This window comes from Agrobacterium sp. A3-95, from assembly GCF_053521785.1.
The window spans coordinates 169,876-226,505 of sequence record NZ_JBNWDR010000010.1 but is presented as its reverse complement, the minus strand read 5'-3'; the positions used below and the strand labels follow the sequence as shown (position 1 = coordinate 226,505).

The 56,630-nt window shown below is 59.2% G+C and carries 52 protein-coding genes (2 of these 52 only partly in view); 17 read left to right on the top strand and 35 right to left on the bottom strand.

Features of this window, described 5'->3' with window-relative positions; all coding sequences use genetic code 11:
• Nucleotides 1–323: the 3' portion of an RNA polymerase sigma factor gene (locus tag ACQZ5Y_RS23590; RefSeq protein WP_004432061.1), read on the top strand. It extends 244 nt beyond the left edge of the window; 323 of the gene's 567 nt are visible here — the last part of the coding sequence; its start codon lies off the left edge, out of view; it ends in the stop codon at nucleotides 321–323.
• Nucleotides 324–389: 66 nt separating this feature from the next.
• Here ACQZ5Y_RS23590 and ACQZ5Y_RS23585 read toward each other — a convergent pair whose 3' ends face one another.
• A complete protein-coding gene (locus ACQZ5Y_RS23585) occupies nucleotides 390–860 on the bottom strand; it encodes an Lrp/AsnC ligand binding domain-containing protein (protein WP_004432060.1) in 471 nt (156 codons plus the stop codon).
• A 175-nt stretch (nucleotides 861–1,035) separates the two neighbouring features.
• Here ACQZ5Y_RS23585 and putA point away from each other — a divergent pair, with 175 nt between their 5' ends.
• The gene (gene putA, locus ACQZ5Y_RS23580; RefSeq protein ID WP_111799417.1) at nucleotides 1,036–4,722 is read left to right on the top strand and encodes a trifunctional transcriptional regulator/proline dehydrogenase/L-glutamate gamma-semialdehyde dehydrogenase; all 3,687 of its coding nucleotides are present in this window, start codon (nucleotides 1,036–1,038) and stop codon (nucleotides 4,720–4,722) included.
• Nucleotides 4,723–4,765: 43 nt separating this feature from the next.
• On the opposite strand, the gene ACQZ5Y_RS23575 is transcribed toward putA, so the two are convergent.
• From ACQZ5Y_RS23575 to amaB, 4 genes are all read right to left on the bottom strand, one after another.
• Nucleotides 4,766–5,593, bottom strand: a complete 828-nt coding sequence (locus ACQZ5Y_RS23575) for an ABC transporter ATP-binding protein (protein WP_019566504.1) — start codon at nucleotides 5,591–5,593, stop codon at nucleotides 4,766–4,768.
• Nucleotides 5,594–5,601: 8 nt separating this feature from the next.
• Nucleotides 5,602–6,381: an ABC transporter permease subunit gene (locus tag ACQZ5Y_RS23570; RefSeq protein ID WP_004432039.1), complete on the bottom strand. Its 780-nt coding sequence runs from the start codon at nucleotides 6,379–6,381 to the stop codon at nucleotides 5,602–5,604.
• Between the two features lie 23 nt (nucleotides 6,382–6,404).
• Nucleotides 6,405–7,358 (bottom strand): aliphatic sulfonate ABC transporter substrate-binding protein, encoded by a 954-nt coding sequence (locus ACQZ5Y_RS23565; RefSeq protein ID WP_004432036.1) that lies wholly within the window; start codon nucleotides 7,356–7,358, stop codon nucleotides 6,405–6,407.
• 259 nt (nucleotides 7,359–7,617) lie between these two features.
• Nucleotides 7,618–9,147: an L-piperidine-6-carboxylate dehydrogenase gene (gene amaB, locus ACQZ5Y_RS23560; RefSeq protein ID WP_013762124.1), complete on the bottom strand. Its 1,530-nt coding sequence runs from the start codon at nucleotides 9,145–9,147 to the stop codon at nucleotides 7,618–7,620.
• 215 nt (nucleotides 9,148–9,362) lie between these two features.
• Here amaB and ACQZ5Y_RS23555 point away from each other — a divergent pair, with 215 nt between their 5' ends.
• Complete coding sequence (locus ACQZ5Y_RS23555; RefSeq protein WP_004432029.1) at nucleotides 9,363–10,265, top strand: LysR family transcriptional regulator; 903 nt, start codon at nucleotides 9,363–9,365, stop codon at nucleotides 10,263–10,265.
• Between the two features lie 4 nt (nucleotides 10,266–10,269).
• Here the strand turns inward: ACQZ5Y_RS23555 and ACQZ5Y_RS23550 are convergent, their stop codons facing one another.
• Together ACQZ5Y_RS23550 and ACQZ5Y_RS23545 are read right to left on the bottom strand one after the other, a co-directional pair.
• Nucleotides 10,270–11,250 (bottom strand): glutathione S-transferase family protein, encoded by a 981-nt coding sequence (locus tag ACQZ5Y_RS23550; RefSeq protein ID WP_111799416.1) that lies wholly within the window; start codon nucleotides 11,248–11,250, stop codon nucleotides 10,270–10,272.
• 105 nt (nucleotides 11,251–11,355) lie between these two features.
• On the bottom strand, nucleotides 11,356–12,243 hold the full coding sequence (locus tag ACQZ5Y_RS23545; protein ID WP_004432025.1) for a DMT family transporter: 888 nt from the start codon (nucleotides 12,241–12,243) through the stop codon (nucleotides 11,356–11,358).
• A 376-nt stretch (nucleotides 12,244–12,619) separates the two neighbouring features.
• Between ACQZ5Y_RS23545 and ACQZ5Y_RS23540 the strand changes: the two genes are divergently transcribed.
• Together ACQZ5Y_RS23540 and ACQZ5Y_RS23535 are read left to right on the top strand one after the other, a co-directional pair.
• Nucleotides 12,620–13,951, top strand: a complete 1,332-nt coding sequence (locus ACQZ5Y_RS23540) for a UDP-glucose dehydrogenase family protein (protein WP_448782323.1) — start codon at nucleotides 12,620–12,622, stop codon at nucleotides 13,949–13,951.
• 86 nt (nucleotides 13,952–14,037) lie between these two features.
• Entirely contained in the window at nucleotides 14,038–15,060 is a 1,023-nt protein-coding gene (locus tag ACQZ5Y_RS23535; protein WP_013762120.1) for an NAD-dependent epimerase, read from the top strand.
• Nucleotide 15,061: 1 nt separating this feature from the next.
• Here ACQZ5Y_RS23535 and ACQZ5Y_RS23530 read toward each other — a convergent pair whose 3' ends face one another.
• The 4 genes from ACQZ5Y_RS23530 to ACQZ5Y_RS23515 are packed head-to-tail and all read right to left on the bottom strand — an operon-like array spanning nucleotide 15,062 to nucleotide 19,074.
• Nucleotides 15,062–16,108 carry a glutathione synthase gene (locus ACQZ5Y_RS23530; RefSeq protein WP_004432010.1) on the bottom strand — a complete coding sequence of 349 codons (1,047 nt, stop codon included), beginning with the start codon at nucleotides 16,106–16,108 and terminating at the stop codon, nucleotides 15,062–15,064.
• 17 nt (nucleotides 16,109–16,125) lie between these two features.
• Nucleotides 16,126–18,003 (bottom strand): flavohemoglobin expression-modulating QEGLA motif protein, encoded by a 1,878-nt coding sequence (locus ACQZ5Y_RS23525; RefSeq protein WP_174060224.1) that lies wholly within the window; start codon nucleotides 18,001–18,003, stop codon nucleotides 16,126–16,128.
• A complete protein-coding gene (locus tag ACQZ5Y_RS23520) occupies nucleotides 18,000–18,830 on the bottom strand; it encodes an N-formylglutamate amidohydrolase (protein WP_174060223.1) in 831 nt (276 codons plus the stop codon). Before ACQZ5Y_RS23520 ends, ACQZ5Y_RS23525 begins: the two co-directional genes overlap by 4 nt.
• Nucleotides 18,811–19,074, bottom strand: a complete 264-nt coding sequence (locus tag ACQZ5Y_RS23515) for a hypothetical protein (protein WP_076844517.1) — start codon at nucleotides 19,072–19,074, stop codon at nucleotides 18,811–18,813. The genes ACQZ5Y_RS23520 and ACQZ5Y_RS23515 overlap by 20 nt, the downstream gene beginning before the upstream one ends.
• Before the next feature lie 44 nt (nucleotides 19,075–19,118).
• On the opposite strand from ACQZ5Y_RS23515, the gene ACQZ5Y_RS23510 reads away from it, so the two are divergent.
• From ACQZ5Y_RS23510 to ACQZ5Y_RS23495, 4 genes are all read left to right on the top strand, one after another.
• The gene (locus ACQZ5Y_RS23510) at nucleotides 19,119–19,346 is read left to right on the top strand and encodes a hypothetical protein (protein ID WP_174060222.1); all 228 of its coding nucleotides are present in this window, start codon (nucleotides 19,119–19,121) and stop codon (nucleotides 19,344–19,346) included.
• A gap of 17 nt (nucleotides 19,347–19,363) precedes the next feature.
• A complete protein-coding gene (locus ACQZ5Y_RS23505) occupies nucleotides 19,364–19,924 on the top strand; it encodes a type 1 glutamine amidotransferase domain-containing protein (protein WP_174060221.1) in 561 nt (186 codons plus the stop codon).
• Nucleotides 19,925–20,070: 146 nt separating this feature from the next.
• The gene (locus tag ACQZ5Y_RS23500) at nucleotides 20,071–21,297 is read left to right on the top strand and encodes an NAD(P)/FAD-dependent oxidoreductase (protein ID WP_112178684.1); all 1,227 of its coding nucleotides are present in this window, start codon (nucleotides 20,071–20,073) and stop codon (nucleotides 21,295–21,297) included.
• Between the two features lie 150 nt (nucleotides 21,298–21,447).
• On the top strand, nucleotides 21,448–21,948 hold the full coding sequence (locus ACQZ5Y_RS23495) for a YciE/YciF ferroxidase family protein (RefSeq protein WP_004431986.1): 501 nt from the start codon (nucleotides 21,448–21,450) through the stop codon (nucleotides 21,946–21,948).
• A 79-nt stretch (nucleotides 21,949–22,027) separates the two neighbouring features.
• Here ACQZ5Y_RS23495 and ACQZ5Y_RS23490 read toward each other — a convergent pair whose 3' ends face one another.
• From ACQZ5Y_RS23490 to ACQZ5Y_RS23430, 13 genes are all read right to left on the bottom strand, one after another.
• Nucleotides 22,028–24,364, bottom strand: coding sequence for a glucose/quinate/shikimate family membrane-bound PQQ-dependent dehydrogenase (locus tag ACQZ5Y_RS23490; protein ID WP_111799413.1), 2,337 nt, complete (start codon nucleotides 24,362–24,364; stop codon nucleotides 22,028–22,030).
• A 104-nt stretch (nucleotides 24,365–24,468) separates the two neighbouring features.
• Complete coding sequence (locus ACQZ5Y_RS23485; protein WP_111783887.1) at nucleotides 24,469–24,699, bottom strand: hypothetical protein; 231 nt, start codon at nucleotides 24,697–24,699, stop codon at nucleotides 24,469–24,471.
• 71 nt (nucleotides 24,700–24,770) lie between these two features.
• A complete protein-coding gene (locus ACQZ5Y_RS23480) occupies nucleotides 24,771–25,058 on the bottom strand; it encodes a hypothetical protein (protein WP_236763043.1) in 288 nt (95 codons plus the stop codon).
• 152 nt (nucleotides 25,059–25,210) lie between these two features.
• Nucleotides 25,211–26,254, bottom strand: a complete 1,044-nt coding sequence (locus ACQZ5Y_RS23475; protein ID WP_050923926.1) for a helix-turn-helix domain-containing protein — start codon at nucleotides 26,252–26,254, stop codon at nucleotides 25,211–25,213.
• Nucleotides 26,255–26,371: 117 nt separating this feature from the next.
• Nucleotides 26,372–27,157: a 3-hydroxybutyrate dehydrogenase gene (locus ACQZ5Y_RS23470; protein ID WP_065663276.1), complete on the bottom strand. Its 786-nt coding sequence runs from the start codon at nucleotides 27,155–27,157 to the stop codon at nucleotides 26,372–26,374.
• 4 nt (nucleotides 27,158–27,161) lie between these two features.
• Nucleotides 27,162–29,117, bottom strand: a complete 1,956-nt coding sequence (locus ACQZ5Y_RS23465) for an acetoacetate--CoA ligase (protein ID WP_174060220.1) — start codon at nucleotides 29,115–29,117, stop codon at nucleotides 27,162–27,164.
• Nucleotides 29,114–29,998 carry a 3-hydroxyisobutyrate dehydrogenase gene (gene mmsB / locus ACQZ5Y_RS23460; RefSeq protein WP_004431967.1) on the bottom strand — a complete coding sequence of 295 codons (885 nt, stop codon included), beginning with the start codon at nucleotides 29,996–29,998 and terminating at the stop codon, nucleotides 29,114–29,116. The genes ACQZ5Y_RS23465 and mmsB overlap by 4 nt, the downstream gene beginning before the upstream one ends.
• 13 nt (nucleotides 29,999–30,011) lie before the next feature.
• Entirely contained in the window at nucleotides 30,012–31,607 is a 1,596-nt protein-coding gene (locus tag ACQZ5Y_RS23455) for a GMC family oxidoreductase (protein ID WP_174050923.1), read from the bottom strand.
• Between the two features lie 73 nt (nucleotides 31,608–31,680).
• The gene (locus ACQZ5Y_RS23450) at nucleotides 31,681–32,688 is read right to left on the bottom strand and encodes a branched-chain amino acid ABC transporter permease (protein ID WP_111799411.1); all 1,008 of its coding nucleotides are present in this window, start codon (nucleotides 32,686–32,688) and stop codon (nucleotides 31,681–31,683) included.
• A 1-nt stretch (nucleotide 32,689) separates the two neighbouring features.
• Nucleotides 32,690–33,577 (bottom strand): branched-chain amino acid ABC transporter permease, encoded by an 888-nt coding sequence (locus ACQZ5Y_RS23445; RefSeq protein WP_019566514.1) that lies wholly within the window; start codon nucleotides 33,575–33,577, stop codon nucleotides 32,690–32,692.
• A 2-nt stretch (nucleotides 33,578–33,579) separates the two neighbouring features.
• Nucleotides 33,580–34,281 carry an ABC transporter ATP-binding protein gene (locus ACQZ5Y_RS23440; RefSeq protein WP_111799410.1) on the bottom strand — a complete coding sequence of 234 codons (702 nt, stop codon included), beginning with the start codon at nucleotides 34,279–34,281 and terminating at the stop codon, nucleotides 33,580–33,582.
• Between the two features lies 1 nt (nucleotide 34,282).
• Nucleotides 34,283–35,068 carry an ABC transporter ATP-binding protein gene (locus ACQZ5Y_RS23435; protein ID WP_111799409.1) on the bottom strand — a complete coding sequence of 262 codons (786 nt, stop codon included), beginning with the start codon at nucleotides 35,066–35,068 and terminating at the stop codon, nucleotides 34,283–34,285.
• A gap of 14 nt (nucleotides 35,069–35,082) precedes the next feature.
• A complete protein-coding gene (locus ACQZ5Y_RS23430) occupies nucleotides 35,083–36,291 on the bottom strand; it encodes an ABC transporter substrate-binding protein (protein WP_013762102.1) in 1,209 nt (402 codons plus the stop codon).
• Nucleotides 36,292–36,523: 232 nt separating this feature from the next.
• Between ACQZ5Y_RS23430 and ACQZ5Y_RS23425 the strand changes: the two genes are divergently transcribed.
• Entirely contained in the window at nucleotides 36,524–37,441 is a 918-nt protein-coding gene (locus tag ACQZ5Y_RS23425) for a LysR family transcriptional regulator (protein ID WP_025595208.1), read from the top strand.
• Between the two features lie 134 nt (nucleotides 37,442–37,575).
• Nucleotides 37,576–38,598 (top strand): LLM class flavin-dependent oxidoreductase, encoded by a 1,023-nt coding sequence (locus ACQZ5Y_RS23420; protein WP_111799430.1) that lies wholly within the window; start codon nucleotides 37,576–37,578, stop codon nucleotides 38,596–38,598.
• 145 nt (nucleotides 38,599–38,743) lie between these two features.
• On the opposite strand, the gene ACQZ5Y_RS23415 is transcribed toward ACQZ5Y_RS23420, so the two are convergent.
• Complete coding sequence (locus ACQZ5Y_RS23415; protein ID WP_111799408.1) at nucleotides 38,744–39,862, bottom strand: mandelate racemase/muconate lactonizing enzyme family protein; 1,119 nt, start codon at nucleotides 39,860–39,862, stop codon at nucleotides 38,744–38,746.
• Between the two features lie 283 nt (nucleotides 39,863–40,145).
• Between ACQZ5Y_RS23415 and ACQZ5Y_RS23410 the strand changes: the two genes are divergently transcribed.
• Complete coding sequence (locus ACQZ5Y_RS23410; protein ID WP_025595209.1) at nucleotides 40,146–40,820, top strand: GntR family transcriptional regulator; 675 nt, start codon at nucleotides 40,146–40,148, stop codon at nucleotides 40,818–40,820.
• 88 nt (nucleotides 40,821–40,908) lie between these two features.
• On the opposite strand, the gene ACQZ5Y_RS23405 is transcribed toward ACQZ5Y_RS23410, so the two are convergent.
• From ACQZ5Y_RS23405 to ACQZ5Y_RS23370, 8 genes are all read right to left on the bottom strand, one after another.
• Complete coding sequence (locus ACQZ5Y_RS23405; protein ID WP_004431943.1) at nucleotides 40,909–41,754, bottom strand: ATP-binding cassette domain-containing protein; 846 nt, start codon at nucleotides 41,752–41,754, stop codon at nucleotides 40,909–40,911.
• Nucleotides 41,751–42,590: an ABC transporter ATP-binding protein gene (locus ACQZ5Y_RS23400; protein ID WP_004431942.1), complete on the bottom strand. Its 840-nt coding sequence runs from the start codon at nucleotides 42,588–42,590 to the stop codon at nucleotides 41,751–41,753. The genes ACQZ5Y_RS23405 and ACQZ5Y_RS23400 overlap by 4 nt, the downstream gene beginning before the upstream one ends.
• A 3-nt stretch (nucleotides 42,591–42,593) precedes the next feature.
• Nucleotides 42,594–43,508 carry an ABC transporter permease subunit gene (locus ACQZ5Y_RS23395; RefSeq protein WP_004431940.1) on the bottom strand — a complete coding sequence of 305 codons (915 nt, stop codon included), beginning with the start codon at nucleotides 43,506–43,508 and terminating at the stop codon, nucleotides 42,594–42,596.
• Nucleotides 43,505–44,512: an ABC transporter permease subunit gene (locus ACQZ5Y_RS23390; RefSeq protein WP_004431937.1), complete on the bottom strand. Its 1,008-nt coding sequence runs from the start codon at nucleotides 44,510–44,512 to the stop codon at nucleotides 43,505–43,507. The genes ACQZ5Y_RS23395 and ACQZ5Y_RS23390 overlap by 4 nt, the downstream gene beginning before the upstream one ends.
• A gap of 63 nt (nucleotides 44,513–44,575) precedes the next feature.
• Nucleotides 44,576–46,180: an ABC transporter substrate-binding protein gene (locus ACQZ5Y_RS23385; protein WP_004431933.1), complete on the bottom strand. Its 1,605-nt coding sequence runs from the start codon at nucleotides 46,178–46,180 to the stop codon at nucleotides 44,576–44,578.
• 120 nt (nucleotides 46,181–46,300) lie between these two features.
• Nucleotides 46,301–47,488: a M24 family metallopeptidase gene (locus ACQZ5Y_RS23380; RefSeq protein WP_111799407.1), complete on the bottom strand. Its 1,188-nt coding sequence runs from the start codon at nucleotides 47,486–47,488 to the stop codon at nucleotides 46,301–46,303.
• A 555-nt stretch (nucleotides 47,489–48,043) separates the two neighbouring features.
• Nucleotides 48,044–48,793, bottom strand: coding sequence for an SDR family oxidoreductase (locus ACQZ5Y_RS23375; protein WP_111799406.1), 750 nt, complete (start codon nucleotides 48,791–48,793; stop codon nucleotides 48,044–48,046).
• Complete coding sequence (locus ACQZ5Y_RS23370) at nucleotides 48,790–49,404, bottom strand: nucleoside 2-deoxyribosyltransferase (protein WP_065663251.1); 615 nt, start codon at nucleotides 49,402–49,404, stop codon at nucleotides 48,790–48,792. The genes ACQZ5Y_RS23375 and ACQZ5Y_RS23370 overlap by 4 nt, the downstream gene beginning before the upstream one ends.
• Before the next feature lie 182 nt (nucleotides 49,405–49,586).
• On the opposite strand from ACQZ5Y_RS23370, the gene ACQZ5Y_RS23365 reads away from it, so the two are divergent.
• The 4 genes from ACQZ5Y_RS23365 (at nucleotide 49,587) to ACQZ5Y_RS23350 (ending at nucleotide 53,703) form a co-directional block, all read left to right on the top strand.
• Complete coding sequence (locus ACQZ5Y_RS23365; protein WP_004431923.1) at nucleotides 49,587–50,213, top strand: ribonuclease D; 627 nt, start codon at nucleotides 49,587–49,589, stop codon at nucleotides 50,211–50,213.
• Between the two features lie 82 nt (nucleotides 50,214–50,295).
• A complete protein-coding gene (locus ACQZ5Y_RS23360; protein ID WP_111799405.1) occupies nucleotides 50,296–51,528 on the top strand; it encodes a hypothetical protein in 1,233 nt (410 codons plus the stop codon).
• A 50-nt stretch (nucleotides 51,529–51,578) separates the two neighbouring features.
• Nucleotides 51,579–51,887, top strand: a complete 309-nt coding sequence (locus ACQZ5Y_RS23355) for a hypothetical protein (RefSeq protein WP_004431913.1) — start codon at nucleotides 51,579–51,581, stop codon at nucleotides 51,885–51,887.
• Between the two features lie 259 nt (nucleotides 51,888–52,146).
• Complete coding sequence (locus ACQZ5Y_RS23350) at nucleotides 52,147–53,703, top strand: hypothetical protein (RefSeq protein WP_112290779.1); 1,557 nt, start codon at nucleotides 52,147–52,149, stop codon at nucleotides 53,701–53,703.
• Nucleotides 53,704–53,803: 100 nt separating this feature from the next.
• Here ACQZ5Y_RS23350 and rpsA read toward each other — a convergent pair whose 3' ends face one another.
• The gene (rpsA, locus tag ACQZ5Y_RS23345) at nucleotides 53,804–55,504 is read right to left on the bottom strand and encodes a 30S ribosomal protein S1 (protein WP_004431908.1); all 1,701 of its coding nucleotides are present in this window, start codon (nucleotides 55,502–55,504) and stop codon (nucleotides 53,804–53,806) included.
• A gap of 149 nt (nucleotides 55,505–55,653) precedes the next feature.
• Nucleotides 55,654–56,334 (bottom strand): (d)CMP kinase, encoded by a 681-nt coding sequence (cmk, locus tag ACQZ5Y_RS23340; protein WP_065658708.1) that lies wholly within the window; start codon nucleotides 56,332–56,334, stop codon nucleotides 55,654–55,656.
• Between the two features lie 198 nt (nucleotides 56,335–56,532).
• Here cmk and ACQZ5Y_RS23335 point away from each other — a divergent pair, with 198 nt between their 5' ends.
• Nucleotides 56,533–56,630, top strand: the start of a protein-coding gene (locus ACQZ5Y_RS23335) for a TIGR02300 family protein (RefSeq protein ID WP_004431900.1). 292 nt of this gene lie beyond the right edge of the window; only the first 98 of its 390 coding nucleotides appear in the window; it begins with the start codon at nucleotides 56,533–56,535; its stop codon lies off the right edge, out of view.

The window sequence follows — 56,630 nt, the reverse complement described above, 5'->3', positions numbered from 1 at the left end:
GCGAAGTACAGGATACCGACGGGGTTTACACCTCGCGCCTGTCGGTGCCGCCAGAACAGCATGGTTCGGTCGATCTTCAGGATTTTCGTACGGCACTTGCAAAATTGCCCGACGATCAGCGCGAAGCGATATTGCTGATTGGCGCCTCCGGCTTTGCTTACGAAGAAGCAGCCGAGATTTGCGGTTGCCCGGTTGGCACGATCAAGAGCCGTGTCAGCCGCGCGCGATTGCGCCTGCAGGAACTTCTCGGCATCGAAAACGAAAACGAGTTCGGTCCTGACGCGCAGATGAGCGCCGTTACCGCCGCAGCCACCGCGCGCTGAGCTGGCAGAATTCGCAAAGCATTAGACGGGTAGGCTCGTGCCTGCCCGTTTTTCTTCGCCGCTTTGTCAGATACCGGTCTCCTTGACCGACTGCATCACGACGAATGTCGAAGTGTTGGAAACCGATGGAAGGCTGGAGATTTTTTCGCCGAGCACCCTTCGGTATTTGCGGATATCGCTGGTGCGCACCTTCAGTAGATAATCGAAGGCGCCGGCGATCATGTGGCATTCCTCCACCTCCTTGATCTTGCGCACCGCCGTGTTGAATTCCTCAAGTGCCTTTTCGCGTGTGTCGGAAAGCTTGACCTCGGCGAAGGCGATATGGTCGACGCCCAGTTTCTGCGGATTGAGCACCGCACGGAAGCCCAGAATATAACCTTCATCCACCAACCGCTTGAGCCGTGTCTGGCACGGCGTCTTGGAGAGGCCGACCCTTTTCGACAGTTGCAGCACCGACATGCGCCCGTCTTCGCTGAGGGCCTCGAGAATCTTGAGATCGAAGTGGTCCAGATCGTCTGTTTTATGACTATTTGCCATGTGATTTAACGCCAATTTTGAATAATAAAAGTTCATATGGCCTGTTCTATCCTCAAAATAGGACCATAGCAATTTTTACGGCAATGATATTGTACGCAGCAGAATGACAAGCGGCGAGCGGAGGACATGCTGCCGCTGACAGTCTGTCTTCAACAGCTTTTTCAGGATTTTCAGAATGGCCGATGGTGCAAGCAAAGCCGATGTAAACCCGCAGCAGACGGTGAACGGTATTTTCCAGAATTTTGCACCGCCCGTGCGCGAGCAGAGCCCGTTGCGCAAAGCAATTACCGCCGCTTACCGCCGCCCAGAGGAAGAGTGCCTGGCGCCTCTGATCGATGCTGCGACCGTCACGCCCGAGCAGGCCGCAGCCATTCGCACCACGGCAACCAAGCTGATCGAGGCGTTGCGCGCCAAGACGAAAGGCACCGGCGTCGAGGGGCTGGTGCAGGAATATTCGCTGTCCAGCCATGAGGGCGTGGCCCTGATGTGCCTTGCCGAAGCACTGCTGCGCATTCCCGACACCGCCACCCGCGACGCGCTGATCCGCGACAAGATTGCCCGCGGCGACTGGAAGTCCCACATTGGCGGCGGGCGCTCGCTGTTCGTCAACGCCGCAACCTGGGGTCTCGTCATCACCGGCAAGCTGACCTCGACGGTCAATGACAGCGGCCTTTCGGCGGCGCTGACCAAGCTGATCGCCAGGGCTGGCGAACCCGTCATTCGCCGCGGCGTCGATATGGCGATGCGCATGATGGGCGAGCAATTCGTGACCGGCGAAACGATTGGGGAAGCGATCAAGCGCTCGAAACCGCTGGAGGAACAGGGTTTCCAATATTCCTACGACATGCTCGGCGAAGCGGCGACCACCGCCAAGGATGCAGAGCGTTATTACAAGGACTACGAAAACGCGATCCACGCCATCGGCAAGGCCTCCGCCGGGCGTGGCATCTATGGTGGCCCCGGAATTTCCATCAAGCTTTCGGCCCTGCATCCGCGTTATGCCCGTGCGCAGGCAGAGCGGGTAATGGCGGAGCTTCTGCCGCGTGTGAAATCCCTGATGCTGCTCAGCAAGAAATACGATATCGGCCTCAACATTGACGCCGAGGAAGCTGACCGGCTGGAACTGTCGCTCGATCTTCTGGAGGAACTGGCGCTCGACAAGGATCTTGCCGGTTGGAACGGCCTAGGCTTCGTTGTGCAGGCCTATGGCCGCCGCTGCCCCTTTGTTCTCGACTACATCATCGATCTCGCCCGACGTGCCGGTCGCCGCATCATGGTGCGTCTTGTCAAGGGCGCCTACTGGGATGCGGAGATCAAGCGCGCACAGGTGGACGGGCTGGAAGACTTCCCCGTCTTCACCCGCAAAGTGCACACGGATGTCTCCTATATCGCCTGCGCCCGCAAGCTGCTTGCCGCGCGTGACGTCGTGTTCCCGCAATTTGCGACCCACAACGCCCAGTCCATGGCGACCATCTACCATCTCGCCGGTCCGGACTTCAAACTCGGCGATTATGAGTTCCAGTGCCTGCACGGCATGGGCGAACCGCTTTACAGCGAAGTCGTCGGCAAGAAGAAGCTCGATCGTCCCTGCCGCTTTTATGCGCCTGTTGGCACCCACGAGACGCTGCTTGCCTATCTCGTCCGCCGTCTGCTGGAAAACGGCGCGAACTCCTCCTTCGTCAACCGCATAGCGGATCCCGCCGTGCCGGTGGCTTCCCTGCTGGAAGATCCGGTCACCGTGGTCAAGGCTTACCCCGTTCCCGGCGCACGGCACGACCGCATTGCTGCACCCGCTGGTCTCTTCGGCCCCGAACGGGCAAATTCCGCCGGCCTCGATCTTTCGAATGAAACGGCACTTGCCGCGCTGGACAACGTCCTTAAGGCAGGTGCGACGACGGAATGGAAAGCCGCAGCACCGCACGCAGGCGGAAAGACACGCCCGGTCCTCAATCCCGGCGACCACAATGATGTCGTCGGTTATGTAACCGAACCCACAGAGGCCGATGTCGAGGCGGCAATGCAACGGGCCGCAGCCTCCAACTGGTCTTCCACGCCGGTCGAGGAGCGCGCCGCCTGCCTGGAGCGCGCTGCCGACCGGATGCAGGCCGAAATGCCGGCCCTGCTTGGCCTCATCATGCGCGAGGCCGGAAAATCCATGCCGAACGCCATTGCCGAGGTGCGCGAGGCGATTGACTTCCTGCGTTATTACGCAGCGGAAGCCCGGAAGACCTTCAAGGCCAACGAGACACCGCTCGGCCCGGTCGTCTGCATCAGCCCGTGGAACTTCCCGCTTGCCATCTTCATCGGCCAGGTAACGGCAGCACTGGTTGCCGGTAATCCGGTACTGGCAAAGCCCGCCGAAGAAACCCCGTTGATCGCCGCGCAGGGTGTGCGCCTGCTGCATGAGGCAGGCGTTCCGCAGGACGCCGTGCAACTTCTGCCAGGTGACGGCAAGACCGGTGCGGCACTTGTCGGCTCAGCGCTCACGGCGGGTGTGATGTTCACCGGATCCACGGAAGTGGCGCGGCTCATCCAGGGTCAACTCGCAGGCCGGGTTCTCGCAAACGGCCAGCCCGTTCCCCTGATTGCCGAGACCGGCGGCCAGAACGCCATGATCGTCGATTCCTCAGCGCTTGCCGAGCAGGTCGTCGCCGACGTCATCGCCTCTGCCTTCGACAGTGCCGGCCAGCGTTGCTCGGCGCTTCGCATTCTCTGCCTGCAGGAAGATGTGGCCGACCGCACCCTGACGATGCTGAAAGGCGCGCTGCACGAACTGCGCATCGGGCGCACCGATAGCCTTTCCGTCGATGTCGGCCCCGTGATCACCGCTGAAGCTAAAGGCATCATCGAAAAACACGTCGACCACATGCGGGCACTCGGCCACCGGATCGAGCAGATTTCGCTTGCCGGCGAAACCGGCAAGGGCACCTTCGTGCCACCGACAATCATCGAGATGAAATCGCTCGCCGATCTGAAGAAAGAGGTCTTCGGGCCGGTGCTGCACGTCATCCGGTTCAAGCGCGACAATCTCGACCGGCTGATCGACGAGATCAACGCCACCGGCTATGGCCTGACCTTCGGCCTGCATACGCGTCTTGACGATACCATCCAGCATGTCCTGTCGCGCGTCGCGGCCGGTAATCTCTATGTGAACCGCAACATCATCGGCGCCGTGGTCGGCGTCCAGCCCTTTGGCGGGCGTGGCCTCTCCGGCACCGGCCCCAAGGCGGGCGGCCCGCTCTATCTCGGCCGCGTCACACAAACCGCGCCGAAGATCGACCGCGTTGCCAGCCAGCAGGACCAGGCGGCTATCGATCTCGCCCGCTGGCTGGATGAAAACGGCCAGAGCGTTGCAGCCGAAGCCGCAAGACAGGCCGCAGCCCTCTCCGGCCTCGGTTTCGAAACCGAACTGGCAGGCCCAGTCGGCGAACGCAACGTCTATGCGCTGCATCCGCGCGGCAAGGTGCTGCTTATTCCGGCCACCGAGCAAGGGCTCTATCGCCAGCTTGCGGCAGCGCTTGCCACCGGCAACTCGGTCGTTATCGATAATGCGTCGGGGCTGGAAAAGTCGATCTACGGATTGCCGGCAACCGTCACCTCGCGCATCACCTGGGCTGACAGCTGGGAAAAATCCGCCCCCTTCGCCGGCGCGCTGATCGAGGGCGATGCGGAACGTGTCGTTGCGATCAACAAGAAAATCGCCGCCCTGCCCGGTCCTCTGGTTCTGGTTCAGGCCGCCACGACGGAAGCGCTTGACCGTGAAACCCAGCCCTACAATCTCGACTGGCTGGTGGAAGAAGTCTCCGTCAGCGTCAACACAACGGCTGCCGGCGGCAATGCCAGCCTGATGAGCATCGGCTGATTATCTGGTTCCGGCAGGGTCTCGACCCTGCCGGTCCATCACATCACCCACCGATTTCACCACGACCGAAAAGCTGGTTCAGAACCTGCTCTTCAAGCCGCGCGAATTCCGGGGTGCCGTGTCGGCGCGGACGCGGCAGTTTCACATCGAGATCAAGGGCGATGCGCCCCTCATCAATCACGACGATGCGGTCTGCAAGTGCGACGGCTTCCGAAACATCGTGCGTAACGAGAACGGCGGTGAATTTCTGCTTGCGCCAGATGCGCTCCAGCAGAAGCTGCATTTCGATGCGGGTGAGTGCATCGAGCGCCCCGAGGGGTTCATCCAACGCCAGAATTTGCGGATGCGCCACCAGCGCGCGTGCCAGCGCCACGCGCTGCTTCTGGCCTCCAGACAGGACATAGGGCCACTCGCCCGCCCGGTCCTTTAGCCCAACCTCTTCGAGAATGGCAAGCGCCTGCTCGTTGGCCGCCTCACCTTTGGCGATGCCGGTCAGGCCCACGGATACATTGTTTGCGATGCGCTCCCATGGCAGAAGGCGCGGCTCCTGAAACATCATGCGAGTGCGGCTCGATGCGTCTTTCGAAACGGTGCCGCTTGTGGGCGCATCAAGACCGGCCAAGATACGCAAAAGCGTGCTCTTGCCGCATCCACTCTTGCCGATAATAGCCAGAAACTCGCCTTCCCGCACATCGAGATCGATGCCGCGCAGAACCGGTTTATCGCCAAAGGTCTTGGTCACATTGCGGAAGCTGAAAGCGACCTTGCTGTCGTCCTGCTTGCCGCGCTGTTCAACCTTGGTCTCTGCCCCGGAAGGGGAGGATGATGGGGCATCGGGGCGTCTCAACGTCGTAACATTGCTGGTCGACATGGGTTACCTCAGACTTTCTTGAAGGCTGGATGCCACTGCAGGAAGATGCTTTCGAGGAAGCGGGCGAAACTGTCCGCCAGCTTGCCAAGAAGCGCGTAAATAAGGATCGACAGCACGACGACATCGATCAGCAGGAACTCGCGCGCCTGCATGGCCATGTAGCCGAGGCCGGAAGAGGAGGAAATCGTTTCCGCCACGATAAGCGTCAGCCACATGATGCCGAGCGCATAACGCAGGCCGGTGAAAATGGACGGCAGCGCGCCGGGCAGGATCACCCGCCGGAACAGGGTGAAGGGCGACATGCCATAGGTACGCCCCATCTCCACCAGTTGCGGATCGACCCCCTGAATGCCGAGCAGCGTGTTGATGTAGATGGGGAAAAACACTCCGAGTGCCACGAGGAAAAGCTTTGCCTCCTCGTCGATGCCGAACCAGAGGATGACGAGCGGAATGAGCGCCAGATGCGGGATGTTGCGGATCATCTGCAGCGTCGTGTCGGTAAAGCTGCGGGAAAACCGCGACAGTCCGTTGGCCAGCCCGAAGATGAAGCCAATCGCGCCGCCAACGGCGAAACCGGCCAGAGCGCGAGCGGAGCTGACGCCGATATTGGCGATGAGTTCCCCCGAAAGCAAAAGCCGCCAGAAGGCTTCCGCGACGGCAGAGGGAGCCGGCAGGACGTTTGCCGAAATGAGGCCGACGCGGGCAGCAAGCTCCCAGCCGGCAAGAATGATGGCAGGAAGCAACCAGCCCGTGATGCTTCCTGCCTCGATACGCCTTCTGATGCTCATCGCGAAGCCCTCCGTATCCGGGATCAGTTGGTGGCGCCTGACCAGACGGCATCCTTGATGCTGATCTGCTTAGGGATCAGGCCCAGGCGATAAAAGCGGTCGGCAGTTTCCTGCTGGCTGGCAATGATCTTGTCATCGATTTTCGAAATACCGAATTCCGAACGGTTCGCAGCCAACGTCTGCGCTTCCAGCGGTACACCTGTCACCTCATGCAGGGCTGCTGCAACCTTGTCGCGGTTGGCGGCGGACCATTTGGCCGCCTCGCCCAGGGCATCAAGCGTGATATTGATGGTGTCGGCATGGGATTTGGCATAGTCGCGGTTGGCGAGGAAATAGGTGCTCACGTTGAGAACCTCGCTGGTGCGGGCCAGAGTGACGGGCTTATAGCGGGTCTCGGCAATTGCATAGAACGGATCCCAGACGGCCCAGGCGTCGATCTTGTCGCTGGCAAAGGCTGCCGCCGCGTCAGCCGGGCTGAGATAGACCACGTCGATATCGCTAAATTTCAGGCCGTTCTTCTCAATTGCCGCCACCAGCAGATTGTGGGCGCTTGTGCCCTTGCCGACGCCGACCTTCTTGCCTTTCAGATCGGCAACCGACTTTATACCGCTCTCGGGCTTGGTGAAGATCGCCTCACCTTTACCGTTCGAGGGAAGAGCCGCAACGTAAACGATGGCCGAACCGGCGGCCTGACCGAAGATTGGCGGCGCATCGCCCGTCCAGCCGACATTGATGGAGCCAACATTCAAGGCCTCCACCAGCGGCGGGCCTGCGGTGAATTCGACCCACGAAACCTTGACGCCCTTGGCCTCAAGCGCCTTTTCGATGACGCCCTGTTGCCTCGCGATCACCGGCAGGCCGGTTTTCTGATAACCGATCTTCAGCTCTTCCGCCGCCTGCGCCTGCAAGGGCAGCACGGATAATGCAGCGGCAACAAGAAAACTGGCGGAGAGGGCACGACGGGTAATGGCTGGCATTTTAGCTCCTTGTCGCCGACCCCCCTGGGGCCGGTTTGCGATATGGAGCAATGCTAGGGTTTTCGATGAAAACGATAGAGAGAGGATAATTCAATATCAGCGATATTGCGGGAATAAAATTCCGCAGAGACGCCTCTTTCCCGCAAATCATCGCAGGAGGCATTAACAAGCCTGCTTAACAGACGAATGCCGGTGCGGACTGGCCGCACCGGCATGATGGATCAATATCGCTATCGAATGCGCAAACTTGCGAAGCGATTTACTCGATATCGAAGGAAACGCCCTGCGCCAAAGGCAGCGCCTTGGAGTAGTTGATCGTGTTGGTGGCGCGGCGCATATAGGCCTTCCATGCATCCGAACCGGATTCGCGGCCACCGCCGGTTTCCTTTTCACCACCGAATGCGCCGCCGATTTCCGCGCCCGAGGTTCCGATATTGACGTTGGCGATGCCGCAATCCGAGCCTTCCGAGGACAGGAAACGTTCCGATTCCTGAATGTCACGGGTGAAGATCGACGACGACAGACCAGCGGCAACGGCGTTATGCGCGTCAATCGCCTGATCGAGATCGCTGTACTTCATCACATAAAGGATCGGCGCGAAGGTCTCTTCCAACACCGGCCCTGCCTGTTCAGGCATTTCGACAAGTGCCGGCTTTACATAATAGGCATCCGGCGCACCCGTATCCACGCGCCCGCCGCCATTCACCACGCCGTCATGCGCCTTGGCCGCTTCGAGCGCCTTCTGCATGCCGTCGAAAGCCGCCTTGTCCACCAGCGGTCCGACAAGCGCCGATGTTTCGAGCGGATTGCCGACGGAGACGGAGGCGTAGGCCTTTTTCAGACGCGGCACGAGCTGGTCGTAAACACTGTCATGCACGAAGAGACGGCGAAGCGTGGTGCAGCGCTGGCCGGCCGTGCCCATGGCGCCGAAGGCAATGGCGCGCAGCGCCATGTCGAGATCGGCAGACGGGCAGACGATGCCGGCATTGTTGCCGCCCAGTTCCAGAATGGCGCGGGCGAAGCGCTTCGCCAGACGCGGGCCGACATCGCGGCCCATGCGGGTGGAACCGGTTGCAGAAACCAGGGGAACCTTGGGGTTGTCCACCAATGCTTCACCAACGGCGCGGTCGCCGATCAGAAGCTGCGACAGCCCTTCCGGCGCATCGCCAAAACGGGCTACGGCACGTTCGAAGATGCCCTGAACCGCAAGTGCCGTCAGCGGGGTCTTTTCAGATGGCTTCCAGACCACCGAATTGCCGCAGACTAGCGCGAGCGCCGCGTTCCACGACCAGACCGCGACCGGAAAATTGAAAGCGGAGATAACGCCGACAACGCCGAGCGGATGCCAGGTTTCCATCATACGGTGGCCGGGGCGTTCGGTGGCGATGGTGAGGCCGTAAAGCTGGCGGGACAAACCGACCGCGAAATCGCAGATATCGATCATCTCCTGCACTTCGCCGAGACCTTCGGACGGGACCTTGCCCGCTTCCAGCGAGACGAGCCGACCGAGATCTGCCTTGAAGGAGCGCAGTTCTTCGCCCAGAAGCCGGATCAGTTCGCCACGGCGCGGAGCAGGCACGTTGCGCCAAATCTTGAAGGCGGCATCGGCCTTGTCGACCACGGCTGCGACACCCTCGACCGAAATGGTCTTGAGGCTAGCGATCTGTTCACCCGTTACCGGGCTGAACGACGCCATATCGCCGCCGGTATAAAGATCGCGGGCGACGCCCATTCTGTCGAGCAGGGCCGCGGCTTCCTGTTTCACGTCAAGCTTCGTGGTCGCATCCATGTCAAATTATCCTTTTTGGCTCAAAGGGGAGGAAAGGCCGTTTTTGATACGGCGCTTTCAACTCCCGTCGCTCTTCTTTCCCCGAATTTATCATTTTGTGAAACGGTGCCTCCGTCGAAGCCGGCAAAACACCATTCCATTCTTTCCCGTAATCATATATGGCCATAATGACCCTTTTCCAATGAGGAAAGCGGGTAAGTTGATGCGAGAATGGTATGGATCCGCGCAGAAGACTGGTCCCTGATATCGTAACCCTGCAAGCATTCGAGTGTGCCGCAAGGCATGGGAATTTTACCCGTGCGGCGGAAGAACTCAACCTCACGCAAAGTGCGGTCAGCCGGCAGATCGGCGAACTCGAGGCGCAGACCGGAATGCAGCTTTTCGAACGCATCCGCCGGCGCGTCGTCCTTTCGGAAGCGGGTCGCAAATTCCTGCCAGACGTGCGGCGCCTGTTGCAGCAATCCGAACAGCTGATGGTGCGCGCGGTCTCGGCCGGAACATCGCATGCATCACTTTCCGTCGCCACCCTGCCAACCTTCGGCAGCCGATGGCTGATGCCCCGTCTTCACCGCTTCATCGACGCCAACCCGGAAATGACCATCACCATCGGCTCGCGCTCGCACCCCTTCGATTTCGATGAGGAAGGTTTCGACCTCGCCATCCATTACGGCCAGCCGGTCTGGGCTCACGGCACCTGCACCTTTTTATGCAACGAAGTGATCGTGCCGGTCGCCAGCCCCGCTCTGCTTCAGCGCGCGGGAATGAGAGAGCCGGAGGATTTTAACCGACAACCGTTGCTACACGTGACCACACGGCCGAAACTATGGACTGAGTGGCTGGAGATGAATGGGGTAACGGCGGAGAATGCCTATAGAGGCAGCCGTTTCGACCAGTTTTCTATGATCATTGAAGCAGCCATAAGCGGCATCGGTTTTGCCCTTCTGCCAAAATATCTGATCGAGGCGGAACTCGTCTCCGGCCGTCTCGAAATCGTCTTCGACATTCCACTGCAAACCGACAAGAGCTATTACGTCGCCTTGCCGGAAGGGCGGCAGGACAATGTCCTTGCCCGCGCCTTCCAGGCATGGCTTCTCGATCAGGTCGGCAAGCCGGCCTAGATATTCACACAGTGCCGCCGATGGAAACCTCGTCAAGCCCCGGCAGATCGGGGCCGACCGGCACGATCCGGGTCGGATTGAGCGCCTTGATCGAATAATAACCGCGCTTGATGTGGTCGATATTGACCGTGTCACGCACGCCCGGAATGTTCAGCACCCGCATCATATAGGCCTGCAGGGCCCGATAGTCGGCAATGCGGCGAAGGTTGCACTTGAAGAGGCCGTAATAGGCGGCATCGAAACGCACCAGCGTCACGAAAAGCCTGACATCCGTTTCCGTCAGGCGATCGCCGAAGAGGAAGGGACCGCCTGATGCCAGGCGAGTTTCAAGTTCCTGAAGTGTCGCGAAGACGTCGGCGAAGGCTTCCTCATAGGCAAGCTGGGTGGTGGCAAAACCGGTTCTGTAGACACCGTTGTTGAGGCGGGGATAGATATGGTCGTTGAGCGCATCAATCGCGTCCCGCAGATCTTCCGGATAAAGATCGATGTCGTTATCGGCCAGATCGCCGAAGCCGGAATTCAGCATGCGGAGAATGTCGGCGGATTCGTTGTTGACGATGGTTTTCGTCTTCTTGTCCCAAAGAACCGGAACGGTGGCACGGCCGGTATAATGCGGATCGGCGCTGGTATAGGCTTCGTGCATATAAGCGAAGCCGTTCAGCCCGTCGCGATCCGAACCTGGATAATCGCCGAATTTCCAACCCTCGTCGGAGAGCGCCGGCTCCACAATTGAGACCGAAATGACATCCTCGAGCTTCTTGAGCTTGCGGCCGATCAGCGTGCGTGAGGCCCATGGACAAATCAGCGCGACATAGAGATGATAGCGCCCAGCCTCGGCCTTGAAACCGCCCTCTCCCGTCGGGCCTGCTGAACCATCAGACGTTACCCAGTTGCGGAAGCCGGATGTCTGGCGAACGAAACCACCCTTCTTGTCGGTCGCCTGCACCGGGTGCCATTCGGCGGTCCACTTTCCATCCACGAGCATTTTGGGCTCTCCATTCATCTATCGATGAAAAGCTTATGGGGCCGTCTGCACCCACCCCGCAAGCCGCGCTTCGGTTGACGCACTGTTTCCGATCGATGGATGACTTCAAAGCCGATTGCGGAAAAACGGATTCCAGCGAACTGTGCCGAGCCTGACCCTTTCGCGGATCATCGTCAGAAGTCCAGATGCGGCGATGACACCCAGCCCAAGCACCGCGATCGCATCTGGATATTCGTGGAAGAAAGTCATGCCGATCGCCACGGCCCAGAGGATCTGAGAATAATGCGAGGGTGCAATCTGGCTGGCCGGCGCGATACGTGTTGCGACGAGCAGCGTTATCTGTCCCGTCGCCGTGCAGAGGCCGATGAAGGCAAAGGCGGCGAACTGGTGCAGATTGGGCATGACGAACTCGGGAATCGAGGCAATGCCGTTGAAGGTGAGGCCGTAGACCAAAAGCACGCCCATTATCGAGGTGCGCTTCTCCTTGCCCGCAAGCGAGCGGAGCAGCACGATGGTCATCGCCGCCAGGAATGCGACACCGATGGCTGCGACGTGCCCGAGTTCCAGCGCCTTGAAGCCGGGCCGCACGACGAGCAGAACACCGACGATGCCGGCCAGAACGGCCGCCCAGCGCCATGGCCCTATATCTTCCTTCAATACGACAGCCGACAGCACTGTCACAAACAGCGGTGAGAGAAAGATCAGCGCATAGGCTTCGGCCAGCGGAATGGTTGTGAAGGCATAGATACCGAGAATACCGGCGAACAGGCCGGAAATCGCCCGCCCGTGCACCGCAAACGGACGGCTCATGCGCCAGAATTCACGCCACCTTTCCTCACGCGGCTTGCTGAAGAAGATGAAGATGCCGGAAAACAGGATGCTGAAAAAGCCGATCTCGAAAACGCTGATCTGTGATCCAAGCGACTTGATCGTGGCATCGCCCAAGGAAAAGGTCGCATAAGCGAACAGACCGAGCAGAAAACCCTTTTGCATTTGAACTTCCCCGAACAGCGACCGCAACGCAAAGCGCACCCCGGCCGCTTAAAGCAACCCGGACGCCCCTTAAGGGACAGACAGTCTGGCAGATTTGATCCTCACCCTATGGCTAGACCCGGCTACCTATGAGTGCAAGCCGCAAAAGCCGCAAAAACACCCGATCCGACCGCATCGATGCAGATGGCAGCAAGGTGCGGCAAATTTGTCCCGCCGACGCCATCATATCACCGTCACGGAAAGAGGTTAGCCCGTGTTGATCGTGGCGCTTGGCGGCAAGCGTGAAGGCGGCTAAACAATGTGGTGTGATTGCACCCGCTGATTTCGCCTGAAGCTTGCTGCGCGAACATCGCCTCACGAACCGAAAGGAAGAAGAATGCGGATAGTGATGATCGGTGCCGGTTATGTCGGCCTTGTTTCCGGTGCGTGTTTTGCCGATTTCGGCCATGACGTGATCTGCGTGGACAAGATGCCGGAGAAGATCGAAGCGCTGAAAAGCGGCCATATCCCGATCTTCGAACCGGGTCTGGAAGTCATCGTTGCCAACAACGCCAAGGCGGGCCGATTGAGCTTCACCACCGATCTCTCCTCCGCGGTTGCCAATGCCGATGTCGTCTTCATCGCGGTCGGCACGCCCTCGCGGCGCGGCGACGGCCACGCCGATCTCGGTTATGTCTATGCGGCGGCGAAAGAAATCGCCCATTCGCTTGACGGCTTCACCGTCATCGTCACCAAGTCTACCGTTCCCGTCGGCACGGGGGACGAGGTGGAACGCATCATCCGCGAAGAAAACCCTTCGGCCGATTTTGCCGTGGTTTCCAATCCGGAATTTCTGCGGGAAGGCGCGGCCATCGAGGATTTCAAGCGACCGGACCGCATCGTCGTCGGTCTTTCCGACGAGCGCGCCCGCCCGGTGATGACGGAGGTTTACCGTCCGCTCTATCTCAACCAGTCGCCTTTGCTCTTCACCACCAGGCGCACTTCGGAACTGATCAAATATGCCGCCAACGCCTTTCTGGCGATGAAGATCACCTTTATCAACGAAATGGCGGATCTATGCGAAAAGGTCGGCGCCAATGTTCAGGATATTTCGCGCGGCATCGGCCTCGATGGCCGCATCGGCGCGAAGTTCCTGCATGCCGGCCCCGGTTATGGCGGCTCCTGTTTCCCCAAGGATACGCTGGCGCTTGCCAAGACCGCACAGGACTATGACGCCCCTGTGCGGCTGATCGAGACCACCATCGCCATCAACGACAACCGCAAGCGCGCCATGGGCCGCAAGGTCATCAACGCGGTGGGTGGCGACGTGCGCGGCAAGAAGATCGCCGTCCTTGGCCTGACCTTCAAGCCCAATACCGACGATATGCGCGACAGCCCGGCGATTGCCATCATCCAGACCCTCCAGGACGGCGGCGCCAAGGTGGTCGGCTACGATCCGGAGGGAATGGTGAATGCCCGCCATGTGATCGAGGGTATCGACTATGCCAGCGGTCCCTACGAGGCTGCCGAAGGCGCCGATGCCCTCGTGATCGTGACGGAATGGAACCAGTTCCGCGCACTCGATCTGCCGCGCCTGAAGGCCATCATGAAAACCCCCGTTCTGGTTGATCTGCGCAATATCTACCGCACGGACGAGGTCACCGGGCACGGCTTCGTTTATGCCGGCATTGGCCGCCCGCACGACAGCAGTTCCGACAAGGGCCAATAGCGGTTTCGCCTTCGAAGTTTCATTAAAACGGTTTTTGCGCTTCGGTTCGGCCGCAAACGCACCAACGGATGTGGGATATAGTCATCATGCGTTATCTGGTTACCGGCACCGCGGGCTTCATCGGTTTTTACGTTGCCAAACGGCTGCTCGATGCCGGCCATTTCGTAACCGGTTTCGACGGGATGACGAAATATTACGATGTCAGCCTGAAAGAAAAACGCCATGCGATCCTTTCCCGCTCCAACGGTTTCAGGGCCGAAATCGGCATGCTGGAAGACACGGATGCGCTGAAGCGCGCGGCAGAGGCTGCCGAACCGGAAATCATAATTCACCTCGCCGCTCAGGCGGGTGTTCGCTACAGCCTCGAAAATCCACGCGCCTATATCGATTCCAATCTCATCGGATCGTGGAACATGCTGGAGCTTGCCAAGAACCTGCGTGTCAAACACCTGATGCTGGCTTCGACTTCCTCCATCTACGGCGCCAATGAAAAAATTCCCTTTGCGGAAAGCGACAAGGCCGACGAGCCGATGACGCTTTATGCGGCCACCAAAAAATCGATGGAATTGATGGCGCACAGCTACGCCCATCTCCACAAACTGCCCACCACAGCCTTCCGTTTCTTCACGGTTTACGGACCGTGGGGACGGCCGGACATGGCGCCAATCAAATTCGTCGACGCCATCTCGAACGGCGAGCCGATCGATATTTACGGCCAAGGCAATATGAGCCGCGACTTCACCTATATCGATGACCTCGTTGAAGGTATCGTCCGGCTGAGCCAGGTCATTCCGTCCGAGGAAAACCGGGTAACTGAGGAAGGCGTCACCGACACGCTGTCGCACCACGCACCCTTCCGCATCGTCAATATTGGCGGCGGCCAACCGGTAGAGCTGATGCACTTTGTCGAAACGGTCGAAAAGGCGGTCGGCAGGCCGGCAATCCGCAACATGTTGCCGATGCAGCAGGGAGACGTTCCCCGCACCTTCGCTTCACCCGATCTTCTGAGGGCCTTGACGGGCTATGTGCCGCAAACCCCGGTTGAGGAGGGCATCAAGGCCCTCGTCGCCTGGTATCGTGACATGCAGTCGACGGAGCTGCGCGAATAAATCAAAGCGTCGCCAGCAGACGATTTGAAAGCATACCGCCGGAGGCGCTCTGCATGGCGATCTTGGTTTCCACGGCTTCGATGATCGTATCGCTGAAATCGACATCGGTGAGGTCGCGAATGTTGGAGAGACCGCCGGGCGAAAACACGTTTACCTCCAGTATCTTGTCGCCGACAATATCAAGCCCGACCAGGAACATACCGTCTTCCACCAGCTTGGGCCGCATCATTTCGGCAAGCGCCACAATCTCGTCCGTCACCTTCACGGCCTCGGCAGTGCCCTTGGCGTGAATGTTGGAGCGCAGATCGCCTTTTGCCGGAACGCGGCGCAAAGCCGCATATTGTCCGTCGCGCATCAGAGGCTTGCCATTCATCATGAAGAACCGAATATCGCCATCCTTGGCGGCCGGCAGATAGGCCTGTGCAATCAAGTAACCTTCGAGACTGACCGCCTCGAAAATCTGGTTGAGATTGGCCTCCTTGCTGGAGCCGATCTTGAAGACGTTCTTGCCGCCTGAACCCTGCAGCGGCTTGACGATGACACCCTTAGGGTGGGTATCCGCAAATGCGCGTATTTCATCGACATTGCGCGAGATGATCGTGGTCGGGCGTACGATTTCCGGAAAGCTCTGGAAATAGAGCTTGTTCTGCGCCAGCGCCAATCCTTCCGGGTCGTTCAAAACCACAACGCCGCGCTGTTCTGCCAGCCGCCCGAACAGAATGCCGGCATGCACCGCCCATGGCCGCGTCGTCTGATCCAGCGAGGGATCGTTGCGCAGCATCAGCGCGTCGATTTCCTCTACATCCATGGTACGCCGTTCCAGTGCTTTGTCCTGAAGTGCCGCGTGAAAAGCATCGGCTTTCTTGTATTTGGCCTTCGGTAGAACGGTGGCGTGTACGGTCAGGCTATCATCCGAGCGCAAGGTAAAATCGCCAGGCGTCAGATACACCACCTCGTGACCGCGATTGAGCGCCGCCATGGCCAGCAGGCCGGTTGCGAAAGTAGGCCCCTCAGTTTCGATGGAATTGACGAAAAATGCGATACGCATAAGCCCCTCCTGTAATATTACAATGTCGCCAGTTCGGCGATGGATAATCCGGCCCGCATCTTTTCCAGCCGCTCATTGGCCTTGGCCGGCAGCAGAAAAGCGGGACGTACGCCCGGCGGACGCAAGAGGCCGCGCAAGGCAAGCTCCTGCATCACCGGGAAATGGGCAGCGGCAATCTTGCCCATCCAGAACGGATCGAGCGCGCCACCCTTGCGCAGATGCTCCAGCACCTCCGCAAGCCCACGCAGATAGATCGCGTCCTTGGAAAGACCGCCGCCACGATAGATGCGCAAAACCATGTTGAAGGCGCCGGCCTCGTCGAAACCATGATCGCGGGTCATAGTCCGGAACGTCTCAACAAAAGTCGCGCCGTCCAGCATGGCGGCGCAGCCGACGACACGGCCGGCGATCAGCCGCAGGCGCTCGCGCGTCATGCCGCCGGCCAGATGTTCCGCCAGCACTGCCAGCCCTTCCTGCACGCCCTCGTAACCGGAAAGGCCGGTGCGGAAGAGCCGGAGGCCCTGAAACGAACCGTTGAAATAGGTGAGGAGATGCACGCCGATCTCATGCGACAGCAGCGCCTCGACCCGGCGCTGTTCCATGACGGTGTGGCGAGAAATCAGGAGCTTCTCGCCCGTCACCATCAGGCCAGGCGGCAGGTCATCCCTGATCTCGACACGCGCCTTGAATTCGGGCTCCTCTGCCAGATAGGTCTCGATCATCTCGCGCGATTTTTTGGCGACCGCATAACAATCGACCATGGCGATTTCGCCGCTCTCATCCTTGCGTGGGCAATCGGCAAGCACCTTGAGCGCCAGCGTCAGAAGCGCGGGTTCGACGGCACCGTAAAGGGCGCGGGAGAAATCGGTGAAAGTACGGCGATGCAGATTGGCGAGCATGGTCAGTTGCAGATCGATCTCCTGCTGTTTCTCCCGGTAGAGATGATAGAGCACCGGGTCTTCCAGATGATCGAAAACGACGGAATAGAGCTTGCGTTTCTGCTCTTCGACGTCAACGCCGAGCGGCCGGTAAAGCAGGCGCGGCGCATATTGGAAGCTGCCTTCGCGAAATTCCTCGAAGGCCCGGCGGGCATTGATCGGCGTCACGGACAGAAGAAAATCAAAGGACGAGACGATGTCGTCTATTGAACGATCGGCACGCCTGACGGCATCAACGAAGGCCTTGCGGCCGAGCGCGCGATGGCTGGTAACCTTGAGTGCGTCTTTACCGGCAGCGAATGACGAGAAGGCCTGAAGGCCGGCATCGAAAATATCTGCAATCATCGTCTCGCGCAGGCCGGGATAATCGGCGCCGGATTCAGGCTGTCGGTAGATCGGCGCGAAACGCACGCTGATGCAGGGGAAATCAAGCCCGGCATTTTGAAATCTGAGGATCGGATCGGCATCCGGTTCGGGCCGGGTTATGCGGGGCGTGCGGAAACGCACTTCGGCATCACAAACCGCCTTGATGAAAACACGGCGTGCACTTTGCGTTTCCGGCTCAGATGTTGCCGAGACGGAAACCTCATAATGCGGCAGGAAAGGTGAATCGTCAGCGAGCAGAATGTCGTGTTCCAGTTCGCCGATATCGAGAACCATGAAGGCGCCGAAACGTTCGCGCATGGCCGTGCCGACGGCTGCAATCAGGGGTGCAGCCTCCTGAATGCTCGATGCGATCAGATAAGATGCATGCGCAGAGGCGATATCGCGGGCCGCAAGGTCCTTCGTGCCACCGGTCAGATGCAGGCAAAGAAACGGCAGCGGCCGGTCGATATGCAGCCGGCCGTTCTTTCCGACATCACGACGGACGGCTTTGCCGGCCTCAAGGCAGGCGACGACATCGTCTACCAGCTCGATAACCGGTAACGGTTCACTACGCGCCGAGGAGACGTTCATCGCCGCGCCCTCAGGCACTCTTCGAGTACCGGCTGAAGTGCGGTGATAGCGTCGCGAATATCGGAAACGACGCGCTTATCCGGCTTACCGGTCCACTCGTCCATGAAGAATTTCTTGAACTCCACTGCGATGGCGCAGCCGTTCTGCGCAAAACGCTCGTGAATAAACCGGGTCTGCTCACCCTTGCCCTGAAAGGCGACGTTCTCGCGTACATCAAGGCGGCGTCCGCCGATGGTGGCTGTCGCGAAATGATGGCCCACCGCACTGACGACGTCACTCCAGCGGCTGCGATCCATGGAAAATGTGCCGATATTGATATCAGGCGCTTCCGCCTGTGGCGTTGGCGGCGCTGTAGCGCCCTGCCGGCGATGATTGTAGCTGTGTATGTCCAGCACGACAAAAGCACCATGCCGCCGCTCGACGGTTGAAAGAACTGCTTCGAGCATTGCGTAATAGTCGGCATGAAAATCGAGCGATTGCCGGGTGGCCTCTTCCGGCGGCTCCTGTTTCCAGACCTCCAGCCCCCAGGATTGTTCCGGCTTCAGATAAACTGCCTGATCGGCGGAACGGTTGAGATCGATTTCGAAACGTGAATGGTGAACGACAATGCGGTTTGTCATCCCCGCGATCATCTCGCCGGTAAAAGGGTCTTCCTCCCTAAGCCGCTGCTCGGCGGAAAGAGCCATCAGCGAGGCTATGTCCGGGCGAATGAGATGACCATCATGAATGGCCGTGCCGATGATCGGTGAATTGCCGAAGTCGATCGACCAGAAACCCTTGTTTTCGTCGTTGCCGCGGCACTCGCCGTCACTGTGTCTGGCTGTCATGCTGCCTCCCCTGCATCTGGGGTAAAACAGCACGACTTGCCGGTTTGTTCCGATAAAAATTGCGCGCGATACATTTGTCCTCGGCAAGAATCCGCCTGAAAAAATGCGGAACCATACCGGAAAGCTCACGTTGTTCTGGCAGGAGGGCCGCCGTGTCAAACGGACACGATGGCGCTGAAGAACATCGGGATTTTTCCGTTTTCTCCCGGTGGCCAACGAAATGGCAGCCGAGCTTCTTACCCATCCGGCGCCCTCCGTCCCCGCTTTCCACGCACAAGGAACCGCGACATGGAAAAGACCGAAATGCGTAAACTTGCAGAAGAATATCTGCGGCTCGGCGGCACCCGTCAGGTCATGATCGACGACAACAAGACCTTCGTGCGCCAATGGGAAGACGAACCGGCAGAAGCCGAGACCTTCTGGCAAACGAATATCGAAAAGCTCGATCCGGAGCGCCGTGAGGATGTGGAGTTTTTTCTGCCCTCCGTGAATTCGGACAAAGACGAAAACAGATAAACAGGAAGGAAACAGACATGACTGCCATCAACACTGCAAAAATCGTCATTCTCGCAACGGACGGCTATGAGCGTTCGGAACTGCGCGTGCCATATGATCAGCTGAAGGCCAAGGGCGCGGACGTCAAGATCGCCTCGGTCAAGGATGGTGAGATCAAGAGCTGGGACGAAAAGAACTGGGGCGACAGCATCGCCGTCGATATGTCCGCGAAGAACGTCAGCGCCAATGATTTCGATGCACTCGTCCTGCCCGGCGGCCAGATCAATCCGGACGTATTGCGTCATGACGAGGATGCAATGCGCGTGGTGCGAGATTTCGTCAAATCCGGCAAGGTCGTGGCTGCCATCTGCCATGCCCCTTGGCTTCTGGTTGAAGCAGATGCCCTGCGCGGTCGTGACGCGACCTCCTATTGGTCGATCAAAACCGACCTGAAAAATGCCGGCGCCAACTGGAAGGACGAAAAGGTTGTAACCGATAAGGGCATCATCACGTCTCGCAGCCCCGATGATCTGGACGCCTTCGTCGCCAAAATCATCGAGGAGGTCGAAGAAGGCAACCACGAGCGCCGCGCTGCCTAAGGGCAGTAAAGCGGAAAAAAACCAGAGCGCATCCGGCCTATCCAAAATGGCCGGATGCGCTCTCTGTCTTTGTTTGTTCGCATTTTCCAGACGTAACCCGCCAGGCGTTTCCACCGTAAATGCCCTGCACCTTTCAGGAAAACTCCATGCCCACATCGGAACTGACGAAGGAACGCGACCTCAGGGAATCGAAACCCCTTTGGGCCGACACGCCACGCATAGGCCTCCGCACCAGGAACACCCCGAGTTCCGACCATTACGATACGATCGTCGTCGGCGCCGGCATCAGCGGCGCGCTTGCCGCCCATGCGTTGCAGAGACCGGGGCAATCCATGCTGATCGTCGACCGGCGTGATCCGGTGATGGGCAGCAGTGTCGCCAGCACTGCGATGATACAGCACGAGATCGACACACCCCTGATCGAGCTCAGAAAGATGATCGGCAAGGATGCTGCTGATCGGGCGTGGCAGCGCTCCGCGCGCGCCGTGCTGCGGCTGGAGGAAATCGTTTCTTCGCTTGGCATTTCCTGCAGCATGGCGCGCAAACAGGCGCTTTATCTTGCCGGAGACGAGATGGGTTTGCGTGCATTGAAGGCCGAAGCGGCAGCGCGCGAAGAGGCCGGGATCGAGGCCCGCTTTCTCGACACCGCAGAACTTAAAAACGACTATGCGATTGAGCGGACAGGGGCGATCCTCAGCGATATCTCCGCTTCCGCCAATCCGGCGCAGCTGACGGCAGGCCTGTTGCGCCACACAGCGGGCGCCGGCGCTGAGATCGTTTCACAACTTGAAATCACCGATCTTCGAAATCTCGGTGACGAGGTGGTCGTCGCCACAGCACAGGGCGAAATCATTTCCGCGCGCAATATCGTTTTCTGCACCGGATACGAATTCCTGAAATCGCTCGAAAGCCCGAAACACCAGATCATCTCCACCTGGGCGCTGGCGAGTGCGAAGGGTATCGATCTGCCGGACTGGCTGAGTAGCCATATCCTCTGGGAGGCTTCAGATCCCTATCTCTACCTGCGCACCGACCGGGACGGGCGCCTTATTGCCGGTGGTGAGGATGAAGAGAACTCCACATCCTACCTGTCTGAGAGCAAGCTTGCCTCCAAGGCGGATGCAATCAAACGCAAGATCGAAAAGCTTCTTGGCGTCGACATCGGCGAACCCGAATATCGCTGGGCGGCCGGCTTCGGCACGACCACCACGGGCCTGCCGCTGATCGGCGCGGTTCCCGGCATGAAGAACGTTTATGCCGTCATGGGCTTTGGCGGCAACGGCATCACCTTCAGCCAGATCGCCGCCGAGATCGTCGCCGCCGCCGTTAATGGTGGCAAGGACCCCGACGCCGATCTCTTCCGTTTCGACTGATGCCCCCTCGTCATCCCGTATGCGGCGGAGCGTCTGCTGGAATATAAAACGTTGCGCGCAACAGAGCCGGAACCATAGGGGCTCCGAAAGGTTTGTCTCCCGTGCGCAATGGCGTACATCACGCACTTTCACACCATGGGAGAAGAACCAATGGCCGAGAAAAAACTCGACGACCTGTTTTACGATACGCTGAAGGATATCTATTACGCCGAAAGGCAGATCCTGAAAGCTCTGCCGAAAATGGCGCGCGCAGCGACAGACCCGAAGCTGAAACAGGCCTTCGAAAAGCACAAGGAAGAAACGCAGGGCCAGATCGAACGCCTGCAGGAAGTGTTCGAGATCATCGGCAAGCGGGCGCAGGGTAAGACATGCGAGGCCATCCAGGGCATCATTGCCGAGGGTGAAGAGATCATGGACGATTTCAAGGGTACCGCAGCTCTCGATGCCGGTCTCATTTCCTCGGCTCAGGCGGTCGAACATTACGAAATCGCCCGTTATGGCACCCTGAAGGCATGGGCCGAAAAGCTTGGTCACGCCAATGCCGTTACCCTGCTGGATGCGACGCTGAAGGAAGAGTCCAAGACGGACGATGCGCTGAGCGCGCTTGCCAAGACATCGATCAATGCCGCAGCACAGAAAAAGGCGGCCTGATCGCCTTTTCCAACTGCACAAGCAAAAACCGGAATGGTCACCCATTCCGGTTTTTTTGTTTGATTGAATCCGCCTCGTTTTACGGCAGGGTATAGGCGATCACATAGTCGCCCGGCTTGGTTCCGACAGAGCCGTGACCGCCCGCGACCATCACAACATATTGCTTGCCGCCATCCAGCGCATAGGTCATGGGCGTTGCCTGCCCGCCAGCCGGCAGACGTGCTTCCCAGAGCTGTTTGCCGGTGGTGAGGTTGTAGGCGCGCAGATAGTTGTCGACGGCAGCACCGAGGAAGGCCACGCCACCCTTGGTAATCATCGGCCCGCCAATGCCCGGTACGCCCACCTTGAAGGGCAACGGCAGCGGCGTCATGTCATGGACCGTGCCGTTCTTGTGCTTGTAGGCGATATCGCCGGTGCGCAGGTCGGCACCCGCGACATAACCCCACGGCGGTGCCTGGCAGGGGATTTTCAGCGGACCGAGGAACGGTCCCATGAAGACGCCATAGGGCGCACCGTCATTGCGGTTCAGCCCCTGCTCACTGCCCTTCTCGTCCTGGCCCTTCGGCGGGATGTCGGCGCGCGGCACGAGCTGCGAGGTAAAGGCAAGGTATGTCGGCATGCCGAACATGACCTGACGTTCGGGATCGACCGCGACGCTGCCCCAGTTGAACGTGCCAAAATTGCCGGGATAGATGATGGAGCCGGTCAGCGAGGGCGGCGTGTAGCGGCCCTGATAGTTCAGCTGATGGAAGCGGATGCGGCAGGCGAGCTGATCGAACATGGAGACGCCCCACATGTCCTTTTCCTTCAGCGGCTCCGGCTTGAACGACAGCGCGGTGGTTGGCTGGGTCGGGGAGCTGAAGTCCTCAGGGATTGTACCGCCCGGTGCCGGTTCTTCTGTAATCGGCAGAAGCGGCTCACCCGTGCGCCGGTCCAAAACGTAGATATCGCCCTGCTTTGTGGGGCCGACGAGTGCGGGAACGCTTTGACCGTTCTTGGTGATGTCGAGCAGCACCGGCTGGGCCGGCACATCCATATCCCAGAGGTCGTGATGAACCGTCTGGCGCACCCAGCGATCCTTGCCGGTATTGATATCGAGCGCCACGATGGAGGAGGAATATTTCTCCACATTCTCGCTGCGACCCATACCGAGCTGGTCCGGCACCTGATTGCCGAGGGGTACGTAAACGAGGCCAAGCCCCTCGTCGTAACTCAACACGGACCAGCTGTTCGGCGAGTTTGTAGTGTAGGTTTCGCCTGCGGCAATCGGCTCGGTCTTTTCCGGATTGCCGGAATCCCAGTTCCAGATGAGTGCGCCGCTGTTCACATCGAAAGCACGGATGACGCCGGACTGTTCCTGCGTGGAGTAGTTATCGTTCACCGCACCGCCGATGATGATCTTGCCCGCCGCGATCACGGGCGGCGAGGTCGAATAATAATAACCGGCAGGATTGTATTTCATGCCCTGTTCCAGATGCAGCACGCCCTGATCCGCAAAGGATGTGCAGATCTGACCGGTCGCTGCATCAAGCGCAATCAGCCGCGCATCCGAGGTCGGCAGGTAAACGCGCTGGGCGCAGGCGGTGCCCTGTGCGGCATTGGGTTCGGCATAATAGGAAACACCGCGGCACGTCTGGTGCTGGCGGTCCGGGTTAAGACCGACATTGGGGTCGTATTTCCATTTTTCCTTGCCGGTGGCGGCATCGATGGCGATCGCCCAATTGTGCGGCGTGCAGATATAAAGCGTATTGCCGATCTTGAGCGGCGTTACCTGATAGGTGGTTTCACCCACATCATCCGGTAGCTTCACGTCGCCGGTCTGGTACCGCCACGCTTCCTTCAGCTGCGAAACATTATCGACATTGACCTGCGTCAGCGGCGAATAGCGCTGGCCATAAGGCGTGCGGCCGTATTGATGCCAATCGCCATCCGGCACGTCGCCGCCATAGATCGGAGCTGACGCCACCTTCTCCTCAGGCAAGGACCCTGCCTGGTCATGCGGATCCTGCGCCATCGAATATCCCGCCACCACAATGGAGGCGAGAACCGAGAGCGCGAGTGGCCAGGCATTCGGGCCGTAATTCAGCCCTGTCGGGCTTGAAAAACCGAGAGGCTTCCTGACCCAGGGCACCAGCAACCACAGGCCGATAAGAATGACGATGCCACCCCGCGGCCCAAGCTGCCACCAGTCGAAACCGACTTCCCAGAGTGCCCAGGCGAGTGTCGCGACAATGAAGACGGCATAGACGTGGAGAGCTGCCCGGTTACGCTTGAACAGCAGAATGGCTGTCAACAGGAAGGCCATACCGGAAAGGACGTAATAGAAGCTCCCGCCCAACATGACGAGCTGAGAGCCGAAACCGAACAGCGCGAGGCCGATCAGCGATAGAATAACCGCAGTAACGGTGACTGCCATGAATGAAACCCCCGATTCCTGTCACTTTGCGTGAAATGAAATTGGGGGCAATCTGGTTCCATACAAACTCAACATTCACCGTGAAAAATTTCACGGCATGCTGGTTATGGGTTTTGTGGCGCCGGGGCCGTCTCCGTCTGAGCGTTTTGCGGCCGGTTCTCGTCGGGTTCAAAAACCGCATATTCGACGACCGTCCAGACCACCAGCGCGAGAAGCAGACTGACAACCAGAATGACAAGAACCGGACGTCCTTTTACCCCTTGCCGCGCCCGCGTTGCCGTTTCATTTTTCGGATCATGCCGACCGCCAAGATAGCTGGTATTTTCTTTGGCCATGTCTCTCACTCCCTGTAACCCTGGTGATTTAATTCACAGGGACACAGTTTGTTCCAGACAGCAAAATCAGCTTAGCCGTACTCTGCGACCGCAAGTCTATCGGAACCGGCACCGTCGAACTCGTCGACCGCACTGAAACTTTGCCCAATCCCCAGCCACGAGAATGGTGGCCGGCGATTGACGTCTTCGGTTTCGCACTGGATTTCCGGCGGGTTTTCAGAAATCGACAGCCACAGCGGTGGTCCCGCCGTTTCAAAGTCGCATTGGTCGCCGGCGGCTTCGAGGTATCTTGTCGTGTCGCGGCGACGCACCCGCCATACGGGCAGCATCTCCAGAAAATTGAGAATTCGTATCATCATGATTGTCAGGCGAAATATCTATTAAAAACAACGTCCGCACTGTGGCACGCCCGCCGCGCAAGCGCATCCCTGCGGAGGTACAAGCGGAACGAATGGTCGGATTGTGCCAACATTCCGTCATACAGTGTCAGATCGGCTTCGAAACAATCGCGTCAGCGACCGAGCTGCACGATCCAGCGTGTCCATTCTGCGCTATCCGGTTTGATAATATCCGGTATGGTATCGCGGTTTTCGGATGCGAAATGCCGCATCTGACGTGGCGACAGGCCGAAGGTCTTCTTGAAAACGCGGCTGAAATTTTCCGGGTTGGTGAAGCCATAGGACGCCGCCACCTCAGCTATCGTCATATGGGCCGACTGCGGCGCCCGCAGGAAATCCATTGCCCGTTCGAGGCGCCTATGGGTGATGCAGGCCGAAAACCCGCCCAGCGGTTCGAAAAGCCGGTAGACGGTGCGTCGCGATACGCCGAACTCGCCCATGACCTTTTCCACCGACAAGGCCGGATCGAGCAGATGATTGTCGATATAGCGCCTGATGGATGCTCGCAGCGCCCGCTGAACACCCTGCGCATTGTCTTCCCGGACATGATTATTGATGGCAGCCGCGGCAAGCTCCAGCAATGGCGAGACCGTGGCCGCGCCGTCATTGGCGTTCATGACGTCAAAGTGGCGGTAAACGCTGGTCATCGTTTCCCGCAGCAGAGATACCAGGGGCAAACCGGCCGGCAGCACGCGCTCGTGATTATTGCCGGAACCGATGAGCCTGCCTTCCAGCAGCCGGCGCGGCACGACAAGGCTCAGATGATCGTGATCGGTTGTGGCTGTGGCCAGCGGCTGCGCCATGTCAATGATGTAGAGATCGCCCGGGCCGGCAGTCTCGCCCGCTCCGCGCCGCGACATGCTTTGGCCGCTGGCGTAAAATTGCAGGAGAAAGCCGTCCATCCCGTCCCGGGCAATCTTGTGGCGCGAGCGGTCGAAATCCTGTGCCGAGGACTGGGTGCGGCCAAGCGCGACATTGCCGATGAAGGCGGCATCGACACTGGCAAAAAACCCGTCATCCTGCGATCTGCGCAGGCGGGCATCAAAAAGCACGTTGATCGAATCCCGCCACAGCGCCATGGCGTCGCGCTTCGGCACATGGCGTGTATCGAAACGCGAGCGCGCTAGCGGAGCTTCCGAAAACCCTGTGTTCATAATACCGCTGTTCCGTGAACACGGCGCTGACCCCGCCGCACGCAAAACTATACAGTATTGAAATCGCCCCACAATACCGGAAGGATGGCAGATCGTTCGCTTGAGCCGGATGCGCGAAAATTATTTAGCGGTCCAGCCGCCATCGATGGAAATGGTGGTGCCGGTGATGGAGCGCGCCATATCGCCGGTGAGGTAAAGCGCCATCTCCGCCACTTCCTCCGGCTGCACGAAACGTCGAGTCGGCTGCGGCGCAAGCATCACCTTCTTCACCACCTCATCCTCGCCCATGCCATGCAGGCGCGCCTGATCGGCAACCTGCGCCGCGACGAGTGGCGTCCAGACGTAACCGGGGCAGATGGCGTTGCAGGTAATGCCAAGTTCGGCCACTTCCAGCGCCACGCTTTTCGTCAGGCCCACCACGGCATGTTTCGTCGCCACATAGGGACCCTTGAAGGGTGAGGCGCGCAACCCATGCGCGGAAGCAATATTGACGATGCGCCCCCAACCCCTTTCCTTCATGCCCGGCAGGGCTGCACGGATCGTATGAAAAGCGCTGTCGAGGGAGATCGCGACAATATGGGAGAAATCGGCGAAATCGAATTCGTCGATCGGCGCGACCTTCTGGATACCGGCATTGTTGACGAGCACGTCGATGTGACCGAATTCGGCAATGACGGTTTCCGGCAGATGTGCACTCTCGTCATAATTGGCGAGGTTGGCGGAAAAATAGACCGGCCGGTGCCGCGCCACCTTCGCAACCGCCTCCAGTGCCTGCGTCGCCGCATCCACGGTTTCTATGCCGTGGACGGCGACGAGAAATCCCGCCTCGGCAAAACGTGTGGCGATGGCAAGGCCAATGCCGCTGGTGGAGCCGGTGACCAGAACGGTTTTCGGTTGATCCTCCATCATCCTAATCCTTCAGTTGCGGCAGGTTGCGGAAAAGCTCGAGCGCTTCGGGATTGGCGAGCGCGTCGGTGTTTTTCACCGGCCTGCCATGAATGGTGTCGCGAACTGCGATTTCGGAAATCTTGCCCGAGCGCGTACGGGGAATGGCCGTGACGGCAATGATCCTTGCCGGAACATGTCGTGGCGTAGCACCCGAGCGGATGCGCGTACGGATGGTCTTTTCGAGGACCTCCGTCAGCGCTGCACCCTCTTTAAGGCGCACGAAGAGGATAACCCGCTGGTCACCGTCAATGTCCTGACCCACGGCAATCGCTTCCTCGACCTCCGGCACTGCTTCCACCTGACGGTAGATTTCCGCCGTACCGATGCGAACCCCACCGGGATTGAGCGTCGTATCCGAGCGCCCGTGGATGACATATCCGCCGGTGGCACGCATTTCGGCAAAATCGCCATGCGCCCAGATGCCTGGGAAGCGATCGAAATAGGCAGCCTGATAACGAGAACCGTCCTCATCGCCCCAGAATTTGACCGGCATGGAAAGATGGGCATTGCGGCAGACGAGCTCACCAGCCACGCCGCGAACGGGATGGCCTTCATCGTCCAGGGTATCGACATCCATACCGAGCATCGCGCCCTGCAGCTCCCCACGGTGAACAGGTTGCAGCGGATTGCCGCCAAGGAAACAGGCGCATATATCCGTGCCGCCGGAAATGGAGGCGAGATGCAGATCGGCCTTCCAGTCGCGATAGATATAATCGAAGGATTGCGGGATGAGCGGCGAGCCGGTGGAAAGGATTGTCCGAAGGGATGAAAGGTCATGGGTGTCGCGCGGTTTCAACCCTGCCTTCAGGCATGCGTCGATAAATTTGGCCGATGTTCCGAAGGTCGCGATCCGTTCGGCGTCAATGAGATCGATCAGCCGCGCGGGCGACGGATAACCCGGGTTGCCGTCATAGGTGACGAGGGTGGCGCCAAGCGCCAGGCCGGACACCTGCCAGTTCCACATCATCCAGCCGCAGGTGGTGAAATAGAAGAAACGTTCGCCTTGCCTGATATCACATTGCAGCTTCTGCTCCTTCATATGCTGGAGAAGCAGGCCACCGCCGGAATGGGTGATGCATTTCGGCTTGCCGGTGGTGCCGGAGGAATAAAGGATCGCCAGCGGCGCCTTGACCGGCAGCCGGTTGAACGCGATTTCACCCGGCTCAAAGGGCGAAACGAAATCATGCAACGTCACGCAGCCGAGATCGGAAAGGCTGGCGGGAACAACGCCACCAATCAGCACTATCTTTTGAGGGGCAGCGCTTTCCACCACCGCGCGGATGGTCGGTCCGACATCGATCCGCTTGCCGGCATAACCGTATTCCGGCACGGCGATGAGGATTTTCGGATCGATCTGCGAGAGCCGGTCGGACGCTCCCGCCGGGCCGAAATCCGGTGAACAGGACGACCAGATGGCTCCGATGGCGCTCGTTGCCAGATAACCGACGACCGCCTCGATATCGTGGGTGACGATAGCGCCGATACGATCGCCTTCCTTCACGCCTGCGTGGACAAGCGCCTGCACCATGAGGGAGACATCCGCATAAAGCTGCCTGCGGCTGATTTCACGCCGCGTGCCATCATCGCGATGGGCGATGATCGCCAACCGTTCATCGGCATCGCGCAGCAGGTTTTCGGCATAATTGAGCCTCGCGCCGGGATAAAACTCGGCTTCCCGCATGGTCGCGCCAGGCTTGAAGGCCCTTTCGCCGCGCGTACCGATGATCCCCAGCTCGTCCCACAGGGCATTGTAAAAGGCATCCGGTGCCTCAATGGACCAACGCAGCAGGCCGGAATAATCATCAGCCGAAAGCCCATGCAGCGATGCGGTCCTTGTGGCAAAGGCAAAAAGCGCCGAGTGCTCCAGCCTTTCCATTGGCGGTACCCACAGAATATCCGACGGCGTGGCGTCCATCATGCCTCGCCTCCGCGTAGCATTTCGACGATTGCGGAGAAATCACGCGCGCCACCGCCCTCACCCACGAAGTTCTCATAAAGCGTCGATGCTGCGGCGCCGAGTGGAGTGGCAACGCCGGCTCCACTCGCGGCCGCCTGCGAGAGTAGCAAATCCTTCAGCATCAGCGCCGCAGCGAAACCCGGTTGATAATCATTGTTCGCCGGTGATGTCGGCACTGGTCCCGGCACCGGGCAATAGGTGGTGAGCGACCAGCATTGACCCGATGAGGTGGAGGCGACATCGAACAGCGCCTGATGCGAAAGGCCGAGTTTTTCGCCCAGCACGAAGGCCTCGGAAACCGCAATCATGGAAATGCCGAGGATCATGTTGTTACAGATCTTGGCCGCCTGGCCGTTGCCGCCCTTGCCGCAATGGACGATCTTCTTGCCCATGGCTTCCAGCACCGGCTTGGCCGCCGAGAAAGCCTCGGCCTCGCCGCCACACATGAAGGTCAAGGTGCCGGCACTGGCACCGCCCGTACCGCCAGATACAGGCGCGTCGACGGAGGGGCAACCGGCGGAAGCGGCAAGCTCGTGTGCCTTCAGGGCGCTGTCCATATCCACCGTCGAGCAATCGATGAGAAGCGTTCCGGCAGCTATTTTCTGCACCAGATCGCCATATACCGAAACAACATGTTCTCCCTTCGGCAGCATGGTTACGATCACTTCTGCCGCATCAATGGCTTCGGCAGAATCCAAAGCGACGGGAATTCCGGCCTCCCTCGCCGCCGCGCGGCATGCCTCGGAAAGGTCGAAACCCCTGACGGCATAACCGGCCTTGACGAGATTGGCGGCCATCGGCAGGCCCATATGGCCAAGTCCGATAAAAGCGACGGTCTTCATGGGAACGCTCCTCTTAGCGATTATCCGCAAGGATCATGTCGGCAGCCTTTTCGGCAATCATGATCGTTGGCGAATTGGTATTTCCGGACGTGATCCTCGGCATGATGGAGGCGTCCGCCACACGCAGCCCTGCAAGCTTGCGGAATTTCAGCCGCGTATCGACAACACTTTCGGCATCGGAGCCCATGCGCAGGGTGCCGACGGGGTGGAATATGGTCGTGCCGATATCGCCCGCAGCGCGGGCCAGATCGTCGTCATTCTCAAAAGTGGGGCCGGGCCGGTATTCCTGCGGTTTGAACCGCGAAAAGGCGGGCTGGTTAACGATGCGGCGCGTCAGCCGCATGGAATCGATGGCCACCCGGCGGTCGCCTTCCGTCGACAGATAATTCGGTCGGATTTCCGGCTGCATGGCAAAATCCGGTCCTTTCACATGCACTGAGCCTCGGCTTTCCGGCCGCAGATTGCAGACACTTGCTGTAATGGCCGGAAAAGTGTGAACCGGATCACCAAACTTGTCGAGTGACACCGGCTGGACATGATATTCCAGATCCGCCGTCTCCTTTTCCGGAGAGGAACGGGTGAAGACACCAAGCTGGCTCGGCGCCATCGACATCGGCCCGGAGCGGGTCAAAGCATATTCGAGGCCGATCCTTGCCTTTCCGAACAGCGTGGAGGCCCTCTCATTCAGCGTCAGGACGCCTGAAACCTTATAGACCATGCGCAATTGCAGATGATCCTGCAGGTTCTCGCCCACACCTTGAACTTCCGTCACTGTGTCGATACCGGCGGCCTGCAACACGTCGCCGCGGCCAACGCCGGAAAGCTCCAGAATGTGCGGTGAACCGACTGCACCTGCCGAAAGCACCGTTTCGCGCCGTGCACGCATCTTTTTCAAGACGCCGTCGTGGTGAAACTCGACGCCGGTGACCAGGCCCTCTTCGACGATGAGACGCTTGGCATGGGCCTTGGTCATGACTGTCAAATTCCGGCGGCCAAGCGCCGGTTTCAAAAAGGCCTTGGCCGTGTTCCAGCGCCAGCCCGACCGCTGGTTCACATCGAAATAACCGGCCCCTTCATTGTCGCCCCGGTTGAAATCTTCGGTCGCAGGAATACCGGCCTCACCTGCCGCCTGCTGAAAGGCATCAAGCACATCCCAGCGCACGCGCGCCTTCTCCACCCGCCATTCGCCGCCGGTGGAATGCATGTCGCCCTTGCCGCGATAAAAATCCTCCGACTTCAGGAAATAGGGCAGGATATCATCCCATCCCCAGCCCTCGCAGCCAAGTTGACGCCAGACATCGTAGTCGCGGGCCTGACCGCGCATATAGATCATGCCGTTGATGGAGGAGCAGCCGCCGAGAACCTTGCCGCGAGGATAGATCAACGACCTTCCGTTAAGCCCAGGTTCTTCCGCCGTCTTGAAACACCAGTCGGTGCGCGGATTGTTGATGCAATAGAGATAACCGACCGGAATATGGATCCAGTGATAATTATCGTTGCCGCCCGCTTCCAGCAGCAGGACGCGATTGTTCGGGTCTTTCGAGAGGCGGTTGGCGAGAACGCATCCCGCACTTCCCGCTCCGATGACGATATAGTCAAATTCCGCCATGCTATTCTCCATGGGGCGCCCTTGCCGCGTCGCGCCGGACGCGGAGGAGCCTTCCCCCTGTTTCAAAAAATTCTTATCCCCGGTGCTGAAAACCCAGTCTTCGCCCGAGCCGCGAAGCGTAAAATTCACCGATCAGGCCGCGCCGGAACACCAGAACGCAGGCCATGAAAACGAGGCCGGTGATGATGGTGACCGGGAAATCGGATGTCGCGAGATAGTTCTGCAGTGCGACGACAAGCCCCGCACCGAAGATCGGGCCGATCATGGTGCCAATGCCGCCGAGCAGGGTCATCAGGATAACCTCGCCCGACATCTGCCAGGCCACATCGGTCAAGGTTGCGAACTGGAACACCAGCGCCTTCAGGCCGCCCGCAAGACCGGCAAGCGCCGCCGACATGACGAAAGCACCAAGCTTGTAACGCTGCACGCTGTATCCAAGAGAAATGGCGCGCTGCTCGTTTTCGCGGATGGATTTCAGGATCATGCCGAACGGCGAGTTGACGAAACGCCAGATGACGAGAAGTGCCAGCACGAAGGCGGCAAGCACCGTGTAGTAAATGTTCAGCGGCGCGTTGAGATCGAGAAGGCCGAAGAGGTGTCCACGCGGCACGCCCTGCAACCCGTCCTCACCATGGGTGAAGGGTGCTTGAAGGCAGAAGAAATAAAACATCTGCGACAAGGCAAGCGTGATCATGGCGAAATAGATGCCCTGCCGGCGAATGGCGAAAAAGCCGATGACGAGGCCAAGAAGGGCGGCACCCGCCATGCCGATGAGGAGGCCGATCTCGGGCGTGACGCCCCATTCCTTCACCGAATAGGCGGTGAAATAGGCAGCGCCGCCGAAAAATGCCGCATGGCCGAAGGAAAGCAGCCCGGTGTAACCGATCAGCAGATTGAAGGCGCAGGCAAACAGCGCGAAGCAAAGCAGCTTCATCAGAAAGATCGGATAAACGAACATCGGTGCAGCGATCAGCACGGCCAGTCCTGCCAGTATCAGCACGGTCTTGATGGTTCCAGCGGTTGCGGAAACCTTCGCCTGCGGCATCGCGCCGGCTGTCGGGTTGTGAGTGGCTTTGGACATATCAGGCGTCCTTTCCGAAAAGTCCGGCGGGGCGGATGAGCAGCACAAAGGCCATGATGACGAAGATGACGATGTTGGACGCTTCCGGGTAGAACACCTTGGTCAGGCCTTCAGCGATACCCAGCATGTAGCCGGTGACGATGGCGCCCATGATCGACCCCATGCCGCCGACCACGACGACGGCGAAGACGACGATGATGAGGTTGGTGCCCATCAGCGGTGAGACCTGATAGATCGGCGCGGCCAGCACGCCGGTGAAGCCGGCAAGGCCCGCACCCAGCGCGTAGGTCAGCGTCAGGAGCACAGGCACGTTGATACCGAAGGCCTGCACCAGTGTCGGATTTTCCGTCGCCGCACGCAGATAGGAGCCGAGCCTCGTCTTTTCGATCAACGCCCAGGTAGCGATGCAGGCGACAAGCGAGATGACGACGACGAAAGCGCGGTAGTTCGGCAGGAACATGAAACCGAGATTGGTGCCGCCGGCAAGCTCGCGCGGAACCGAATAGGGCTGACCCGCCGCACCGTAAAGCCAGCGGAACGTGCCTTCCACCACCAGCGCCAGGCCGAAGGTGAAGAGCAGCCCATACAGCGGATCGAGATCGTAAAGCCGCGACAGTAGCAGGCGCTCGATGATCGCGCCGAAAAGTGCAACGACAAGCGGCGTCACCAACAGTGCCCACCAGAAGCTGATGCCGAAATATTGCAGGCCGAGAAAGGCGACGAAAGCGCCAAGCATATATTGGGCGCCATGGGCGAAATTGATGACGCGCAGCAGGCCGAAAATGACGGCAAGGCCGAGCGACAGGAGCGCATAGAACGACCCGTTGATGAGGCCGATCAGCAATTGCCCGAGCAGGGCCTGAAGCGGAACGCCGAAGAGCATCGTCATCGTTAAACCCCCAGCACTTTATTGAGTTCGCCCATGCGGCCGGAAAGCTCGCCCACCGGAAAATTGCTGACCATCCGGCCATGATCCATCAGGTAGAAACGATCCGCGATGCGGCTGGCGAAGCGGAAATTTTGCTCGACCAGAACCACTGTCATGCCACGACTTTTCAAGGTCTTCAGCACCTCGCCGATGCGCTGCACGATTACAGGCGCAAGCCCTTCGGTCGGCTCATCGAGCAGGAGAACCTTGACCCCTGTGCGCAGGATGCGCGCCATGGCCAGCATCTGCTGTTCGCCGCCGGAAAGCTTGGTGCCGGGGCTCGCCCGACGTTCGTAAAGATTGGGAAACAGCTCGTAGATTTCATCGAGCGTCATGCCGCCGGATGCGACGACGGGCGGCAGTTTCAGATTTTCCTCGACGCTCAGTGTCGCGAAGATGCCGCGCTCTTCCGGCACGAAACCGAGGCCGTATTTCGCCGTGCGATGCAACGGCACCGGCATCAGATCCTTGCCGCCGAGCTTGATCACGCCCTTGCGGTTGCGGATGATGCCCATGATGGTGCGCAGCGTCGTGGTCTTGCCAACCCCATTGCGCCCGAGAATGGTGATGGTTTCGCCTTCGCCGACGGTCAGATCGACGCCGTGCAGCGCCTGGCTTTCGCCGTACCAGGATTTCAGGTTGGAGACTTCGAGCATTGCCGCCATATCACGCCTCCTCCGTGCCCATATAGGCCGTACGCACGCGCGGATCGGCGGATACGGTGGCGTAATCGCCTTCCGCCAGAATTTCGCCCCGCTGCAGCACCGTGACCTGATGGCAGATATCTGCCACGACCTTCAGATTGTGTTCGACCATCAGCACCGCGCGCGTTTTGGCCACATCGCGGATGAGATCGGCGACATGCGCGACATCCTCGCCCCCCATGCCCGCCATCGGCTCATCGAGAAGCAATACCTTCGGGTCGAGCGCAAGCGTGGTGGCGATTTCAAGAACGCGCTTGCGACCGTAGGAAAGATCGGCCGCAAGTGCATTTTTTTCCCGTGTCAGGCCAACCGTTGCGATCAACTCCTCGGCACGTGCATTGAGCCTGTCGAGTGAAGAAAGCGGCAGCCAGAATTGCGTTGAAAGGTTATTCGGCCGCTGCAACGCCACCCGCACGTTCTCAAGAACCGTCAGATGCGGAAACACCGCCGATATCTGGAAAGACCTGACGAGACCGAGCCGCGCCACCTTGTCCGGCGGCGTCTTTGTTATATCCGTTCCCATGAAGGTGATCGCCCCGCCTGTCGGCTGGAGAAACTTGGTCAACAGGTTGAAGACCGTGGTTTTGCCGGCGCCGTTCGGACCAATAAGTGCATGCACGCGGGCATGATGGACGTCGAGATCGACGTTTTTCACGGCCGCGAATGCGCCGAAGGTCTTGGAGAGACCGCGCGCCGAAAGCACGACGCGGGGTTCCGCCTGACCGGCAGGGGCGGGAGCGATCATCATGAAGTTCCCCCTTTTTACTGCGTTACCAGCGGGCAACCGCTTTTTGCGGGGTCCATGAAGGCTTCCTTGCCGGGGATCGTGGCAAGCACCTTGTAGTAGTCCCACGGCTGCTTGCTCTCATCCGGCTTCTTCACTTCCATCAGATACATGTCGTGGATCATGCGGCCGTTGGCGGCCACATGGCCATCCTTCGAGAAGACGTCGTTGACAGGCATTTCCTTCATGGCCTTTGCCACAGCGTCAGCATCGTCGGTGCCGGCCTTATCGATGGCCTTCAGGTAATGCAGCACGGCGGAATAGGTACCAGCGTGGACCATGTTCGGCATGGCGCCGGTGCGTTCCTTGAACCGTTCGCCGAATTTGCGCGATTCATCGTCGCGGTCCCAATAGAACCCTTCCGTCAGCGTCAGGCCCTGAGCCGCTTCGAGACCGAGGCCGTGCACTTCGGCAAGCGTAAAGAGAAGGGCCGCCAGCCGCTGCCCGCCCGCAACGATACCGAATTCAGCGGCCTGCTTGATGGCGTTGGAGGTGTCGAGACCGGCATTGGCAAGGCCGATGACCTTCGCGCCTGATGACTGCGCCTGCAACAGGAAGGAGGAATAATCCGTAGAGGCCAGCGGATGGCGCACGGAACCCAGCACCTTGCCGCCATTGGCCTTGACGAAGTTGGACGTGTTTTCTTCCAGCGAATAACCGAAGGCGTAATCCGCAGTCAGAAAGAACCAGCTGTCGCCGCCCTGTTTCACCAGCGCACCGCCGGTGCCGACTGCCAGCGAATAGGTGTCGTAGGCCCAGTGGAAACCATAGGGGCTGCACTGCTTGCCCGTCAGTTCCGTGGTCGCAGCGCCCGTGTTGATGGTGATCTTCTTTTTGTCCTTCGAGAGAGCCTGCACGGCAAGGCCCACCGAGGAAGAGGTCAGTTCCATGATCGAATCGACCTGTTCGGTGTCGTACCACTGCCGGGCGATGTTGGAGGCGACATCCGCCTTGTTCTGGTGGTCAGCCGTTACCACTTCCACCGGCGCGCCCAGCACCTTGCCGCCAAAATCCTCGACCGCCATCTTCGCGGCCTCATAAGAGTATTTACCGCCGAAATTGGCGTAGACGCCCGACTGGTCGTTCAAGATGCCGATCTTGACCTTGCCGTCCGAAATCTCGGCAGCGTAAGCGGCGGTGCCTGCCGCCAGTGCCATGGCCGTGGATAAAACGATACTCTTGCGCATGACTTCTCCTCCCAGAGATGATTGCGAGCCTCAGATAGGTCTGTGCAACGGTGAACGAAGGCGCATGGCGATCGTCCCACGGTGTTGCATCACAACGGTCGCGCCACCCTCCTCAAAGCAGCGCCTCCCTATGTAGACTTCTCGAATTCGGCCGTTGACACAAGAGCGGGGCATCATCAAATTGCGAACAGGAACTGTTCATTTTTGAACAGACCTGGCAATGGAGACCGAATTGGCCACGCCTTTTACCTGGGACGACCTGCAATATTTTCTGGCGGTGGCCCGCACCGGACAACTTTCATCGGCAGCGCGTAGCCTGCGCACCAGCCACGCCACCGTCTCCCGCCACATCGACCGGCTGGAATTCTCGCTTAAAACCAAGCTGTTCGAGCGAAATCCACGTGGTTACGAACTGACGACGGTCGGGCGGCGCCTGGTCGATACCGTCGAGCGCATCGAGGCGGAAGCGGAAAGATTGCAATCGGATATTTCCGAAAGCGGCAGCCTGCTGCGCGGCGTGGTCAGGCTCAGTGCGCCTGAAGGTTTTTCCAACTTTTTCTTCGTGGAAAGGCTGAAAGACTTCGCCGTCACCCATCCGCACATCATGGTGGAGATGGTTACGATCCAGCAGATCATGGCATTGTCGAAGAAAGAAGCGGATGTGGCGGTCACACTCGATCCGCCGAAAGCAGGCCCCTACATCAACGAACAGATCGTCGATTACACGCTGCATATCTACGCATCGCGTTCCTATCTTGCCAGCCACCCGAAAATCACCCGCCGCGAAGATTTGCCCGATCATTTCTTTATCGGTTACGTGCAGGATCTGATCTTCTCGCCGGGCCTCGATTACATGCGCGACGTGATGCCCGGCCTCCGGCCCAACTTCCAGTCATCAAGCATTTTTGCGCAGTTGACTGCAACGCTGAGCGGACGTGGCCTTTGCATATTGCCCAACTTCATCGCCGCACGCTTTCCGGACCTGCAGATGGTGCTGGCAGGTGAAGTGGAACTGCGGCGGGGTTACTGGCTGACAAGCCATCAGGACCTTGCCAATGTGCCGCGCGTGCGCTCGCTGATGGATTTCATTCTCACGACAGCGCGCGCCCACCAAAATCTCTTCATCCTCGACCGCAAGACGATCGCCTGAAACGACCGTCGTTCACATTTCGGCGACACCGTGTCTACGCGTGGCGGATTGGAGAATCCGCACTGCAGCCTATATGACTGACAACAACGATGCCGGCTCAAGTCAGCTGCATCCTAAACATTTGGAAGGTCATCATGAAAAAGATCGGATTTCTATCCTTCGGACACTGGACGCCCTCGCCCCAGTCGCAGACCCGCTCTGCTGCAGACACCCTGCTGCAATCGATAGACCTGGCCGTTGCTGCGGAAGAACTCGGCGCCGACGGCGCTTATTTCCGTGTCCACCACTTCGCCCGCCAGTTGGGATCACCTTTTCCGCTGCTTGCCGCCGTTGGCGCAAGAACGAAAAGTATCGAGATCGGCACCGGCGTCATCGACATGCGTTATGAGAACCCCTTTTACATGGTGGAGGATGCGAGTTCAGCCGATCTCATCGCCGGCGGACGCCTGCAACTCGGCATCAGTCGCGGTTCTCCCGAACAGGTGATCGACGGCTGGCGCTATTTCGGCTACCGCCCTGCCGAGGGCCAGACCGAGGAGGACATGGCGCGCCAGCACACCGAAGTCTTCCTCGAGCTTCTGAAGGGCGAAGGTTTCGCCGAGCCGAATCCTCGGCCGATGTTTCCCAACCCGCCCGGCCTGCTGCGGCTGGAGCCGCACTCCGAAGGGTTGCGCGAGCGCATCTGGTGGGGTTCCAGCTCCAATGCGACGGCGGTTTGGGCGGCAAAGCTTGGCATGAACCTTCAAAGCTCCACCCTGAAAACGGATGAGACCGGCGAACCCTTCCATGTGCAGCAGGCCGAACAGATCCGTGCTTACCGCGCCGCATGGAAAGAGGCTGGACACGCCCGCGAGCCTCGCGTGTCGGTCAGCCGCAGCATCTTCGCTCTCGTCAACGATCGCGACCGATCCTATTTCGGTTACGGCAGCGAGGGCGACGACAAGATCGGTTACATCGACGACAAGACGCGCGCGATCTTCGGGCGCAGCTACGCCGCCGAACCGGAAGCATTGATCGAGCAGCTAAAAGCCGACGAAGCCATCGGCGAGGCCGACACACTGTTGCTGACCGTGCCGAACCAGCTGGGCGTCGACTACAACGCCCATGTTATCGAGACGATCCTCAAACAGGTGGCTCCTGCACTCGGCTGGCGCTAAGTCTGGCAAAACCTGCATCATGCCCGCACCGTCACCCCGGATTAGATTCTGGGTGACGGTGCGATCAAGTCTTCGATAGCGCACGATTCCTTTGACGGCGCCGAAGCCACGTGGCCGGATGCAATCCGGGCTGAACGCCTCTGTTTCATTTCACCGCTTTGCCGTAGCGGGCGATGCTTTCGGCCAAAGGCGTGGTGCTGGCGCCGGGATGCTCCGGGCGCTTGTAAACACCGTCGCGCACATGGATCGGCTCTTCGAAATGGTCCTTGATCCACGGAATATATTCGAGGATGGTCGATGCCGGATGCCAGTAACTCAGATGCACATGCACCTGGCTCATCTCACCGGCATGCGGAACGACAGGCAGGCGATTGGCGAGCGCGAGGTCAGCGACCTGGATATATTCGGTGATGCCGCCAAGTCGGGTTACATCCGGCTGGACATAGGCAACAGCGCCCGCGTCGATGAATGACCGGAACGCATCCACCGTATAAAGCTGCTCTCCGAGAGCGATGGGAATGGATGTGTTGCGTGCCAGCCGCGCATGGCTGGTCACATCGTCATACCAGAGCGGCTCCTCGAACCAGTAGATATCCAGATTCTTCGCCGCCGCGCAGAAGCGCTGGCATGTGGGCAGATCCCACTTGCCGTTACCGTCAATCGCAATCCTGATGGAAGAGCCGACCCGTTTGCGGACGGCGGCGAGGCGCGCGATGTCGATATTCGGATCGTCATGCCCGACCTTGAGTTTCAGGCGGGTGAACCCGTCTTCCTCAACGGCCCTGGCGCTGCCCGCCAGCAGATTTTCGAGGTTGAAGGAAAGCCAGCCTATATCGGTATTGTAAGCTTCGACCCCTGTGGTGTGCGCGCCGCCGAGGTATTGCCAGAGTGGAACGCCCGCCTTCTTCGCCTTCAGATCCCAGAGCGCCACATCGACCGCAGCCAGCGCCAGATGGGTGATGCCCGCGCGGCCGACCCATTGCAGGGACGGATAACGGGCAAGTTTTGTCCACAGCCGCGAATGTTCGGATGCGTCCTCGCCGATCAGCAGAGGCGCATAGCAATCGCTGATGCAGGATGTGATCAACCGGTCGGACGGCAGATGCGCATGGGTGCCGGTGAAGCCGTAGCCCTCAAGGCCGTCACTCGTCGTAATTTTTGCGCCGACGACGCCCCAATGGGTGATGCTGTGGGTGGAATCGGAAATGGATTCCGATGTCAGCGGCAGATGCAGGATGAAAGGTTCAACAGCGGTTATTTTCATGATCGGTCAATTCCTCGACGCTTGAGCAGCCTTTGGGGAGGAATAAACGGAAGTTCCGTTCTGATCGAAGCTCCACCGATCAACCAGTGGAATGTCGCCACTGCCCCGCAATCAATGACCGCAGGAGATGAAGCCTCAGGGGATTGCCCGGCCACCCTCCTCCAGCAGCCAGCTTCCGATGACGGATACAGCTAAGGCAAAATCGACCATTGTAAAATAAAAAATTTTTTATTTTTTATATTCTGTCATTGCCTGTCACTCGCGGTTAGACGATGGTATTGCCATGAACACACTGATCAAAGTCACGCTCGCCGACCAAGCGCATCAGGAACTGCGGGCGCGCATCGTCAGCGGCAGATTGCGTGGCGGCGAACGGCTGTTGCCCAACGAACTTGCCGCCGATCTCGGCATCAGCCCCACGCCGGTCAAGGAAGCATGCCTGAAACTCGAGGCAGACGGGCTGGTGGTCAATTCCTCAAGGCGCGGCATGGTGGTGCGCGATTTTACCGTGGAGGATGTGGAAGAACTCTACGCCGCCAGAATGCTGCTGGAAAAAGGCGCTGTGGAAGTGGCCTTCGATGCCGGGCAGCTGGACGAAGCCTTGCATGCGCAGCTTCTGGAAAGCCTTGCGAAACACCGCGAATTTGCCAAGAGCGCGACGCTGGACGATCTCTCCAAAGCGCTGTTTCACGATCGCAGCTTCCACACGGCCCTTGTTTCGGCCGCGCGCATTCCGGTCATTTCCGGCACGCATGGGCGCATTCTCGACCAGACCCACACGGTTTTCGTATCGATCCTTGGCGACTACGCCCGCTCTGTCGAGGAACACCAGAATATTGCCGACGCCATAGCCGCCCGCAGCAAGGCCCAGATTATCGACGCCCTATGGCGCCATCTGGAACGTAGCCGGCAGAATACGCTGCGGCAGGTGCGTCTGCTGAGAGAGGCCGGCGCCTGAGCGCACCCCCGCAATCTTTTGAAGTCCTGAAAAAACAACAGGCCGGAAATCCGGCCTGTTCCACTTATTCATCGGTCAATCGTCGATCTCAAGCCGTCGCAGCCTGCCGTGCCGCCTTGCGGCGCTCTACGCGGGCGCGGATGGCGTCTACATCCGTTACCGGAGTGGCGGCAAAAAGCTGGCGCGTATAGGCGTGCTTCGGATCGGCAAATAGTTCCTCGCGCGTGCCCTGCTCCACGGCTACACCCTTCGAGATGACCATGACGTCATCGGCGATATAGCGAACGACGGAAAGGTCGTGGCTGACGAAGACGTAGGTCAGCTCGAACTCTTCCTGGAGATCTCTCAGCAGGTTCAGCACCTGCGCCTGCACTGAAAGATCGAGTGCCGAGACAGGCTCGTCCAGCACCAGAAGTGCGGGGTTGAGCATCAGCGCCCGCGCAATCGCGATGCGCTGCCGTTGGCCGCCAGAAAACATGTGCGGATATCGGTTGAAGTGTTCGGGACCCAGCCCAACCTTCACGAGCATGGCTTCAGCCCGCTCACGACGCTCGGACGCCGGCATTTTGGTGTTGATGACAAGCGGCTCCATCAGCACGTCGCCAACCTTCTGGCGCGGATTGAGGCTACCATAGGGGTTCTGGAACACCATCTGCACCTTGGAGCGCATGTCCGTGCCGGGACGGCGCTTTGCGATATCGACCGGCTGGCCGTCGATCTTCAGCTCGCCACCGGATGCCGGGTCGATCAACGCGATGATGCGCGCAAGCGTCGATTTGCCGGAACCGGACTCGCCGACGATGGCGAGCGTCTTGCCGCGCTCGACGGCAAAATCGATGCCTTTCAACGCCTGCACGGTCTTTGCTCCGCCGAACAGGCCGCCCGGAACGTGATAATGGCGGGTAATGCCCTTGCCTTCGACAACGATGCTCATTGAACGCCCTCCTTGCCGAAGAAGTCGGAAACCGTGGGCAGGCGGTCGCCGGTCGCATGTTCCGGCAGCGCGGAAAGCAATGCCTTGGTATAGGGATGTTGCGGGGCCTCAAACAGGCTCAGCACATCCGCTTCCTCCATCTTGCGGCCCTTATATTGCACGACCACGCGGTCTGCTGTTTCGGCCACGACACCCATGTCATGGGTGATGAGGATCAGCGCCATGCCGTATTCTTCCTGCAGATCCATCAACAGATCGAGGATCTGTTTCTGGATCGTTACGTCGAGCGCGGTGGTCGGCTCGTCGGCGATCAAGAGACGCGGTTTGGAAGCGATGGCGATGGCTATCATCACACGCTGGCATTGACCGCCGGACATCTGGTGCGGATAGGCATTGAGCTTGGTTTCCGGATCGGGAATACCGACGGACCGGAACAGCTCCAGTGCGCGTGCACGCGCCGCAGACCGGCCCATGCCGAGATTGAGGCGCAGCACCTCCTCGATCTGGAAACCGACCGTAAAGGACGGGTTGAGCGAGGCAACCGGCTCCTGGAAGATCATGGTGATCTCGCGGCCGATCAGCTTGCGGCGCTCCTGCGGCGACATGGCCAGCAGGTTTATACCATCGAAGATCATCTCGTCGGCGGTGATCGTCGCCGTATCGGGCAAAAGCCCCATGACGGCGAGCATGGAGACCGACTTGCCGGAACCGGACTCGCCGACGATGGCCAGCACTTCATGCTTGTCCACGGAGACGTCGATGCCGTTGACGGCCGTGAACGCGCCGGTGGCGGTGGCGAACTTGACGGTGAGGTTCTTGATTTTCAGCAGGCTCATCGCTTAGCTCCGCTTCAGTTTGGGATCGAGCGCATCGCGCAGCCCGTCACCCATCAGGTTGATGGCGAGCACCGATACGAGGATCGTCAGGCCGGGAAGGGTAACGACCCACCAGGCGCGCAGGATGAACTCGCGGGCTTCGGCCAGCATCGTGCCCCATTCGGATGCGGGCGGCTGCGCGCCCATGCCGAGGAAGCCGAGAGCCGCCGCATCGAGAACGGCAGATGAGAAGGAGAGCGTCGCCTGCACGATCAAAGGTGCAAGGCAGTTCGGCAAAATCGTCTTGAACATCAGCCGGAAATTGCCGGCACCCGCCACACGGGCGGCGGTGACATATTCACGCCGAAGCTCGCTCATGACAGCTGCACGCGTCAGACGCGCGAAATGCGGCTGATAGACGATGGCAATCGCGATCATGGCGTTGGTCAACCCCGGACCAAGGATCGCAACCAGCACCAGTGCCAGAAGCAGCGATGGAAACGCCAGGATGACGTCCATCACGCGCATGATGACAGTGTCCACCCAGCCGCCGAAGAAGCCGGCGACGAGACCGATGACAATGCCGCCGACAAGGGCGATGGAAACAACGACGACGCCGATGAACAGCGAATATTGCGCGCCATAGATTAGTCGGGACAGCATGTCGCGGCCGACAGCGTCGGTGCCGAGCAGGAATGCGGTACGGCCTCCATCCTGCCAGACCGGCGGGACGAGCAACGCGTCTCTATATTGCTGGGTCGGGTCATGTGGGGCAATCACGGCTGCGAAAACCGCGATCAGAACCAGAAGAAGGAAGACGGCAAGGCCGACGACGGCGCCACGGTTCTGGCGGAAGTAGAACCAGAAATCGGCGATCATCCGGCGGCGGATGGCGGCGTCGGAAAGCCTGACGCCGGGAGCTGTGGTCACATCGCTCATTTGTGACGGATCCTTGGATTGATGAGGCCATAGGTGAGATCGACAAGCAGGTTGACGATCATCACCAGACCCGCGATCAGAAGCAGGCCGCTCTGCACGACCGGATAGTCGCGGCGCGAGATGGAATCGATCATCCACTTGCCGATGCCCGGCCAGGAGAAGATGGTTTCGGTCAGGATTGCACCCGCCATCAGCACACCGATCTGCAGGCCGATGGTGGTGATGACCGGGATCATGGCGTTGCGCAATGCGTGAACGCCGACGACACGGGACGGCGACATGCCCTTTGCACGCGCTGTCCGCACATAATCCTCACCGAGGACTTCGAGCATTGCCGACCGTGTCTGGCGGGCAATAACTGCAAGCGGGATGGTGGCAAGCACCACCGAAGGCAGGATGAGATGTGACAGAGCCGAAGCGAAAGCACCCTTCTGCCCCGAAATCAGGCTGTCGATCAGCATGAAACCGGTGACGGAAGGGAAGAAATACATCAACGAGATACGGCCCGACACCGGTGTCCATTGCAGGATGCCGGAGAACATGATGATGAGCAGCAGGCCCCACCAGAAGATAGGCATGGAGAAGCCAACCAGCGCCGTCGTCATGGAGATCTGGTCGAACCACGAGCCACGGCGGATGGCGGCGATGACGCCGACCGGCACACCGATCAGTGTGGCGAGGATGATGGCGACGAGGCCAAGCTCGACTGTCGCGGGGAAGAGCGCCAGGAACTCAGTCAGAACGGGTTTCTTGGTGACCAGCGAATTGCCGAGATCACCCTGAAGCAGCCGCCCCAGAAAATGGAGATATTGCTGCCAGATAGGCTGGCTGAAGCCGAGCTGTTCGGCAAGTTGTGCATGCCGCTCGGGCGAAATGCCGCGCTCCCCCGCCATCAACAGCACGGGATCGCCCGGCAGGACGCGAACGAAGGCAAAGGCAACGATGGTAATCCCGAGAAATGTCGGAACGAGATAGAGAAGTTTGCCGAAAATGAACCGGATCATGGTTTTTTCCTGAAAAGACGCGCGAAAGAACCTGAGTTCTTCCGCGCGTCCTGTTGTTTGGGATTACTCAGCGATATCGACGGATTCGAAGGTGAAGTCGCCAAGCGGGCTCATGGTGAAGCCGGAAACCTTGGCGGACATCGGAACGAACTGCGTGGAGTGCGCAAGCGTCGCCCACGGAGCCTGTTCCTTGAAGATCACCTGCGCCTGCTCATAAAGCTTTGTGCGCTCGGCAACGTCAGTGGTCTGCTTTGCCTTGGAAAGCAGTTCGGAGAACTCCTTGTTGCACCACTGAGCACGGTTTGCACCGCCTTCGCCGGTTGCAGCGCAGGAAAGCAGAACGCCCATGAAGTTATCAGGGTCACCGTTGTCGCCGGTCCAGCCGAGGATGACGGCACCGTCGCGGTTCACTTCAGTCGACTTCTTGAGGTATTCACCCCATTCGAAGGAGACGATCTCGGCCTTGACGCCAACCTTCGCGAAATCCGACTGGATCAGCTCGGCGGTGCGGCGGGCATTCGGCATGTATGGACGCTGAACCGGCATCGCCCAGATCTTCATCGTCAGATCCTTGACGCCAGCGGCTTCGAGAGCCTTCTTGGCAGCTTCCGGATCGTAAGGATCGTCCTTGATGCTGTCGTTGTAGGACCACATCGTCGGCGGGATCGGGTTCTTGGCAACCGTGCCGGCGCCCTGGAATACGGCGTCGATGATCGCCTGCTTGTTCATCGCCATGTTCAGCGCCTTGCGGACTTCCGGCTTGTCGAAAGGTGCAACGGTGGTGTTGTAGGCGAAGTAGGCAACGTTCAGGCCCGGCTGTTCATCGAGCTTGAGGTTGGAATCGGCACGAATGGTGGCGAGGTCGGCCGGGGCCGGATAAGGCATAAGGTGGCATTCGCCAGCCTTCAGCTTCTGCAGACGAACGGCAGCGTCCGGCGTGATCGCGAAGATCAGATCGTCGATCTTGGGAGCTTCGCCCCAGTAGTCGGCGTTCTTCTGGTAGCGGATGACCGCGTCCTTCTGATAGGCGACGAACTTGAACGGGCCGGTGCCGATCGGCAGGTTGTTGAAGTCTTCCTTGGTGCCGGCCTTATCAAGCGTATCAGCATATTCCTTCGAAACGATCGAAGCGAAAGGCATCGCGATATTGGCAAGGAACGGTGCTTCAGGACGGGTCAGCACGAACTTCACGGTGTAATCGTCAACCTTGACGATTTCCTTGATCAGCGACGGCATTTCCATGGAGTTGTAATATTCGTAGGTGATGCCTGCGATATACTGGTTCCACGGGTTCTTTGTGTCACCCTGGCGGTTGTAGCTGAAGATCACGTCATCGGCGTTGAAATCGCGGCTTGGCGTGAACTTCTCGTTAGAGTGCCACTTTACGCCCTTGCGCAGGTGGAACGTGTATTCGAGGCCATCGCTCGAAACTTCCCACTTTTCGGCAAGGCCTGGCTCAACTTCGGTCGTGCCCTTCTTGAACTCGGTCAGACGGTTGTAGACCGGATGCGCGGAGGCATCGAAGGTGCCGCCGGCGGTGTAAGGCGAAGGATCGAAGCCTTCCGGAGATGCCTCGGAGCAATAAACGAAGGTCTTCGCCATGGCGGGCACGGCGGAAGCCATCGCAAGCGCAGAGGCTATAAGCAAACTGCGGGTCAGCGTTTTCATCTGGTGGTCCTTTCCCTCTTTTTCTGAGTTTATGCGACCCCGTTTTAAGGGGCCTACCTGTCCTGGTCAGCGACGACGCGGAGCCCCGTGTCGCCGTTCGGTCCTGTGCCTCCCGACCAATTACCCGGCGACCGGCTGGAACAGCCGGTCGAGGTTCTTTTCCGGCGGGCAGAACCAGCGTGGTCCCGCCTCCGTCATATAAGCTATATCCTCGAGACGGACGCCGCATTCCCCATAAACGCACAGCATCGGCTCGATGGAAAAGCACATTCCCGGCTGAAGTGCCGTGGCATTTCCTGCAACGATATAGGGTTCTTCGTGAATATCCAGCCCAAGCCCATGGCCGGTGCGATGCGGTAGACCCGGAACCTGATAATCCGGCCCAAAACCGGCCGCTTTCAGGCTGTCGCGCGCGGCCTTGTCCACGTCCGAGCAGGCAGCCCCGACCCGGGCCGCGTCAAAGGCAGCAGCCTGCGCGTCCCGCTCGGCGTTCCAGAGAAAACGCTGCCGTTCCGTCGGCTGGCCGAACACATAGGTGCGGGTGATATCCGAACGATAGCCATGAAGGATGCCGCCGAGATCGACCAGCACCATGTCGCCGTCAACAAGCGTCTGCGCATAGGGCACGCCATGCGGATAAGCCGTCGCCTCGCCGAACTGAACCGCCACGAAAAGCGGCTTCATGCCAAGCGCAACATGTGCGGTGTTAACGAAGTCAGCCACTTCCGTCGTGGATATGCCGGGACGCAGCCCCTCGAACACGGCCTTCTGCACGCCGTAGCTCGCATCCATCGCCGCCTGGATGATGGCAATCTCGGCTGCGGATTTGACCTGCCGCTGTGCGACAATCATCGGCTGGGCGGAAATGATGCGGCCTTCCAGACGCTGCATCAGGGCCGATGCGAAAACGAAAGGAGTGGCAGGATCGATCGCGACAAGGTGGCCGGGACAGCCGAGCGCTTCGATTCGCTTTGCCATCAGGTCAAAAGGACTTTCATCCTCTTCCCAGACGGCAACTTCGCCCTCGACACGGATCATCGTCCGTAGTTTCGGCTCCTCAAATGCCGGACTGACATAGACCGGCTTGCCTTCTGCCGGCACCAGGGCGCCGTGAATGCGCTCCGAAAGACCAAGCGACAGGCCAGTATAATAGGTCAGCGACGATGATGCATCGAGCCAGACCGCCTTGATATTTTGCTGGATTAGTTGCGCTTGCAGGCCGCGCAACCGCAACCCGAGCTCGTCTTCAGCGATCGATGAAACCGCGATCGGCTGAAACCGCTTCAGCGCCTCTTGAAAGTCTGCCATTCTCTCCCCGCCGCTTTCAGGCGCACAGACACAAGCGTGTCGGCAACTCCCAAGCGTTCTTTTGCCAATGCTTAAACACAGGCCGGGGCCTAAGCAATGGGCCAACACCATGCACCGCCACAAAACTGTGCATATTCATCTAGACATAACGAAATCGTGATCGATACGCGCCCGATTTCGACAATCATCGCCTTGACGGGAAAATCAGAAATCCCCCGGAAACTTAAGGGGAAAAGCGGGGTATCGGTCATCCAGGCGCAGACAGCGCGCAGAAACCTCACCGCTAGATGCATTGGAAAAAAAAGCCCAGAAAAGGAAAAAGCCTGCCGCGGGAGGAGGTGCGGCAGGCTTCAAACTTGATCGGTGATTGGGAGGAGGAGTACCACCGATCCGCATCGAGCGACACTGGGAGGAGGAGTGCGTCGCTTCGATGATTTGAATATAGCGGTATCCGCGATTTTTAACAGAGCAAGTCTCGCAATGCAGCATTGCATTTTTGCATAGCTCGAAAATTCCTGCTTTGTTTTTTAGCACTCCCGTAGAAAACGTTGGAAATCAACTTTCCCGATGCACTTGAAAACCGGCAAAGGACTGGTTGACCGGCATGAGTTCGAGGCTGTTGATGTTGATATGTTTGGGCTGCAAGGCGACCCAATGGATCGTATTGGCGATATCCTCGGCCGTGATCGGATTGACGCCCTTGTAAAGATTGTCCGAGGCATCCTGATTGCCGCCGGTGCGAACAAGCGTGAATTCCGTTTCGCACATGCCCGGTTCGATCGAGGTGACGCGCACGCCCTTGCCATGCAAGTCGGAGCGCAGACCGAGCGAGAATTGCCGCAGGAAGGCTTTCGTTCCGGCATAGACATTGCCGCCCGCATAGGGCCAGTGCGCAGCTACCGAGGAAAGGTTGATGACAATGCCCTTGCGGTCGATCAACGTGGGCAAAAGATGGTGGGTGATGTTCAAAAGACCGGTGATGTTGGTGTTCACCATGGTCTGCCAGTCTTTCAGCGGCACCTGCGGTGCAGGTGCGGTGCCGAGCGCAAGCCCCGCATTGTTGACGAGAATATCGATGTCCCGGAAACCTTCCGGCAAAGCCGCAAGTGCCTTTTTAGTGGCATCTTCGTCGGTAACATCGAAGGCAGCGCCGTGAAAGGCGGAGCCGAGTTCTTGCGCCAGCGCCTCCAGCCGTTCCGCCCGCCGACCTGTGCCGATGACCTTCCAGCCTTCCTTGGCGAAGCGCCGCGCCGTGGCCTGTCCGAAGCCGGACGTGGCGCCGGTGATGAGGATGGTACCGCTCATGATGATGTCTCCACTAAATTCGTTCTGTCGGGATCAGTCTGTGTCAGTAATTTTTCAGCGGCGGCCGCCAGACAGCGCTTATACGCCTCGAGATCCGTATAAAGGGCCTCTACCGTCGCGTTGCCAACGATGACGACGCCGCCACGCCGCAAAATTCCGCCGTGCAGCATGAGATTGTCGACCATGTCGAAATTCTCGATCGACAAACCGTCCGGGCCGCGATAGCGCCCTGTTTCATCGATTGCGGCAACACCGTCATATTGCGCCTTGATGCGGGTGAAGTGATTGGCCGCGACATTGGTGTAGGCGAAAACCGGCTTGCCCAGCGCGCACATGAACCCCAGTTCGTAGCTCGTTCCCGTATCGGCGGCGATGCCGCGAAACGGCGTGAGATTGGCGATGACCGCATCCGCTTCCAGCATCATCCGCTCGTCTATGGCATTGATGTTGCAGCCGTGGCCGATTTTCGTGTCCGCGGGCGGAATTTCCAAATCGCCCGGCGAAAGCGGCGTAAACCCGGCCTCGCGTGCAAGCGAGGCCTTGAGGTCGAGCATTTCACGGGCATTCGGGAGGAAGACCTCCGGCCCGGCGAGATAGATTTTCTTTGTCATAGGAAATTTCATACAATTTGGAGAAACAGGATTTTCGCAAACCTAACCCGGAGACTTTCGCAAACGCAAGTACCAAGCGGACATGCGCCAAGGCGCGTCGGAGCGACCTACAAAACGGTATCGTCAAACCTGTCTTTCCGTTATAGCCGGAGCAAAGAACTGGACATTCCCGGAGCAAGACAATGGCAGCAACCATCCGTTATCACGAAGGCGATATTTCCGCCGCAGATGCCGCACGCTACCTTGGCGCCATCGCAATCGATACGGAAACACTGGGGCTGGTGCCACGCCGCGACCGTCTCTGTGTCGTTCAGCTTTCTCCTGGAGACGGTACGGCGGATGTCATCCGCATCGCCGCCGGCCAGAAGGAGGCTCCAAACCTCACCCATATGCTTGCAGACCCTGCCCGGCAGAAGATTTTTCACTATGGCCGTTTCGATATCGCCGTTCTGTTCCACACGTTCGGTGTGACGACGACGCCGGTTTTCTGCACCAAGATCGCCTCCCGCCTGACCCGCACCTATACCGACCGGCACGGGCTGAAGGACAATCTGAAGGAAATGCTTGAGGTCGACATCTCCAAGGCGCAGCAATCGTCCGACTGGGCAGCAGAAAAACTGTCACCCGCACAGCTCGAATATGCTGCATCCGATGTGCTGCATTTGCATGCGCTGCGCGACAAGCTGACCCACCGCCTCGTGCGTGATGGTCGCCTCGATCATGCCGATGCCTGTTTCGCGTTTCTGCCGACCCGTGCCAAGCTCGATCTTCTGGGCTGGGACGAAACGGATATCTTCGCCCATAGCTGAGCGGTTTCACGCTTCGTTTAAGGACTGATTTACCGAAACTGCCTATTCTCGGCCGCAACTTTGGGTGGCCGGGGACTTCCAGATGATTACACCGTTGCAGCAGACGGCAAGCATTGCAGTCAGCGACCTCATGCGGTCGATGGTGGAAACCATTGAGGAGCGCCATCGCGAAGAGCAGGAAAAAGCGAACGGCACCAAAAAAGACGAGACGATAAAGACCCAGCCGCAGCCGGACCAAAGCCATCGCGTTGCCAATGAAAAGATAAGCGCCTATCTGTTCGGCGCCATGAAGCCTGATGGCGATGCCTTCGCCTCGCTTGTCTCCCGTTTCTCGTCTGCGCTTGGCATCACCCAGGAAAACGATGAATCGAACGCCACTTTCGCGCAAAGGCTTCAGGACGCGCTGACCCTGACCGACGGCTTTGAAAAAACCGATGCGGCAGGAAAAGCCACGACGATTTCGCTGAAATCCTTCGGCGTTTCGGAAGCGCAGGTCGTGGAAGTCCTGAATAACGGCGTAACTACCAAGACCGCGCCCATGGCAGCACTTGCCGCACGCATTGCCCAAAATGCCGGCCTGAGCGGCAAGGAAGAAGATTTCGGCGTGCAGATGTCGAAAGCAATCATGGCAGTGCGCGCCACCGCACCCAAAAATGTCAATGATCTCGAAGAATCGACTGGCCTCAAGGAACTTGGTATTTCCGCGCAGCAGATGATCGCCGCAATCGCAAACCCATTTGGCGATGCGGCACGCGCCGTGAAGAATGCGCTGAACGATCAGGCGCAGGGCACCCAATTCATGACACGGGAAACCATGAAGGTCATCCAGCGCCTGGAAGACGTTGCCGATCCGAAAACCAAGGAAGAATTGCAGGCCGAACGCGGCAAAAACCGCATGGGCGAAATCAACGATGCCGAAGTTGCGGCGGAGCGGGAAGAGGATATCCAGACCCGAGACGCACAGGGCAAGCTGGAGGATGTGCAAAAACTTCAGGACGTCGTGAAGGAACACATAGACGCTGCCGCCGAAGAAAAAGCCCAAGGCACTGACGGGCAAGGCCCGGTCGATATTTCATCGGAAATCGCCCTTATCTCCGTGCTCGCGGCAACGCCATCTAGCCAAACGGCCCCGGCTGAAAATGACAACGAACCCGCAGAGACAGACGCCGCAACCAAGACGGAAACCGATCAGAAAGACGACGCCGAAAAACTGCTTGATGCTCAGGCAGTCGTCGATAACGCCCGCAGCGCCATTTTGCCGATCTCGATAGACGACAATGGAATTTATGCACTGCTGAAGAAGAAGGCGGCATGATCTCGCCGCTACCGATAGTCACTTGAGCGAAACATGATGTGAGTTCAAACATGTCTCAAATTTCCGGCATATCCGGCAGCGCCGGCCTCGATGCCGAACCAAATGCGGCGCAAGCGCTGCTCTCCATCGCCGCTCCGCCACTGGCGCCGAATGACGACAATTTCGTTGCCGCAAGCGAGGAAGACAACCTCATCGCCCCCGTGGAAAATCGCCCCGAGAGAGGTTTTCCCAAGGCAAGCTGGCTCGACGCGATGCCGCCGGAAGCCTTTGAGGCAGCGGATAGCGAACCGGACCATATTTCATCGGTCAATTCCGACGATAACGGGCTTTACCGCATGTTCATCAGCGTCTCTCCCTGATTGCCATATCGACACGATTTTTATGGTTAGCGAATTCTTAATATCTGCGGCCCAGACTCAGGGTTGATGATTCTGTGTGTATCGCGAAGAGCTGGCATTCCTGCCAGCGACGCACACGGCGCTCCCGCATGAGCGGGCGAGATGACACCTGTACATCACCGGCGCGGCAATCTTTCAACATAGGCCAAATGCGGATCAGAGAGCCAGGGACTGGCCCTTTCGCAGCCAGCGGCGGTAATCGATAGGAACGGAGCGCAGCATGTTACCGCCTGTACCGAAAATTCCGGCAGCCGATGCCGCCTATGGAGCCGCAGCCTCGCAGACGCAGCGCGGGGAGCCGAAGGAGGCCGTGCAGCCGCAGGCAAGCAATCTTGCTCCCGACAATGGCGGCAGTCTTTTCGCCAAAGCCGCAGTCACCTCTCTCGCCAGCGAATATCAGCTTTCCCGCAGCACCGCCGTTCTGGCGGAGGCGCTTGGCAAGCTGATGAACCTGCCAAGGCGCGATGGCGAAGCCATTCAAACCTATGTGATGCGTCTGACGGATGCGCTGCGCGCCCTGCCCGCACCGCAGCGCCTGGCGCTGGAACAACAGGTCAGCAAAGTCCTGCAGGGGTTGAGCCTTTCGATGCTGGCAGAAATCCTGAAACAGCCAACCGGGCCGGATGCCGCAAGGCTTGCGCTGCTGATCGAGCTTTCCCGCTACAAGGGAACGGATCTTGCGGCGAAGGCTGTGGTGTCCTCTTATCAGCAGAACAACTCGGCCAATCCGGTGACCGCGCAGCCAGTACAAGCGAGACAGCAGAACGGCCCGAGCCAGAGTGCTGACGGCCGCCCAAACCCGGCAACGACCACCACAACAACAGCACAACCGGCAACCGCCGCCGCGCCCGGCCGGCTGTTGCCTATGCTCATCGGCCCGCTTGCCCAAAGCGCCGCCGCAATAAAAGCCATGGTTGCGGCGCAGGCAGCGCCGCAAGGCCCGCAGGCCAATCTTCCCGCCCCACCTGCCGACATGTCCGACTCTCCGCGCGATGCGGCAAAACCGGAAGGGAAAGCCGCCGAAAGCACCGTACGCTCGCCTCAGCCGCAAACGAGCAGCACAACAAAAGAAGCTTCGACAGATGCCCGCCCGGCAAATCCGCCACGGGCTGAGAACGCCGAGATGCGCCCTGCACTTCAGCATCGGGACACGATGAAGCTGGAGCCGAGGGAAATCCGCACTACCTTGAACCCACCATCCGGCCAGTCCACGGCTGGCGCCAAGGATATGGAAAACCTGCTCCTCGCTGCATTGGCCGGCAAACTTCCCGCCAAGGCCACCACCGCTGCCCAGCTTTCCGCCACGCCACCGGGCGCCATACCGCAACCACTCGAAGAGCAGCCTGCCGAAAAAACTGCCCTCGCAACGCCCATCCACCCGACCGGGGAGGAAACGGAGACGATTACCAACCGGCCAGAAGCCCAGCCCATGCCCCGCGCCGCTCTCGACCCGGAAGCAAGAATGGCGATGCTGGAACAAACGGCTTCGCAATCGCTGATCGCTGCGGCTCTGGCAAAAGACGGCACGCCGTTACCGCTCGTCGCATACCCACCGGCGGAAGAGGACCACGAATCGGAAACGCCGCATCGCGGGCGTGGTCCATTTTCCGAGGATGAAGCGAATGGCGAGGCGGAGGGCGAAAATCCCGACGGTCAGGACGAGATGGAAGAGAGGGTGGCCGCCAATGACGAGATTGGGGATGGGGAAAATCCGCGGACAGCGGCTTTCGACGACAGTGCGGAAAATTATTACCTCAAGATGAGTGGCATGCACTGAATTCCGCGCCGCCCATTGGCCTGTGCCACGAACACTATAGCCAACAAAAAACCCGCCGGAAAATTCCGGCGGGTTCTTTATATAAAACGATCTCTAGCGATTATTCGCTGCGGTTCTTCAGAGCCGCACCGAGGATGTCGCCGAGCGAAGCGCCAGAGTCGGACGAACCGAACTGTGCGACGGCTTCCTTCTCTTCAGCGATTTCCAGAGCCTTGATCGAAAGCATGACCTTGCGGTCCTTCTTCGAGAAGTTGACGACGCGAGCGTCGAAAACCTGGCCAACTGCGAAACGCTCCGGACGCTGATCGTCACGATCGCGTGCGAGGTCGTTGCGGCGGATGAAGGAGGTGATGTCCTCGTGGTTGACGAGCTTCACTTCCACGCCACCGTCGTTAACGGCGATGACTTCGCACGAAACGACTGCGTTCTTGCGCAGGTCGCCGGACGTTGCGGCTTCACCGACAGCATCCTTGCCGAGCTGCTTGATGCCGAGCGAGATGCGTTCCTTCTCGACGTCAACATCGAGAACGACGGCCTTGACCACGTCACCCTTGTTGAACTCTTCGATGACCTGTTCGCCCGGACGGTTCCAGTCGAGATCCGACAGGTGAACCATGCCGTCGACATCGCCTTCGAGGCCGATGAACAGGCCGAATTCGGTCTTGTTCTTGACTTCGCCTTCGACTTCAGTGCCGGCCGGATGGCTGAAGGCAAATGCCTGCCACGGGTTTTCCAGCGTCTGCTTGAGGCCGAGCGAGATACGGCGCTTGGACGGATCGACTTCAAGAACGACAACGTCAACTTCCTGGCTCGTGGACAGGATCTTGCCGGGATGTACGTTCTTCTTGGTCCAGGACATTTCGGAAATGTGGATCAGGCCTTCGATGCCCGGCTCCAGCTCGACGAATGCACCGTAGTCGGTGATGTTCGTGACCGTACCGGAGATCTTCTTGCCAACCGGGTACTTGGCGGAGATGCCATCCCACGGATCGGACTCGAGCTGCTTCATGCCGAGCGAGATACGGTGGGTTTCCTGGTTGATGCGGATGATCTGAACCTTGACCTGCTGGCCAATGTTGAGGATTTCCGAAGGATGGTTGACGCGGCGCCATGCCATGTCGGTAACGTGCAGCAGGCCGTCGATGCCGCCGAGGTCAACGAACGCACCGTAATCGGTGATGTTCTTGACAACGCCGTCAACAACCTGGCCTTCTTCGAGGTTCTGAACGATTTCAGAACGCTGCTCGGCGCGGGACTCTTCGAGAACCGTGCGGCGCGAGACAACGATGTTGCCGCGACGCTTGTCCATCTTGAGGATTTCGAAGGGCTGCGGGTTGTGCATCAGCGGGGTAACGTCGCGGATCGGACGGATGTCGACCTGCGAACGCGGAAGGAAGGCAACGGCGCCGTCCAGATCGACGGTGAAACCACCCTTGACCTGGTTGAAGATAACGCCTTCGACGCGCTCGCCAGCTTCGAACTTGGCTTCGAGCTTGACCCAGCTCTCTTCGCGGCGAGCCTTCTCGCGCGACAGAACGGCTTCGCCGAGTGCGTTTTCGATGCGCTCGACGTAAACTTCGACTTCGTCGCCGACCTTCAGCGTGCCGTCCTTGGACTTCGCGCCGAATTCCTTCAACGGTACGCGGCCTTCAACCTTGAGGCCAACGTCGACGATGGCAACGTCCTTCTCGATTGCCGTTACGATACCCTTGGCAACATAGCCTTCGGCAAGATCGTTAGAGGCAAAGGATTCTTCGAGAAGCGCTGCGAAATCTTCGCGCGTGGGGGTAGATACTGACATGAAATCTCCTGATTGCATCCGCGCGAGAGCGAATACAAAAGCGCCGGTGGGCTAGCGTTGTTGATACCCGAACCCATGCCCGCCTTTTTAAAAGGCTTCCCGGCGCAAGGACATGTCTTCAGGCAATTCCGGACTAAACGCGGACCGATTCAAGCGGTTCCGCGAAAAACCTGTTTCTTCAGGGCGGCGTCGATAATCATCCGCGCGGCCTGAAACGCCGCCTCTATACTCATTTCCGACGTATCTAGCAAGTGCGCGTCTTCAGCCGGTTTCAACGGGCTGTCGGCTCGGCCCATGTCGCGCTCGTCGCGTTTCTTCACCTCGGCGAAAATGGCGTCGTAATCGGCAACGCTGCCGTTGGCGACGATTTCATCATAACGCCTGCGTGCCCGCACGTCCGGCGAAGCGGTGACGTAGAGCTTCACCGGCGCATCCGGGCACACCACTGTGCCGATGTCGCGGCCATCCAGAACCGTGCCCGGTTCCTTTGCCGCAAATCGCTGCTGCGCTGTCACGAGCGCGCGCCTCACCGGGGTCATCACCGCAATCCTGGACGCCGCCTCGCCGATATCGTGCCTTGAAAGCACCGCGCGATCGAGGCCGGCAAGGTCGAGCTGCAGCGCCACCTTTTCAGCGACCTTCTCGTCATCGAGCGGCAGGCCGGCGTCAAGAAGTGCCTTGGCCGTGGCTCTGTAGGTCAGCCCGGTGTCGAGATGATGGAAACCATAGGTCTCCGCAATCTTGCGTGACAAGGTCCCTTTGCCCGCCGCAGCTGGCCCATCTATGGCAATCGTAAAGGTCATGAAGCTTTCTGCCTGTGCGTCCATCATTAATACAGTAGAGTGCGTCGGCCTCCAATCTTTATGAGCAGCCTGACATACAAGTCGCATCATGGGAGGGCGGCCTCCAAAGTTTGTCTTTGACACGAAAGACCGCAACGATTAAGGGGACCGGCTAGAAATTTTACCGTCTATGCCGGTTTTACGGCGTACACACCGAAACTCATTCGACAATTTGAGGCTTAGACAGTGGCAAAAGCGGACCTTGGTACCAAGCGCACAGACCCCGATACCGGCAAGAAGTTCTACGATCTGAACCGCGACCCGGTCGTTTCTCCCTATAGCGG

Bases quoted from the DNA above. Each gene is read 5' to 3' on its own strand.
- ACQZ5Y_RS23585 (WP_004432060.1), bottom strand. From the start codon at position 860: ATGGCAAATAGTCATAAAACAGACGATCTGGACCACTTCGATCTCAAG.
- putA (WP_111799417.1), top strand. From the start codon at position 1,036: ATGGCCGATGGTGCAAGCAAAGCCGATGTAAACCCGCAGCAGACGGTG.
- ACQZ5Y_RS23575 (WP_019566504.1), bottom strand. From the start codon at position 5,593: ATGTCGACCAGCAATGTTACGACGTTGAGACGCCCCGATGCCCCATCA.
- ACQZ5Y_RS23570 (WP_004432039.1), bottom strand. From the start codon at position 6,381: ATGAGCATCAGAAGGCGTATCGAGGCAGGAAGCATCACGGGCTGGTTG.
- ACQZ5Y_RS23565 (WP_004432036.1), bottom strand. From the start codon at position 7,358: ATGCCAGCCATTACCCGTCGTGCCCTCTCCGCCAGTTTTCTTGTTGCC.
- amaB (WP_013762124.1), bottom strand. From the start codon at position 9,147: ATGGATGCGACCACGAAGCTTGACGTGAAACAGGAAGCCGCGGCCCTG.
- ACQZ5Y_RS23555 (WP_004432029.1), top strand. From the start codon at position 9,363: ATGGATCCGCGCAGAAGACTGGTCCCTGATATCGTAACCCTGCAAGCA.
- ACQZ5Y_RS23550 (WP_111799416.1), bottom strand. From the start codon at position 11,250: ATGCTCGTGGATGGAAAGTGGACCGCCGAATGGCACCCGGTGCAGGCG.
- ACQZ5Y_RS23545 (WP_004432025.1), bottom strand. From the start codon at position 12,243: ATGCAAAAGGGTTTTCTGCTCGGTCTGTTCGCTTATGCGACCTTTTCC.
- ACQZ5Y_RS23540 (WP_448782323.1), top strand. From the start codon at position 12,620: ATGCGGATAGTGATGATCGGTGCCGGTTATGTCGGCCTTGTTTCCGGT.
- ACQZ5Y_RS23535 (WP_013762120.1), top strand. From the start codon at position 14,038: ATGCGTTATCTGGTTACCGGCACCGCGGGCTTCATCGGTTTTTACGTT.
- ACQZ5Y_RS23530 (WP_004432010.1), bottom strand. From the start codon at position 16,108: ATGCGTATCGCATTTTTCGTCAATTCCATCGAAACTGAGGGGCCTACT.
- ACQZ5Y_RS23525 (WP_174060224.1), bottom strand. From the start codon at position 18,003: ATGAACGTCTCCTCGGCGCGTAGTGAACCGTTACCGGTTATCGAGCTG.
- ACQZ5Y_RS23520 (WP_174060223.1), bottom strand. From the start codon at position 18,830: ATGACAGCCAGACACAGTGACGGCGAGTGCCGCGGCAACGACGAAAAC.
- ACQZ5Y_RS23515 (WP_076844517.1), bottom strand. From the start codon at position 19,074: ATGGGTAAGAAGCTCGGCTGCCATTTCGTTGGCCACCGGGAGAAAACG.
- ACQZ5Y_RS23510 (WP_174060222.1), top strand. From the start codon at position 19,119: ATGGAAAAGACCGAAATGCGTAAACTTGCAGAAGAATATCTGCGGCTC.
- ACQZ5Y_RS23505 (WP_174060221.1), top strand. From the start codon at position 19,364: ATGACTGCCATCAACACTGCAAAAATCGTCATTCTCGCAACGGACGGC.
- ACQZ5Y_RS23500 (WP_112178684.1), top strand. From the start codon at position 20,071: ATGCCCACATCGGAACTGACGAAGGAACGCGACCTCAGGGAATCGAAA.
- ACQZ5Y_RS23495 (WP_004431986.1), top strand. From the start codon at position 21,448: ATGGCCGAGAAAAAACTCGACGACCTGTTTTACGATACGCTGAAGGAT.
- ACQZ5Y_RS23490 (WP_111799413.1), bottom strand. From the start codon at position 24,364: ATGGCAGTCACCGTTACTGCGGTTATTCTATCGCTGATCGGCCTCGCG.
- ACQZ5Y_RS23485 (WP_111783887.1), bottom strand. From the start codon at position 24,699: ATGGCCAAAGAAAATACCAGCTATCTTGGCGGTCGGCATGATCCGAAA.
- ACQZ5Y_RS23480 (WP_236763043.1), bottom strand. From the start codon at position 25,058: ATGATGATACGAATTCTCAATTTTCTGGAGATGCTGCCCGTATGGCGG.
- ACQZ5Y_RS23470 (WP_065663276.1), bottom strand. From the start codon at position 27,157: ATGGAGGATCAACCGAAAACCGTTCTGGTCACCGGCTCCACCAGCGGC.
- ACQZ5Y_RS23465 (WP_174060220.1), bottom strand. From the start codon at position 29,117: ATGATGGACGCCACGCCGTCGGATATTCTGTGGGTACCGCCAATGGAA.
- mmsB (WP_004431967.1), bottom strand. From the start codon at position 29,998: ATGAAGACCGTCGCTTTTATCGGACTTGGCCATATGGGCCTGCCGATG.
- ACQZ5Y_RS23455 (WP_174050923.1), bottom strand. From the start codon at position 31,607: ATGGCGGAATTTGACTATATCGTCATCGGAGCGGGAAGTGCGGGATGC.
- ACQZ5Y_RS23450 (WP_111799411.1), bottom strand. From the start codon at position 32,688: ATGTCCAAAGCCACTCACAACCCGACAGCCGGCGCGATGCCGCAGGCG.
- ACQZ5Y_RS23445 (WP_019566514.1), bottom strand. From the start codon at position 33,577: ATGACGATGCTCTTCGGCGTTCCGCTTCAGGCCCTGCTCGGGCAATTG.
- ACQZ5Y_RS23440 (WP_111799410.1), bottom strand. From the start codon at position 34,281: ATGGCGGCAATGCTCGAAGTCTCCAACCTGAAATCCTGGTACGGCGAA.
- ACQZ5Y_RS23435 (WP_111799409.1), bottom strand. From the start codon at position 35,068: ATGATGATCGCTCCCGCCCCTGCCGGTCAGGCGGAACCCCGCGTCGTG.
- ACQZ5Y_RS23430 (WP_013762102.1), bottom strand. From the start codon at position 36,291: ATGCGCAAGAGTATCGTTTTATCCACGGCCATGGCACTGGCGGCAGGC.
- ACQZ5Y_RS23420 (WP_111799430.1), top strand. From the start codon at position 37,576: ATGAAAAAGATCGGATTTCTATCCTTCGGACACTGGACGCCCTCGCCC.
- ACQZ5Y_RS23415 (WP_111799408.1), bottom strand. From the start codon at position 39,862: ATGAAAATAACCGCTGTTGAACCTTTCATCCTGCATCTGCCGCTGACA.
- ACQZ5Y_RS23410 (WP_025595209.1), top strand. From the start codon at position 40,146: ATGAACACACTGATCAAAGTCACGCTCGCCGACCAAGCGCATCAGGAA.
- ACQZ5Y_RS23405 (WP_004431943.1), bottom strand. From the start codon at position 41,754: ATGAGCATCGTTGTCGAAGGCAAGGGCATTACCCGCCATTATCACGTT.
- ACQZ5Y_RS23400 (WP_004431942.1), bottom strand. From the start codon at position 42,590: ATGAGCCTGCTGAAAATCAAGAACCTCACCGTCAAGTTCGCCACCGCC.
- ACQZ5Y_RS23395 (WP_004431940.1), bottom strand. From the start codon at position 43,508: ATGAGCGATGTGACCACAGCTCCCGGCGTCAGGCTTTCCGACGCCGCC.
- ACQZ5Y_RS23390 (WP_004431937.1), bottom strand. From the start codon at position 44,512: ATGATCCGGTTCATTTTCGGCAAACTTCTCTATCTCGTTCCGACATTT.
- ACQZ5Y_RS23385 (WP_004431933.1), bottom strand. From the start codon at position 46,180: ATGAAAACGCTGACCCGCAGTTTGCTTATAGCCTCTGCGCTTGCGATG.
- ACQZ5Y_RS23380 (WP_111799407.1), bottom strand. From the start codon at position 47,488: ATGGCAGACTTTCAAGAGGCGCTGAAGCGGTTTCAGCCGATCGCGGTT.
- ACQZ5Y_RS23375 (WP_111799406.1), bottom strand. From the start codon at position 48,793: ATGAGCGGTACCATCCTCATCACCGGCGCCACGTCCGGCTTCGGACAG.
- ACQZ5Y_RS23370 (WP_065663251.1), bottom strand. From the start codon at position 49,404: ATGACAAAGAAAATCTATCTCGCCGGGCCGGAGGTCTTCCTCCCGAAT.
- ACQZ5Y_RS23365 (WP_004431923.1), top strand. From the start codon at position 49,587: ATGGCAGCAACCATCCGTTATCACGAAGGCGATATTTCCGCCGCAGAT.
- ACQZ5Y_RS23360 (WP_111799405.1), top strand. From the start codon at position 50,296: ATGATTACACCGTTGCAGCAGACGGCAAGCATTGCAGTCAGCGACCTC.
- ACQZ5Y_RS23355 (WP_004431913.1), top strand. From the start codon at position 51,579: ATGTCTCAAATTTCCGGCATATCCGGCAGCGCCGGCCTCGATGCCGAA.
- ACQZ5Y_RS23350 (WP_112290779.1), top strand. From the start codon at position 52,147: ATGTTACCGCCTGTACCGAAAATTCCGGCAGCCGATGCCGCCTATGGA.
- rpsA (WP_004431908.1), bottom strand. From the start codon at position 55,504: ATGTCAGTATCTACCCCCACGCGCGAAGATTTCGCAGCGCTTCTCGAA.
- cmk (WP_065658708.1), bottom strand. From the start codon at position 56,334: ATGATGGACGCACAGGCAGAAAGCTTCATGACCTTTACGATTGCCATA.